Genomic DNA, 57,671 nt, shown 5'->3' on the forward strand with positions numbered 1-57,671 from the left:
GTGCTGGAAGGTTAAGGGGAGAGGTTAGCACTTATGGTGCGAAGCTTCGAACCTAAGCCCCAGTAAACGGCGGCCGTAACTATAACGGTCCTAAGGTAGCGAAATTCCTTGTCGGGTAAGTTCCGACCCGCACGAAAGGCGCAACGACTTGGGCGCTGTCTCGACAAGGGGCCCGGTGAAATTGTACTACCTGTCAAAATGCAGGTTACCCGCGGCAAGACGGAAAGACCCCGTGGAGCTTTACTGCAGCTTGATATTGGATTTTGGTGTCACATGTACAGGATAGGTGGGAGGCTACGAACCCGGGGCGCCAGCTTCGGGTGAGCCGTCCGTGGGATACCACCCTTGTGTCACTGAAATCCTAACCACGAGCCGTAATCCGGTTCTGGGACATTGTCAGGCGGGCAGTTTGACTGGGGCGGTCGCCTCCCAAAGAGTAACGGAGGCGCCCAAAGGTCCCCTCAGCGCGGTTGGAAACCGCGCGCAGAGTGCAAAGGCATAAGGGGGCTTGACTGCGAGAGGGACACCTCGAGCAGGTACGAGAGTAGGGCTTAGTGATCCGGCGGTTATTTCGAGTGGAAGAGCCGTCGCTCAACGGATAAAAGCTACCCCGGGGATAACAGGCTTATCTCCCCCAAGAGTCCACATCGACGGGGAGGTTTGGCACCTCGATGTCGGCTCATCGCATCCTGGGGCTGGAACAGGTCCCAAGGGTTGGGTTGTTCGCCCATTAAAGCGGTACGTGAGCTGGGTTCAGAACGTCGTGAGACAGTTCGGTCCCTATCTGCCGCGGGCGCAGGAGACTTGAGTGGAGCCGTCCCTAGTACGAGAGGACCGGGACGGACAGACCTCTGGTGTATCAGTTGTCCCGCCAGGGGCACAGCTGAGTAGCTAAGTCTGGAAGGGATAAGCGCTGAAGGCATCTAAGCGCGAAGCCCACCACGAGATAAGGTCTCCCTCCCTCACAGAGGGTTAAGACTCCAGATAGAACATCTGGTAGATAGGTCAGAGGTGTAAGGGGAGCAATCCTTTTAGCTGACTGATACTAATAGGTCGAGGGCTTGACCTACCGGTTCAAATTTGGATCTACACTATGTGCAGCTTTCAGAGAATAAATGTGGCTGTATCTAGTTCAATTTAAAAATCAAGCGGCTTTTATTGATACATCTAAGGCTCATACCTTCGCCAAGATGTATTAGCAAAAAACCCTAAAGATTTTAAATTGAACTAGATACAGCCTGAAAAAAAGCCAAAAACAAGACAATGTAATATTGATATGACCTTTGAATCTAAGGGTCCGGTGAAAATAGCGGAGGAGACACACCTGTTCCCATTTCGAACACAGAAGTTAAGCCCTCCTGCGCCTATGGTACTGGGAGCGAGAGCTCCCGGGAGAGTAGGTCTTTGCCGGACCCTTTAGTTATTTCTGGGGATAATATTCAATACAAATTTACTAGTTTTTATAAATAGGAAATTATGTGGTTATAATTAGAACTCGATAATTTATGTTCCAGGGATGGAGGTAGCTTTTCAATTATAACTTTAATGTAATCTTCTTTTTCTTTATAAAGGTCTATTTCATATGGTTCTACAATATTAAAATTTTCGGAAAAGATTAGAATGGTTGGTTTTTCGGGTGAGTTTTTTATTTGTTTTGTTACAACTCCTATGCGATTTGAATTTAATAATACTATTGAGCCTGTAGGATAAATTGAAATGTTTTCAAAGAATTTTTTTATAATATGAGGATTAAGGGTAACACCTGAGTTTTCTTTAATGATATCTGCAGCTTCATAGGGTTTAATAGCTTTTCTATAAATTCTGTTGCTAGTAATTGCATCAAAGGTATCTGCAACAGCGCAAATTTGACCATAAAGATGAATGTTGTCTTTCCCCTTCTTACCTAACGGATATCCTGATCCGTCTAATCTTTCATGGTGAGTAAATGCCACATGGGCTGATATTAGGGAGATATTAGAAGAATTCCTTAATATATTATATCCTTCGATAGGATGTTTTTTTATTATTTCGTATTCTTTTTGATTTAGCTTTCTAGGTTTATTTAATATTTCTGGTGGTAATTTAGCTTTACCAATATCATGTAGCATTGCACCTACGGCTAGCTTTTTTATGTCTAGTTGATTTAGGTGTAATGCATGGCCTATAATTGATGAATATATGCAAACATTAATAGAATGTTGAAATAAATAATTGTCAAAAGATTTAATATTAGAAAGGTAAAATAATACTTGATTCGAATTTTTTATATCATCAATAATAGCATTTACTACTTGTGATACTTTTTCAAAATCTTTTTCGGTCAGGTTTTTGTGAGAAATATTTTCTATTGTTTCTCTCAAAGTTTTTAAAGCTTTTATTCTTGTTTCTTCATTAATAGCTTCATTTACTTCTAGGTCTGGAACTAACTCATTTCTAATATATGCCATTGTAAAGCCTTTCTGTTTTAAGGCTTTAATGTATTTTTTAGTTAAGGTTACACCTTCCCTTAAAATAGCTCGTCCTTTCTCGTCATATATAGTTTTCCCTAAAGTTTTTCCTACTGCCTGATCGTCCAATGGAATAGCTCTCATTTTAATCACCAATTCTTTAATTAAATATTTTACCATTATCATTTTAAAATGTATGAATATATTACCAATTTTCTTTGATTTTATAAATAGGACAGGTGGTTCTGTTTTTTAGGGCTTTTTTTCAAAACCTGGGCTAATAGGACTAGGTAAGCTAAATATGACAAAAAAGCTGCTAATACTAACAATTATTCACGGGTTTGAAGGAAATAGGCTTATTTTAAAGAAGTAGTTACTGAAAACCTTAATTTAGCTCTAGAAATATGAGGAGTGAGACTAGATGGGAAGCAAAAAAAACCTCTTTGCGCTCGATATTGGCACAAGAAATGTAGTTGGACTTGTATACCAACCAGTTGCAGATGGGATTAAGATAAGATCATTTAGTAAAAAAGATCATGATGTAAGATGTATGTTTGACGGACAAATTCATGATATTAATGAGGTAGCAGAAGTAGTCAAAGAGGTAAAAAATGAACTTGAAAAAAAGTTAAATTTAAAATTAGATAAAGTGGCTATAGCTGCTGCCGGACGTTCCCTTATGACTGAGAGGTCTTTTACTGAAAAAGAAAGAGACAATATACAGAGAATAGATAGTGATGAAATTTCTGCTCTTGAGCTACAGGCGGTTCAAAAAGCTCAGGCTAAGATAAAAGAAAAAGCAGCAAAAGAAGATAATAATGCAGAACATCATTGTGTTGGTTATTCAATTATAAATTATTATCTAAACGGACACCCTATTTCTAACCTTAATAGTCAAAAGGGAAATAAAATAGGTGTTGAAGTTATTGCCACATTTTTACCTCAGGTTGTAATCGATGGATTAGAGGGAGTCATGGAAGAAGTTGGCCTGAAAATTTCTAGCTTAACATTAGAACCTATAGCAGCTATAAATCTTGCAATTCCAAAAGAACTAAGGATGTTAAACCTTGCACTAATAGATATTGGTGCAGGTACTTCTGATATTGCCATAACTAAAGATGGTACAGTGGTAGCATATCAAATGGTACCTATAGCCGGAGATGAGATAACAGAAAAAATATGCCAAGAATTATTAGTAGATTTTAACACAGCGGAAAAAGTTAAATTATCTTTAGATAAAGCAAAAAGCGAAATACGCTACAAAGATGTAATTGGGGCAAACAAAAGTATTGAAAAAACCAAATTAATGGAAATAATTCAGCCTCCCCTAGATAAGCTTGCCGATTCATTAGCAAAAGCAATCCTCGAAGTAAATCAAACTGCACCTAGTGCTGTTTTTTGTATAGGTGGAGGTAGCCAACTCCCTACTCTAGATGACAAGTTGGCAGGGTATTTAGAATTAGATAAAGATAGAGTAACAATCAAAGGCGATGAAAACTGGGATAAGATCAAGAATTTAAGAAAAAGTTTGAAAGGCCCCGGAAGCGTTACTCCTTTGGGAATTGCTTTGAGTTCATGTAAAGGTAAGGATCTAGGTTTCTTTTATGTAACGATAAATGGAAGACTTGTAAGATTGTTTGGTAAAGACCAGGTTAAAGTAGCGGATGCTTTACTAGCTGCAGGATACAAGATGAAAAAATTAATTGCAAGTACTGGAAAAGGGATAAAAATAGAATTAAACGGAGTTGAAAGGTATTTTCCAGGAAATACCGGAGAACCTGCAAAGATAATGGTTAACGGCGAGACGGCTGGACTTGAAACAATTGTGAAAAATAATGACGATATTTATATTGAAGAAGCTAAACAGGGTAGTACTAGACGGTTAAAAGCTAAAGAACTTTATTATGAAGTAGAGTCAAAATATTTTTACTTAAATGGTGAAAAAGTAAGTTTTCCATATGAGGTCTTAATGAATGGGGAAAGAATTCTACCGGAAAAACAGATAACTGATGGAAGTAAAATAGAAATAAAGATATTAAATAAAGTTGAGGATTTAGCTAAGAATTTAGAACTAGACTTAGATGAATTTGATCTTATATGGAATACAAAAGTATTAGACAAAGAAGATATAATTGAAAATAAGGCAGAACTTTTGTGCAAAAGAAGACAAACTGAAGGATCTGATAATGATAATTTTGATGATAAAAGTGACGAAAAGAAAGTCGATGAAAGATCACAAGATAATGATGTATTAATAATTGAAGTTAATGGTGATGAATTAGAGATTGCTAAAACTAAAGAACCTAAGTTTTTAGATATTTTCAAATATGTTGGCTTCGATACCTCCGCTAAAAAAGGTGATTTAATAATGAAAATTAATGAAGAGCCTGCCGAATTTACTTCACCTATTAAAAATGGTGATAGGCTGACTATATTTTGGTCTGAAGAAGGTATGAAAAAGTTAGAGAGGTTAGACTGATTTTGTGAAATGGAGGCGGCAACAATTATATTAGTAAGTGCATGCTTGATTGGCATAGATTGTAATTATAAGGGTGAAAATAATCTTGAAAGCTGGGTATTAGACTTATGCAATAGCTACCTGGTTATTCCTGTATGTCCAGAGCAGCTTGGAGGACTTACAACGCCTAGGTTGCCTTCTGAGCTAAAAGAAGGTGATGGAGAATCAATTTGGGAGGGAAAAAAGGGCTGTGTAATAAACAGCAAAGGTGAAGAATTTACGCAGCAATTTATTTTTGGAGCAAAACAAATAATAAAAATTTCTAGGATTTTTGGCATAAGACATGCAATTATGAAAGATAAAAGCCCCTCTTGTGGGGTTTTTAATATATTTGATGGAAGTTTTTCTGGTAATATTATAGAAGGAATGGGAGTAACGGTGGCAGGTCTATACTATGAAGGGATAAATATTTTTTCACAAAAACAAAAAGAAGAGTTTAGCCGTATGTTTTTATATTGACACTAATGTGTTGGTTTGTTAAACTTATGTTTAATTATCCTGCCGTAAGCTGTCGATTTCACTCGATACGAGGTGTTTAATAAAAAAGATTGGAGGTGTTTTGTAATGTACCAGGAAGGCCTTACCTTTGATGATGTATTGTTAAAACCAGCTAGATCTTCGGTTTTGCCTGATGAAACTGATGTGAGTACTAACCTAACTCGTAAGATTCGTTTAAATATACCTTTAGTTAGCGCAGGGATGGATACAGTTACAGAATCTAGACTTGCAATATCTATTGCAAGAGAAGGTGGTATTGGAGTAATTCATAAAAACATGTCTATTGAAAAGCAGGCACGTGAAGTAGACAGGGTTAAACGTTCTGAACATGGAGTCATAACTAACCCATTTCATTTATCTCCAGAACATACAATAAATGATGCTGCCACCTTGATGGAAAGATATAGAATCTCTGGGGTTCCGATTACAGAAGATAATAAGCTCATAGGTATATTAACCAATAGAGATTTAAGGTTCGAAAATGATTATAATCGCAAAATTAAAGAAGTAATGACTGCCGAAGGCTTGGTCACTGCACCAGAGGGGACAAATCTTGCTGAGGCGCAAAAGATACTACAAAAATATAAAATTGAAAAATTACCAATAGTTGATGAAAAAAGAGAGCTTAAAGGATTAATTACTATTAAAGATATCGAAAAAGCCATCCAATATCCAAATGCAGCCAAAGACCAAAAAGGTCGGCTTTTGATTGCAGCAGCAGTAGGTGTAGCTGATGATTTGGAAAAACGGTCAAAAGCTCTTGTAGATGCAGGGCTTGATGTTTTAGTAATAGACACAGCTCATGGTCATACAGAAAAAGTTATAAATTCAATTGATCATCTAAAACAGGAATATCCTGATACTCAGCTTATTGCAGGAAACGTTGCAACTACCAAAGGAGCTTTAGATCTTATTGAGGCTGGAGCAGATGCTATAAAAGTTGGTGTCGGTCCGGGATCAATTTGTACAACAAGAGTGGTAGCTGGAATAGGTGTTCCACAGATAACAGCAGTAATGGAATGTGCGAAAGCTTGCAATGAAAAAAATGTACCGCTTATTTCTGATGGAGGCATAAAATATTCTGGAGATATAACTAAAGCGGTTGCTGCGGGTGCAGACGTAGTTATGATAGGGAGTCTTTTTGCGGGAACTGAAGAAAGCCCTGGCGAATTTGAAATTTATCAGGGGAGAAGCTATAAGGTTTATCGTGGAATGGGTTCAGAGGATGCAATGAAAGAAGGAAGTAAAGATAGATACTATCAGGACAAAAACAATAAATTGGTGCCTGAAGGCATAGAAGGCAGGGTACCATATCGGGGAACATTAAAAGATACAGTATACCAGTTAGTAGGTGGACTTAGGTCAGGCATGGGATACTGTGGAACAAAAGATATAATAAGTCTTCAAAAAAATACAGAATTTATTAGAATTTCGAGTGCAGGACTTAGAGAAAGTCATCCACATGACGTTCAGATAACAAAGGATGCCCCCAATTACAGCGTTTAATTAAATTTAACTTATTTAAACGAAACTTTTTTTATCCAAAAATTCAACTGCAGCAGGAATTATAGCAAATGACTAGAAATACAGATATTATTAAAATAACTATTATATGTAACAGGAAAGGAGGATAAAAATGGTTAATGGAAGAGAGAATTGGGCATCAAAGATTGGTTTTGTTCTTGCAGCAGCAGGATCTGCTGTAGGCCTAGGTAACATTTGGAGATTTCCTTATGTGACAGGTGAGCATGGAGGGGCCGCATTTTTAATTATTTATTTAATCGCTATAGTTTTAATAGGTTATCCTGTCATGGTTACTGAGATCTCCCTTGGAAGAAGTACCCAGAAAAACCCTGTTGGTGCATTTAAAGCTCTAGCCCCAAATACCTCTTGGTGGCTTGTAGGTGCTTTAGGTGTGCTGACAGGTTTTGTTATTTTGAGTTATTATTCTGTAATTGCTGGGTGGTCTTTGGCCTTTATGGTTAACTCCCTCGGTGGTTTCCCACAGGGAATTGAGGCTGCGGAAGAATTGTTTATGGGGCATATTACAGGTGTAGGCACACCAATTCTTTATCACGCTATTTTTATGGTTCTTACTGCAGGTATTATAGCTGCAGGTGTTGTAAAAGGTATTCAGCGAGCGGTACAGTTTCTTATGCCTATCCTGGCGATTCTACTTGTGTTGGTAGTATTAAGGTCTTTAACATTAGAAGGTGCCGGAGAAGGTCTTGCCTTTTTATTTGCTCCTGATTTTGGAGCTGTTACTGGTAACACTTTCTTGAGTGCAGTTGGGCAGGCATTTTTCACCTTGAGTCTTGGAATGGGTGCAATATTGACTTATGGTAGTTATCTTTCTAACAAAGATGAGATTCCCGGAAGTGCAGCTCAAATAATTGGCTTTGATACAGGTCTAGCAATAGTAGCGGGACTTGCAATATTCCCGGCATTTTTTGCTTTAATCGGTACTGAAGAAGTTGCTATGGAAAGTGTAGGGCTTGTATTTATTACTCTCCCTGCTGTTTTTGCTGAAATGCCAATGGGAACTATTTTTGGATTTTTATTTTTCTTACTTTTATCAATAGCAGCCTTGACCTCTGCTATATCATTACTTGAGGTTGTTGTAGCTTATGTTATTGATGAACACCACTGGCCAAGGACTATGGCTGCTGTAGTTGTCGGGGCTATAATTTTTGTAGTAGGTATACCGCCGATTTTAGGTTATAGTACTTGGGACGGATTTAGTTTTGCTGGAATGGATATTTTAGATACTTATGACTTTTTTGCAGATAGTATCTTCTTGCCGTTAGGTGGAGTTCTTACCAGTATTTTTGCTGGTCATGTATGGGGAACTAGAAATGTTATCGAAGAAGCAAATAGAGGTAATGTTAGCTTTAGAGTTGGTTACTGGATTTCGCCATTGCTGAAATATGTTATTCCACTGGGAGTTTTTGTTGTAATGGTATTTGGAGTTCTTGAAGCTCTAGGAATAATTGGTTAAACAAAACTTATTTAAGTAAAAAAGGGGCCTTTCCTGAGAGGGAAGGCCTTATTTATATGAATGGGTGATTATTTTGAAATTTCGTAAAGAAAGAAGAGAAACCCCAATATATGAAGCGTTGAAAAAATATATAAATAAAGAATATTTGAACTTTCATACACCTGGACACTGTCAGGGAAAATGGGTGGAGGAAAAATTAAAAAAGGTCATTGGGGAAAAAGTTTTTAAGGCAGACCTGACAGAACTTCCGGGGCTAGACAATCTTAATAATCCAGTGTCTTCTATTAAAGAATCTGAAAGATTAGCTGCTGAGACTTTTGGTGCTGATAATACTAAGTTTCTTGTAAATGGATCTACAGCAGGTATAATGGCAGCGATAATGACTGCAGCCAGCCAAGATGAAAAGATATTAATCCCTAGAAATGCTCACAAATCAGTATATAATGCCTTGATTTTATCCGGAGCAGATCCATCTTATTTGCCATTAAAAAAAACAAATGGGAATTTTCCTTTGAACGTAGATATAGAGGTATTAAAAAATAAGTTAAAAGAAAATATATTTAAAGCACTTTTGTTGACAAATCCAAGTTATTATGGTGTCTGTATTAATAATATAAATGAAATAAAGTGTAATCCTACGCATAATGATATATTAATGATAATTGATGAGGCCCATGGTGCCCATTTAGATTTTTGTAACAAACTCAGTGATGGTGCCTCAAAAAGTGGTGCTGATTTGTGGGTTCAGAGCATACATAAAAATCTTGGTTCTTTGACCCAAAGTGCTATGCTCCATTTTCGAGAAGATAAAATAGATAGCCAAAGACTAGAGGCCATGTTGAGCTTGCTACAGACTACGAGTCCTTCTTATTTGCTGCTTCTTTCATTGGAGTTAGCAAGATATAACCTTGAAATTAAAAGCAATTTATGGGATGATTTTATTGAAAGGTTGATTAGATATAGACAAAAAATAATTGAAGAAATTAAAGGATTTGAACTGCTCCAAAAAAACGATTTAGATCCTTCTTTTAATCTTGATATTACAAAACTTACGTTGTTTACAAATAAACTAGGTGTAACGGGTTATGAAATAGCCAAGATTTTGAGAGAAGATTATAATATACTAGTTGAGATTTCTTCATATGACCATATACTTCTGTTTTTGACTCCTGCCCATGATGAAGAAGATCTAGGGTTTGTATTAAATGCCCTCGACGATCTCTCAAAAAGATTATTGAATTTTAACAAACCTTTACAACAAAACTATAAAAAAATTCCTGACATACCAGATATAGCTTTTAAGCCAGGAGATGCTATCAAGCTTAAAAACAGGGAAGTTAATTTAGAAGAGGCGTGTGGCAAAATCTCAGCCGATTTTGTTGTACCGTATCCTCCCGGCATACCTGTACTTATCCCGGGTGAAATTATCACAAAAGATATTATTAATTACATAGAATTTATTAATTTTATCGAGGGAACTATTATAGAAGGAGTTATAAAATCTAATAATAAAAGAAAAGGTATTAAAGTAGTGGAAAATTATTAATGCAACTTAACATAAAAGTAGGTGATCTAATTATGGAAGTGGATACTTATTATGAGTTAGAACTATTATTAAATGTTTTGCCGCCATATATTAAGGAATCTTTGCAGGGTAGAGATGATCTAGATAATTTAATTGAAATAGTATTGGACTTAGGTAGAAAGCCAGAAGCTAGATTTCCTGGCAATTTTGAATATCTTTCTGACAAAGAAGTTAGCAAAGATGATTTGAAATATGTAACTGATAGAGTAAGTCCTTTTGGCCTAGATAATAGATCAGGAATTGAAAAAACACTTCATAGAATTTCTGCCATAAAAAACAGAAGAGATGAGATCATTGGTCTTACATGCAGAGTAGGCAAGACAGTTTTTGGGACTGTGGATATTATAAGAGATGTCATTGCTGAAGAAAATAGCATGCTTTTACTGGGGAAACCAGGTATAGGAAAGACAACAATGCTTAGAGAAACCTCTAGAATTTTGGCTGATGAATTTAACAAAAGAGTTGTAATTGTAGATACCTCTAACGAAATTGCAGGAGACGGGGATATTCCTCACCCGGGTATTGGTCATGCTAGAAGGATGCAAGTAAAAACTCCAGAAAAGCAGCATGATGTTATGATAGAGGCTGTGGAGAATCATATGCCAGAGGTTATAATTATTGACGAAATAGGAACTGAAAAGGAAGCAGACGCAGCTAAAACTATAGCTGAAAGAGGCGTACAGTTAATAGCTACTGCCCATGGGAATTTGTTAGAGAATTTGATATCGAACCCAACTCTATCTGAATTAATAGGTGGGGTCAAATCTGTAACTTTAGGGGACGAGGAAGCCAAGAAAAGAAATACACAGAAAGCAGTACTTGAAAGAAAAGGTGTGCCTACTTTTGATGTTGTGGCAGAAATTGTAGATAGAAAGACTCTAAAAGTTCACAGACCGGTAGATAAAGTTGTGGACTTATATCTTAGAGGTTTAATTCCACAGCCTGAGATAAGAATTAGAGAAGGTAATACTGGTGGAGAAATAATTCAAAATTCAGATGTTGAGGGATTAAATAATTCTGAAATACAAACTACAGATGATCCAGAGGATCTATACATAGATGATTCATATGACATGATAGATCAAGCAAAGGCCCAAAAAAGCCTTTGGTCTTCTAAAAAATCACCTAAAATTTATCCTTATGCCATAAGTAGAAAGCATATAGAAAAAGTAATTAATAAATTTAATATCAAAGCTAGTTTAACAAAGCACATCCATGAAGCAGACCTTATGATAACAGTCAAATCTCAAAAAAGAAAAGGTACAGGAAAAATCAAAAAAGCCTATGAAGAAGATATCCCGGTTTATGTAATAAAGAAGAATAATTTTACCCATGTTGAAAAGATTTTAAGAAAATTGTTTGTCGATGATGATGAAAATAATGATGAAACTGAAGCAAATAATGATGAAATGGGCGGGGGTTGATTTGAATGGGAGGTAAGCTTATTGTTATAGAATCAGGTTCAGATGCGAGCGGCAAGGCCACACAAACCAAGGTGCTTTATAATAGACTTTTAAAAGAAAATTATAATGTTAAAAAAATTGAGTTCCCTAATTATAAAAGTGACTCATCAGCACTAGTGAAAATGTACTTGAACGGAGATCTTGGTGAAAATCCCGAAGATATTAATCCATATGCTATATCAACATTTTATGCTGTAGATAGATTTGCTTCTTATAAGATGCAGTGGGAGGATTTTTATCAAGGTGGTGGAGTGATTCTCGCAGACAGATATACGACTTCAAATATGGTTTATCAAGCAGCTAAATTTAACAATAAGGCTAAAAAAGATGAATTTTTGGACTGGCTGTGGGAATTGGAGTTTTCTCTATATGAACTTCCACAGCCCGATGTAGTATTTTTTTTGGATATACCTCCAACTTTCACAAAAAAACTGATGAAAGAGAGGAAAGAAGTAAATGGTGATGGACAACTCAAAGATATTCACGAAGAAAATTTGCAATATCTAGAACAATCTTATAATAATGCCCTTTATATTGCAGACAAGTACAACTGGGAAAAAATAAACTGTGTAAAAAATAACGAATTGATGACAATAGATGAAATTAATGAGCTTATATATAAAAAATCAAAGGATTACTTTTAAAGGTGTTTTTTATGTTTTGTAGAAAGAAATATAAAATCCAATTAAACTAAAAGGAGCGGGGCTTATAAAATGGTAAAAATCGATAAAGAGCTACTTAAGAGAAATGTATCAAGAGGTTCTTTGCCATCTACCCAGTCCAAAAAAGATTCAAACCAAGTAGAAAAACCTGCTAAAGAATTTAGGTTTCAAATGGCAAGGTCTAAAGCAAACCTGGTACTAGAGGAGTTGAAGATGTTAAAAGCGGAGATAGAGGAAAAAGGGAATAATCTTGCTGATAATTTGACCTGGGAAAGATTTTTAGATTACAAAAATACAGTCAAGGAATTTATGGAGATATATATAAAAGAAAACCATCTATTAAAAGAAACCCCTGGGGTGGGGGTTAGAGGGCGGAAAAAAGTATATACGCTTGTAAATAAAGTTGACGAAGAGCTAAATAAACTTGCAGATGCTGTTTTAGAAGGGGAAAGTGGTAGGATCCAGGCAGTCTCCTCTATTACAGAAATTAGAGGTCTTTTGATGGATGTTTTTAGGTAATTTTGCTAAATAATTAAAATAAAATATAACCAAGCAAAAATCCTATTAACAAGCCAATGTTGGCAAATGAAGTGTCAAATTTATGTCCTTCAGGGATTAATTCATGAAAGACAATATATAGCATTGCTCCAGCGGCAAAAGCAAGCCCCATCCCTACAAGCTTTGCTGAAATACCAAAGATAGCTATACTGGTGATTGTACCAAGAGGGGCCATCAAGCCTGCAAAAAGAGTAAATAATATTATACGTAAATTTCCTAGCCCACCTGCCTTAAGGGGGCCAGCTGTTGCCATCCCTTCGGGGACATTGTGTATACCAATTGATATAGCTATAAAGAGACCTAGTTCGGGACTTGCCTCTAAACCAGCTCCAATAGCCATTCCTTCAGGGAAATTATGAAGAGCTATACCGAGCAGTACCAAATAGCCAACTTTTAAGATATTGTTGTTTTTGCTTTCCTCTGTAAGGTGCATATGGGGGATAAATAGGTTCAGAAAATGAAGTATCCCTGCCCCAAATATAAAGCCGATAACACTTAAAATGGCTGTACTAAACTCTAAAGCTTCTCTCATTAACTCAAATGTGGAGATTGCAAGCATTATTCCTGCTGCAAAACCTAATAAAAAAGCAAGGGTTTTTCCTTTAGGTCTGCCAAATGATAATACAATTATTGCCCCTAGCACCGTGGAAAAACCTGCCAGAGTACTGTATAGTATTCCTTCCAATTTGCTTCCCTCCTTAACAAATTTACAACACTTATGAAGGATTCTGTTTGATTTTAATTTTTCCTTCCTGTTATAATAACTTAAGATCAAAAAATAAAATTATGCGAGGTAGTAGTAAATGCAATTTGAAGACTTTGTAGGTCAAAAAGATATAATTTCTGTGCTTAAAAAAAAATTAGCCGAAGATAGAATTGGACATGCAATTCTTTTTTGTGGACCTAATGGTCAGGGTAAAAGAACCCTGGCACTGTTATTTGCCAAGGCAATTTTGTGCCTTGAGCAAGAAGGCTCTAAAAAAGATGGTTTTTGTGGAGAGTGTATATCCTGCAAAAAAGTTGACAAGTTTATACATCCTGATTTATTATTTATAGCTCCACAGGGCAAAAGTATAAAAATTGAACAAGTAAGAGAGCTTAAAAAAGAGCTACTTTTCAAGCCAGGTGAAGGTGATAAGAAAATTTTTATAATGGAAGATGTCCATGCTATGTCTAACGAAGCTGCTAACAGTATGTTGAATATATTAGAAGAGCCTCCTGAATACGTAGTATCAGTTTTATTGACTTCTAATCTTTCGATGCTGCTTCCTACAATCTTGTCTCGCTGTGAAATATATAAGTTTTCACCGGTACCTCCAAAAGATATGTATGAATACTTCAAAGGTAATATTAACTATAATGTTAATCATATTGAAAATGACATCAATAAAGCTGTGGCTTTGTCCGGTGGACGTCTAGCAAAGGCAAAGATGTTTCTAGAAAATGATTTATATAAGAATCAGGAAAGAGAAATTATAGAAGCTTTTGAAACTTTTTTAGACAAAAAAAATAGATTAGCTTTGTTTGAATGGGCTGAAAAATTGGCAGAGAAGACAGATGAAGAGCTAGACATGTTTTTTGAAATATTTACTCTTTTTTGAGAGATATATTTATATTCAAAATTGCTCAGAATGAAGAGTTATTATATGGTTTTGACAATATCAAGGAGTATTCTGAATACTTTTCAATTGAAGACATTGAACTAATTATAACAAAAATAGAAAAAGCCAAGCAGTATTTATCTTCAAATGTTAATCGACTTTTAACGTTTGAAGGGATGTTACTTGAAATCAAGGAGGTTATTAATAATGAATGATAGATACCTGGTAGTTGGCGTTAGGTTTAAAAGAGCTGGGAAAATATATTATTTTTCACCGGAAGATATAGAAGAAGAGTTGAAATCGGGAAACTATGTAATTGTTGAGACTTCTAGAGGGTTAGAATTTGGGGAGATAGTTATACCTCCAAGGGAATTGCCAGAAGAAGAACTTGTTTTTCCGTTGAAAAAAGTCATTAGGAAAGCTACGCCTGAAGATGAGGCTCAAATGCAGGAAAACAAAAGAAAAGAAGATGAAGCTTTTGATACTTGCTTAGAGAAAATAGAAGAGCACAAGCTTGATATGAAGCTTGTAGATGTAGAATATAATTTTGATAACAGTAAAGTTATTTTTTATTTTACTGCTGATGGGAGAATAGATTTTAGAGAACTTGTTAAAGACTTGGCTTCGATATTTAAAACAAGGATAGAGCTTAGGCAGATAGGAGTTAGAGATGAAGCAAAAATCTTAGGAGGCTTAGGTCCTTGTGGTAGACCTCTTTGTTGTGCTTCTTTTTTGGGTGAATTTGAGCCGGTTTCAATTAAAATGGCTAAAGAACAGAACCTTTCATTAAATCCGGCAAAAATATCGGGTATTTGTGGCAGGCTAATGTGTTGTTTGAAATATGAATCAGAAACTTATGAAATGGCAAAAGAGGATTTTCCTGGTGAAGGTGCTAAAGTTTCTACCATGGATGGGCAGGGAGAAGTTGTTGGTGTTAATATAATTAAAGGAACAGTGCATGTGGAAATGAACGACACACATAAATTGAATGAGTATGAATTAGATGATTTAGAAATTATTGAAGATGCACCAAAAGAACAGATTGATGATGAAGATTTGGAAAAAGATATAATAGAAGATGATGACTTGACCTGAGAATGATAGCTAGATAATTTCTTTAAGAATTGTTTGAGCAGAGTCCATACCATGACCTCCGATAAGTAATATAATGTCATTTTTATTTGCTAATCTAACTGCTTTTTTGAGTGCTGGCTTTAGCTCTTCTTTGACATTAATATTAAGATTCGTGTCATTAGTTCTATTTAAAGAATTATAAAATGTGTCAAATTCAGCTTTAGATATGGAGTTTTGCTGCTCTTCTAGATCTTTATACTTTGTAATAATAAGTTCCTTTAAAGGTATGTCTTTTAGTTCTTGAGAGAGGGTTTTAGCATTTTGTAAATTGATTTTAACACCTCGCCCTCCTCTGACTCCAAATACCAGAATTAGTGAATTAAATGGCAGCTGTTTAACGGTATTTATTACAGCTTTTATACTTGCAGGATTATGAGCGAAATCATCAATTACTGTAAAATTATTTTTGTGAACTACCTGAAATCTTCTAAATAGACCTTTGAATTCAGGTAGGTAATTAGCTATATCTTCTAACTTTACACCTAATAATGCAGAACATATTATAGCCAGTGCAGCATTATAAACATTATGCTTCCCTGGAAGTGGTATACTGATAGGTGTTTTGCCCGGTGAAATAATTTCGTTGTTTAAAGTTGGTATTTCTTCGTTGATTTGTAAGTCAAACTCTGATTTTTGGTTTAGTAGCTTTAGGTTTGATATTTTGATCATAGAATGGTCATAATCAAGAGAGTACGTTATTATATTTGCCCTGGTGCGATTACAAAACTCAAGTACTATCGGATCATCTACATTAAAGATTGCATAGCTATCTGGTTTTAATAATTTAAAAAGATTAGCTTTTGAAAGAAAATAATCCCTGTAATTTGGGTGATAATCAAGATGATCGACAGAAAAATTAGTAATACCTGCTATGTCAAAGTCAATTTCATTAACTCTTTTTTCTTTTAAACTATGTGAAGAAACTTCCATAGTTACATAATCTATATTATCTTTATACATATTATACAAACTCTCTTGCAACTCGGGGGCCGTAGGGGTGGTTAAAGAAGAATTAACCTTTTTATCTTTGAATTTATTATAAACGGTTCCAAGTAAGCCAGAACTTTTATTATCACAGTTTAACAAATAATCTATTAAAAAAGTAGAGGAAGTTTTGCCATTTGTACCGGTAATACCTGTGACAAACATTTTATTACTTGGATACTCATATAAAGCGGCGGATGCTTTTGCCAATGCCTTTCTTCCATCTTTGACTTTTAGATATGGGACCTGTGAATCTTTTAGTTCGTTTTTTTGTTTTTCTGTGATTATTGCTTTTGCACCGTTTTCAATTGCTTGATTTATGTATTTATGGCCGTCTTCATTTATACCTTTATAAGCAACAAACAGATCGCCGTTTTTAACTTTTCTAGAATCATTAGTTATACCCGTTATAGTAACTTCTTTGTCTAGATCTCCTATTTCATCAATATCTGGACCTAATGTTTTTAATAAGCTAGTTATTGAAGTTGGAGTTTTGGCAAGACTATTCTTGTAGCTCATAATTATATCTCCTTTTATTTTTTTAAAAGTTCTAATTTTAGTTTTGAAAAGTTACTGGCTATTTATGATGACAGCTATAAGAAAAGGAGGTAAAATATTGAAAAATGAAAAAGGGGAACTGTTTATTTGTCCAACTCCAATAGGAAATATGAAGGACATTACAGATAGAATAAAGGAAACTTTAAAGTATGTGGATTTGATTGCCTGTGAAGATACAAGAAATGGCCAAAAATTGTTAAATCAGCTTGGTATCAAGAATAACTTGGTCAGTTATCATAAATTCAATCAGGAGAAAAAAGGGCTGGAATTAATAAAAAAATTAGAGTCAGGGGAAAACATAGCTTTGATCTCAGACGGTGGAACTCCTGTTATCTCAGACCCCGGAAGCTACTTAATAGCTGAAGCTGTAAACAAAGATATAAAAATCAAGTCACTTCCAGGTCCTTCTGCACTTATTACAGCTCTAGCTGCTTCTGGGCTAGAAGCAGACCGGTTTTATTTCCTCGGTTTTTTGCCCAAAAAAGGAGCGGATAGGCAAAAATACGTGCTAGACATATTGAACTCTGATTGTACTATTGTGTTTTATGAAAGCCCAAATAGAATTTATAAAACTTTGAAGGAGATAGCCCCAAAATGTCAAAGTCGAAGAATTATCATAGCTAGAGAGATTTCTAAAATTTATGAAGAGTATATAAGAGGACTTGGAGAGGAAATATTAAATCACCTGGCAGAAAAAAATATTAAGGGAGAATTAACAGTTATAATTGAGGGCAAAGGAGTTAATGAGAAGAACGTAAATGAAATGAACGATGAAGAGATTAAAGAGTATCTAAAAAAACTAATTGATCAAGGCTTTACAAAGAAAGATGCTGTTAAATCAGTAGTAGAAGTAAGTGGAGCCTCTAAAAGAAAAATATATGACGTTGCATTAAAAATTTAATAAAAACAAATAAGGGTTGTCCCAAAATAGGAACAACCCCTCGCTTCTGGGTTTAAGGATTAAGAAGCAGAATTTAAGTTGTCAATACATTCTTTACATACGATCTTGTTTTTGTAATTGGTAACGCTGTCAGCATTTCCACAAAAGATACATGCTGGTTCATACTTTTGGAGAATGATCTGCTCACCATTTACATAGATTTCTAGGGCGTCTTTTTCTTCGATACCAAGATTTCTTCTTAGCTCGATAGGTATAACTACCCTTCCTAATTCATCAACTTTTCTGACCAGTCCTGTAGATTTCAAGACGACTCCTCCCTCCTTAATAAATTTAGACATCTTTCGACAACCTATCCATAGTATACCAAAAAATTATTGAAAAATAAAGAAGTGTTGTATAATTTAGTAATACATACTAAAAAATAGAAAGAAAGCCTATTATAATGGGGTTTAATGGGCATTTTAATTTTCTTGACAGGTGTATATGTTTATTATAATCTTTTATAAGAAGTTTTAGATGGGTGTTTTTTTCGAACCTTCGCCCAATTTTTGATACAATAATACGGGTGGAAGGCTTTTTTAAATTCAATTAAGAGGAGGGATACAAATGACCGAAAAAGGTACGTTTTATATATCTACACCGATATATTATCCAAGTGGGAAATTACATATTGGCCATTCCTATACCACTGTTGCAGCAGACTGCATGGCCAGGTTTAAACGAATGATGGGCTATGACGTGATGTTTCTTACAGGTACTGACGAACATGGCCAAAAGATTGAGAGAAGGGCAAAGGACGACGGGAAAGAACCACAGGAGTTTGTTGATGAAATTGTTGATTGGATTAAAGACTTATGGGGTGTTTTAGATATAGAATATGACGACTTTATTAGGACAACACAGGAGAGGCACAAAAAAATTGTTCAAAAAATATTTCAAAAATTTTACGAGCAGGGAGACGTCTACAAAGATAAATATGAAGGCTGGTATTGTACTCCCTGTGAGTCTTTTTGGCTTGAAAGGCAGCTTGAAACAGGAAATGTATGTCCTGACTGCAGTAGGCCTGTAGAATGGGTTAAAGAAGAGAGTTATTTTTTCAAAATGAGCAAATATGCGGATAGATTACTTGAACATATCGAAAAAAATCCAGATTTTATCCAGCCGCCGGAAAGAAAAAATGAAATGGTTAATAACTTTTTAAAGCCGGGCCTGCAGGACCTCTGTGTTTCTAGAACAACTTTTAAGTGGGGAATACCTGTACCTATGGATCCTGACCATGTGATTTATGTTTGGCTCGATGCTTTGACCAACTATATTACAGCCCTCGGTTATTTGTCAGAAGATGATTCAAGATTTGAAAAATACTGGCCCTGCAATGTCCATCTGGTAGGAAAAGAAATAGTCAGATTTCATACAATATACTGGCCGATATTTTTGATGGCTTTTGGTCTGCCTCTTCCAAAACAGGTTTTTGGGCATGGTTGGCTTTTACTAGAAGATGGGAAAATAAGCAAATCAAAAGGTAATGTAATTGACCCTAAAGTTTTGTCTGAAAAATATGGCTCTGATGCTGTTAGGTTTTATCTTTTAAGAGAAATTCCTTTTGGTTCGGACGGAGTGTTTACTCCTGAATCTTTAATTGAACGAATGAACTATGATTTAGCTAATGACCTGGGTAATCTGCTTAATAGAACTGTAGCCATGGTTGATAAATATTTTGACGGTGAAATCCCTGAACCAGACAAATCTGCAGAAGAAGTTGATGAAGATTTGAGAAGTTTAGCAATTAAGACTCCAGAAGAAATGGTAGGATATATGAATGACCTAAAATTTTCAGATGCTTTGGAACATTTATGGAAGTTAATACGTCGTACTAACAAATATATAGATGAAACAAGGCCCTGGATTTTAGGCAAAGAGTGTAAAGATGATGAAAATAAAAAGAATAGATTGGGGACGGTTCTCTATAACCTATCAGAAAGTCTGAGAATAATTAGTATTATGCTTTGGCCCTTTATGCCAAAAACTCCAGGCGAAATTTGGGAACAACTTGGAATAGAAGATGAAAATATTCTAAAGTTTGATAGTGTAAAAGAGTGGGGACATTTGAAACCTGGACAAAAGGTTAAAAAAGATAAACCTCTATTTCCAAGATTAGAAATAGAAGAAGAGCTTGAAAAGCTTTCTGAAAAAGAGGACCAATCGGAAAAAACCAATAAAGATGCAAAAACTGAAGGGCCGTCCCACGCTGATTATGCTCTTAAAGATGAAACTGTCAAAATAGATGATTTTGCAAAGCTAGATATAAGGGTAGCTGAAATAATAAATGCAGAACCTGTTAAAGGCGCTGATAAGCTTTTGAAATTAGAAGTTGATTTAGGATTTGAAAAAAGACAGGTAGTAGCAGGAATAGCTAAAAAATATTCGCCTCAGGATATTGTAGGCAAAAAAACACTTATGATTGTTAACCTTAAGCCAACAAAGATAAAAGGTGTAAAATCTGAAGGGATGATTCTTGCTGCTTCAGATATAAAAGGAGATAAAGACGAAGTGGTTTTAACATCTTTGGATGATGTGGATATAACAAAAGGCAGTAAGGTGGAGTGATGAAAAAATGACATATTTAATTGATACTCATGCTCACTTAGATGATAATAGATTATCAAAAAACGTAGATTCATTAATTTCAGAAGCCAAAAAAAAAGGTGTGAATAGAATAATCAATATAGGCATAAGCATAGAATCATCAAAGAAAACAATTGAACTTGCAAAAAAATATGATGATATTTATGCAGCTGTTGGAATTCACCCTCATGATGCCAAAAATGCTCCAGAAGGTTATATAGATAGTTTAGAAAAAATGAGCCAAGAAGAAAAAGTGGTAGCTATAGGGGAGATGGGTTTGGATTATTTTAAAAACATTTCCCCTAAAGATACTCAAATAAAGGTTTTCAAAGAACAGCTGTCTCTTGCTAAAGAACTAAATATGCCTGTAGTGATTCATGATAGGGATGCCCATCAGGATATGATAAACATACTTAAGGATTTCAATGGTATAAAAGGTGTGTTTCACTGTTTTAGCGGCGACTGGAGTGTAGCATCTGAGTTACTAAAAATGGGCTATTATGTTTCCTTTACCGGTACTATTACCTTTAAAAAAGCTGAAAAACTAAGAGAAGTGGTTCGCCGTGCTCCTATGGATAGAATTATGGTCGAAACAGACTGTCCATATCTTGCCCCAGAACCTTTTAGGGGTAAGTTAAACCAGCCGGCTTATGCCAGGTTAGTTGGAGAAGCAGTTGCTGAAGAAAAAGACCTTCACCTGGACAAAGTAGCTGAAATAACTACACAAAATGCTATAAACTTTTTTGATGGGTTATCATAGATATAATTAAAAGCTTAGTGCTTGGAGGTAAATATAAAAATGATAAAAAACCATATAAGCTTTAACCTGGCATTAGTTTTATTATTTATGATTTTGTTTGGTAGTCTAGGATTTGTAGTAGCTGCTGAAATGACATATGACAAACTAGAAGTTGATGTATATATAAATGGTTTTAAGGAAGAAAAAATTCATGTCTCAAATGATTTAACAAAAAAAGAAATTTTGGAAGAAGCTGATATAATAATTGAAAGAGAAGACCGTGTGGTTAAAGAGCATGATGAAGAAGAGGGTTATGCGAAAATTACAGTGGATCAATTTAGGCAAGAAACAATAGAATCTATTGAACCTTTACCATATGAAGTAGAAAAAAAGGAAACTTCCGAATTAAAAAAAGGGGAAGAAAAAGTTGTAGAAAAAGGAAGAGATGGGTATTTAATAGAGAAAGTAGAGCTGTCATATCTAGGTGAAAAATTAACCGATAAAGAGATCTTAGATACAAAAGAGGTAGCACCTGATCCAAAAATTATAAAGGTCGGTACGACAGAAGAACCGGAAACTGAAATAATTGAACAGGGAACGGCTTCCTGGTATGGAAGCAAGTTTCATGGCAGAAGGACTTCTAGTGGGGAAACTTATAACATGAATGATCTTACCGCGGCTCATCCAGAGCTTGCTTTTGGAAGTGAAGTTAAAGTGGTAAGTGTAGCTACAGGAAAAAGCGTTACTGTGCGAATTAATGATAGGGGGCCTCATATTGGAGGCAGGATTATTGACCTATCAAAAAGAGCTGCAGAAGAAATAGGTCTAAGATCAAGAGGACTTGGGGAAGTTAAAGTAAAACGAATAAATAATTGAATCTACTGCAAAAAGCCTATATAAAACTTTGTTCAATATGACTTTTTGCAGTAAAATACATTAATCCGGCGAGATATTACTGAAAGGAAGATTAGATGAAGCTAACTTCTCCTAAAAAAGTTAAAGAACTGATTAACACGTACGATTTGAGAGTCAAGAAAAATTATGGGCAAAACTTTATCATTGATGAAAATATATTAAATAAAATTATTAAATCAGCTGATTTGAATGAGGAAGATACAATTCTCGAAATAGGTCCCGGGATTGGTACTTTGACAGAAGCTCTTGCAAGGAAAGTGAACAATGTAATAGCAATTGAAATAGATAAGAATATCATTTATATTTTGAGAGATACTATACTTAAAGAGTATAATAATGTAACTTTAATTGAAGCGGATGCTTTGAAAATTAACATCAAAGATCAATTTGAAAACATTTATGATAATGTGCCTGGTGAAATTAAGGTTGTCGCTAATTTACCTTATTATATTACTACTCCTCTTTTGATTAAGCTTGCACAGGAACAGCTTTTGATAACGGAAATGGTACTTACTGTACAGAAAGAAGCAGCTGACAGGTTCATGGCTGAAAATGGTACCAAGGATTATGGATCTGTGACAGTAGTTTTAGATTATTATTTTGAAAAAGATTTTATTATGAAACTATCTCCAGCAGTTTTTTATCCGAGACCAAAAGTAGATTCCGCAGTGATAAGATTAAAAAAGCACTCAGAACCACCGGTAAAAGTAGAGAATGAAAATAGCTTTGTAGAGTTTATTAGAAAATGTTTTTCACAAAGAAGAAAGACCTTAAAGAATAACTTGAAGAGTTTTTCGAACTGTAATTTAGCCAAAAGAGAATTAGATGAAATTTTTGAAAAAACTGAAATTAACGAAAGGGCAAGGCCGGAAGATTTAGATCTTTTTAAATTTGCCAGAATTTTTAATATGTTTTATAATAGACATGGTGAGTTTTTTTAGGAGATTTTTAGGATAAAAATGTCGGACTAAAAGGAGTAGTTAAGAATGCTAATGTTTCAAAGTCCCTCTAGAGGGAAATTGACCCTTGATCAAGTTTTTGACGAGCTTCTTAATTATATTAGTGACTGCCCTAAAGATCAATACAAGCTAATTATAGGAACTGATTCTCATAATCTAAAAAAACGATCATGTTTTGTTACAGCAATTATTGTCCACCGAGTAGGAAAAGGAGCCAGGTATTTCTTTAGAAGAACTAACCGAGACCATATTAGTTCTCTCAGACAGAAAATTTTTTATGAAACTTCATTAAGCCTTGAAATTGCCAGTAAAATGACAGGGAAGTTAAGCAAGAATAAGCACAAAGATTTGAACCTTGAAATTCACCTGGATGTAGGAGAAAACGGGGAGACTAAAGAGCTAATACGAGAAGTGGTTGGAATGGTCTTTGGAAGCGGCTTTTCCCCTAAGATTAAGCCGTATTCTTTCGGGGCCTCTAAAGTAGCTGATAAATACACTAAGTAAGTGTTTAGCTAGTGATAATTTTATCAGCTTCAGGGTTATTTCGCTAAATTTACCCTTGACACAAAGTAGTAGATACGGTATAATTTATAATAATATGCAACTAGAAGAGGTGATTTCATGGTGACGGCTCAAAATGCCTTGGTCGATATTAAATCAACCCTTGATCGATATATTGGTGAAAAAATAAAGCTAAAAGCTAATCGTGGACGAAAAAAAACTATAGAAAAAGAAGGAGTACTAGAAAATACCTATCCGGCTATATTTATTGTTAGGGTAGATGAATCTTCTTATAGTCAGAGATTCACATTTAATTATGCGGATGTATTAACCAAAACAGTAGAACTTTCAGTCGGAAATAACCAAAAGATAGACTGGGCTGTAGTAGAATAAAAAAATAACAGTGTTAATAAAAAAAGAGATAAAAAAAGAAAAGCCTCTTATATTTTGTAAGGGGTTCGATTTTGAAGTTGAAAATCTAAAATCACAAAGTAAATTACAAAAAAGTAGCAGTTAAATCACATAATTTTAACTGTTACTTTTTACTGTTATGACAGGAATTAAGATTATAATAACTTAAAAATTACAATTTTTTCACAAGATAATACACAATAGAAATAAATATTTCTTGTGTTAAAAAGTTGCGATTTTAGACGTTAAAATTATGCGGAAAATTATATTATCCTATGAATTCTAGACTTTTAGAGTGTTGCCATATAATGTATAATTGAAATTAGCGGTTGTTAGACTGAGACGTTTTAGATATTTGCTGTTCCTTAATTTAACCTAGGTTATGAAGAACAATTAAATGAAAATTAGTTAGCATGATATTTTATAGTCCTATTTGGACTTAATTTTTTTGAAAAATTAAAGTGAGGTGGTAAAAATATTAGGAAGAAAATTAGCTTGTTTAATAATAGTAATAAGCTTAACAGCTCTAACAGTCTTTACGGTAGGTTGTGCTCCAGAATACGAGGTAGAGGTACAAGCTGATCCAGAAGATGCAGGAGAAATTTCGGGTGAAGGAACTTATGAAGAGGGGGAAGAGGTAACTGTAGAAGCTGAACCAGATGAAGGTTACGAATTTGAAGGTTGGTATAAGGATGGAGAAAGAGTCAGTCAAGATCAAGACTATGAATTTGAAATTGAAGAAAGCAAAGAATTAGTTGCTGGCTTTGCTGAAATTGTAAACATTTCTGATGAAAACTTAGAAGCAGCTATTAAGGAAGAATTAGGTGTAGATCAAGTGACTAAAGAAAATATTAAAGAGTTAACATCTTTGGAGGCGGAAAGAGAAGGTGTTAGCGATCTGAATAACTTGAGAAAAGCAGAGAATCTTAAAAACTTAAACCTTTCGGGCAATAAAATCCAAGATATAGCCGCTTTAACTGAACTTACGGGACTAGAGAAGTTAAACTTAAACAATAATGAAATAAAAGATATTAAAGCACTACATGAATTGACTAATCTTAAAGAAGTCAACCTTATAGGAAATGAAATCGATGAAATAAACTTTTTAGGAGAATTAAACGATCTCGAAAAACTTTCTGTAGGGGATGATAAGATAAATCCTTGGACATTGGCTGATTTTAACCAATCTCCTGGAGGTGACTATATAGCTTACAGGGTAAAAAACCCATTACCATTAACTGTTGACGTTCAGGTAGTAAACACAAATGAAGACGTAAGCGTTAAACAGGTGTTTGAACCAAATAGTGTTACTGATCAGGGCAAGCTTTATAGTTTTACTGAAGCGTCTTCCTATGAAAACCCATTTGCTCAGCCTGTTCCCAGAGCTTGCTCAAGTGACGTTTATAAAGACCATGAATGGAAAAATTCAGAAGTTTTAAAAGTTGTTGTTCGTGAAGGACTTGATGAGGGTAAGGAACGAGAACACAAGTCGTCTGGAGAGTATAAATTCGATTTTAAAGACAGGGAAATTATTGAGTTTAATAATTAGTTTATTTATAAGAATACTTATGATTCATAAATACTATCTGATATATGTGCCTTAAAAGTAATTGTAGTTCTCTCATTTTGATAGAGAGAGAGCTGCCATTATCTTGAAGATCTTAAGGTGAGAGAGGTGGTACTTTGTCAAGAAAGAAACTGTTTCATTTATTATTGATTACATGCTTATCAGTTTCATTAGTTTTAATGGCCGGATGTACTCCAGAGGAAAAAACAGAAAAGGAGCACGTAAAAAATGAAAATGAAGAGATAAAAGAAGAGCTTAAAGATGAATTATCTAGAAAAGAGTCTAGGATAAAAAATCTAGAACAAGAGTTAGAATCGAAAGAGCGTCAAAATAATAGGGCTGAATTTTATTCAGATGTTTTGCTTGAAATGGCTCAAACTGAAGGTGTAATGGCTCATGAGGTGTTATCGGAGGAAAAAATTAACGAACTACAGCTTGAAAGTAATTTGTGGGATGGTACACTTCAAGTTAATGTTTCAGAAAATGATAAAAGTAAAGAAAAAGAATTTTCAAGCGATGGAGAGATAACAATTGACAGTTCTGAATTTGTTTTACATTTTTCAGGGGGTATAGATCCAGCATCTAACGCTGATTTTAGTGCTCACGGAATTGGATCACATGAAAATTGGTTATATAATTTAAACGATATTGAAATTTTGGATGAAGAAAAAGTCTATGATGAAGAAGCTGCAGAGGGAGCAACTGGATTTGGGATAGGTTATGAATTCGAAGATATTTCAGACGGTAGTAGTATCGAAATAGAGATAGCACCAGAAGTGAAAGATTATTTTGAATTGGATACAACAAATTTGATCATTAATGTTGAAAAGTAGTATAGATTTGTTGAGACAATATATTTTATCCGATTTATTCCCCTGTATTAACAAAGTATATTAGAGAGTCAGAAGTGAGGTGGTAATTTGTCAGGGAAACGATCATTTCATTTATTGTTTATCACATGCTTATTTGTTTCAGTAGCTTTTATGGTGGGTTGTGTCCAAGAGTATGAAGTAGAGTTACAAGCTTATCCTGAAGATGCTGGGGAAATTTCGGGCGAAGGCACTTATGAAGAAGGTGAAGAAGTTACAGTAGAAGCAGAACCAGAGGAAGGTTATGAATTTGAAAAATGGAAAGAGGACGGAGAAAAAATAACAAGCGATAAAGATTATAAATTGGAAGTTATTGATGATATTACATTAGAAGCACAATTTGAACAACAAGAATATCAAGTGAGCCTATCAGCTCCCAAAGATAAAGGGAAAGTTGGTGTTGAGGAAATTCAGAATACTGACTACGAAGAAACTTATAAATACGGTGAAGAAGTAACAGTTAAAGCTAAACCTAGTGATTATTTTGAGTTTTACTACTGGGAAGATTTAGAAGGGGAAATAGGTAGTGAAGATAAGTCCTATACTTTTCAAGTTGAAGAAGATTATGACTTGGTAGCAAATTTTAATCCAAAATTAGAAGAGGTGATAGAATTATCAGATGGGATAGAAATAACTTTAGGAGATGTATGGGAGCAGCTAATAGAATATACTAGTGACCGTGGTGAACCGCAATCTTATTTAAATGCAGTTGGAGTAAAGGAAACCAATAAGGAAAACAAAAAATCCGTTCATTTTGGTATTGGAGGATATAATCCAAGTATAGTTGGATATGTAGATACAAAAACAAACGAAATAAATTTAATCGGTAGGGCTGAAAGATCTGATAAAGTGGAATTATACTGGTTTTTGGACAATGATTATATTATTTATGACTATACATGCGTTGGCACTGGTTTTCATCATTTGCACTTTCATGACGTGGAAAAAGATGAAGGAGTGGAGATAACCCAAATGGAGAAGTTCGAAGAAAAATATGACAGGAAAGAACCCACGAACCTTCATAATATAAAATGGTCAGAAGATGGGAAAGAGCTTTATTTTGAGGTAGAATGTAAAGATGAAGAAACAACTTCTTGGATATTTAATGCTAAAGAGAAGGAATTAACATTAGAACAAAATTAATCTACTGAACATCTTCAGATTTATGTGTCTTAAATAAAAATGGCAGCTCTCTCATTTTTGATAAATGAGAACTGCCATTTTTTTTAGTGTGAAAAATTTGTGATTTACCATGTGAATTTTTTGTGATTTGGCCTGTGATTTTAGATTTTCAACTTCAAAATCGAACCCCTTATTATATTTTGGCTTTTCTTTTTTTATCTCTTTTTTCTTTTGATGTTTAATTGAAAAGCTTTGTTTCTAATAGCATTTATCGACCTATTAAAAATTTCAGTAAGCTCTTCCTGAGATGTTGTAGGGTAAATCTCTTTTAGTTTTTTTATTTCATTTTGACTCCATGGTTTTGCTTTGGGTTTATTTTCATTTTTTCTTATATTAAGCCTGCTGGCTTTATTTCTTATACTTGCTATACTTCTGTTTAATAGTGTGGCGAGCTCTTCTTCAGAGACAGTAGAATAATATTTCATTAAGAGCTCTTCTTCTTTTTTTGTCCAATACTGCTGGCGTTTTAAATTTAGGCTATTTGCCTTAAAAGTAATAGCAGCCATATTTCTGTTAAATAAACTTTCGAGTTCTTCTTTGGGTTTGGTTGGGTAGTCTTTTTTTAAGAGTTCTATTTCTTTTTTAGTCCATTTTTTGGTCATATTTTCCCTCCTTTAGTAGGAGAACCGATCTGCATTAACGGTTTGTTGATTTAATACAACATATGTTGGCGTAACAAAAACTGTTACAGGGGAAATTTAAATAAATCCTTTTAAAGATAACTAACATACTTTTTGGAAAATGCATATATTATAGTAAAAGGTAGGTCAAGGAGGGGATTAGTGTGTCTCATAAGGACATTGAATTAGAAAAGGAACTATTAAAAGTCAAGTCGGTAGTCGGTGAAGGCGTTGTGCAAACTAATGTTGAGGCAGATATCACGTTACCGGCCCCCGTGAGAAAAATTAGAGAACCAGTAGATGCTGAAGTAAATATAACTGATACAGAAGTGATTGAAGACAAAGTGATTGTTAAAGGAGTTTTAGAAAAGCAGGTTTATTTTGTAGATGACAAAACAGGAACTCTTCATGAAAAAAGTTTTGAAGAAAACTTTTCGGTTTTTGTTGATATTCCTGGGGCAGAGCCGGGGAATGAAGTTCAAGTACGGCCAAGAGTGGAATTTGTAGGGGTAGAAGAAAAAGATAACAACGACAAAAAAGATCACTTAAAAGAAGAGGTATTTAAACAGTTAGCAGTTATAGAAGTATTTGTTAAAGTTACTGAAGAGATTCAATTAGAGGTTGTGACCGATGCAGTAGGCACTGATATTGAAGTTGAAACAGAGCTACTTAAAGTAGAGGATGTTATAGGTGAGGATACTACCCAGACAGAACTAATAAGCGATGTAAAACTTGATTATCCTGTGAGAAAAGTTGAATCTGTTGATACCAGGTTTGAAGATGTAGAAAGCAGGGTACTAGATGATAAAGTGATAGTGGAAGGAACGCTTGTGAAGCAAATATATTTTGTTGATCCAGAGTTAGATGTAGTAAGAGAACAGACAGCAACTGAAAACTTTTCTGTGACTATTGATATCCCTGGTGCTAGGCCAGGTATGAATGTACAGGAGTTTCCCCGGGTAGAATTTGTTGATCATGAAATAGTAGACGATTTTAACTTGAGACAAACAGCAGTAGTAGAAGTTTTCGCCAAAGTTACAGAAACTGTACAAATAGAAGTGGTAACCGATATCATAGGTGTAGAAACTGTAACTGAGCTATTAAAAGTTTCTCCTGTTATAGGCGAAGATAGGGTACAGCAGCTCGTAGAAGCTGATACAAAACTTTCTTGCCCTGCTAGAAAAATACAACAGGTACAAGGTGAATTTAGGGATGTAGAAGGAAGAGTTATAGATGATAAAGTAATTGTTGAAGGTACAGTTCATAAACAGATATTTTTTGTCGATGCTACTACTGATGAAGTTATTGAAACCTCAGAAGATGTTCCTTTTACCGTTACAATAGATATACTTGGCGCAATGCCTGATCATCAAGTACAGATTTCTCCTAGAATAGAAACTATTCAAGAGGAGATTGATCAGGAGGACCCTACCCTTATTAGGGAAACAATAGTTGTTGAAGTGTTTGCAAAAGTTACACAAACAGCCCAACATGAAGTGGTCATTGATTTAGAAGATGAAAAAAAGGAAAAACCTATCAGTAAACCTAAGAAAAAATCAGGTCCTTCGCTGAAGATTTATGTAGTCCAAAAGAACGACACTATTTACCATATTGCTGAAAAATTTGATGTGGCGGCTGAAGACATAATAAAAGCAAATAATATCAAAAACCCTGACATGATTTTTCCTGGACAGAAACTATTAATTCCTATGTAAGAAGAGTATGCATTTGATAGTTTAAGAAGAGCTAAAGTAGCCTCGTTGGCTGCTTTTTTTTGTCCAATAATAGCTAATTAATGGTTTATTTAGCCATTGCCTTTAAATTCTATAAATTTTACAGTAATGGTATTAAATATAATGATTAACTTCTTTTTATCAAATTGCAACTTATTAACATGGATTTGTAAGAATCGGAGGTATCGCCATATAATTAACATAACATCAAAATTATGTTATAGAAAGGGTGGTTTGGGTTGGAAAATAAGTACATAAAGTTTTTAAGTTTAGCAGTTGTCTTTTTGTTCTTCTTAACTTCAACATCTCAGGCTTTTGCATCAAACAGAATTATTTTGAGAAGTAGTGGTCAAGATAATACTCCTCGGGTTATTAAAGTGAGTTTAAATCATTCAGGATGGGGAAATGAGAGTAGGAATAGTTTTAATCGACAAGTAGGAAGGCTTGAAACTCCTTTGAAGTTTGTAATAAGAGATGGACAGTTAAGATTGGTCCAGAGACCAGATCTAAATCAGGAAGACAAAGCTGATAAAGAAGTGGATGTTCCAGAGGAAGACTCTAAAGAAGAACCTGGCAAGGACAAGCCTGAAGAGCCAAAAGAAGAAGAGCCAAAAGAAGAAGAGCCAAAAGAAGAAGAGCCAAAAGAAGAAGAGCCAAAAGAAGAAGAGCCAAAAGAAGAAGAGCCAAAAGAAGAAGAGCCAGATAAAGAACCTGAAGAAGATAAGTCTGAAGAAAACAAAGAACAAAAAGAAGAACAGAAAGAAAAAGACGAGCGCGAAGAGCAAGAAGAGCAAGAAGAATTAAATGATGCTGAAGAACAGATGATAAACAAAGTAAATGAAGAAAGAAGACAAAGAGGGTTGTCTCCTTTAGAAGTAGACTACGAAGTAGTTGAGGTTGCAAGAGCGAAAAGTCAGGACATGATAGATAATAATTACTTTGCCCATAACTCACCTACCTATGGTTCGCCATTTGATATGTTGAATAAGTTTGGAATAAATTATAGAACAGCTGGTGAGAACTTAGCAGGTTCTAGAACAGTCGAGACTGCTCATAACAACTTGATGAATTCTGATGGGCACAGAAGGAATATTTTAAATGAAAACTTTACACATATTGGTGTAGGTGTAGTAGAGGGTGGTACTTACGGCAAATATTTTACTCAAATGTTTATTGGAAAATAATAATTTTAGAGGCTAGACATTATTTGTCTAAAGCAGGACCTAGAATTGTATCTGGAGGTCCTGCTTTATTTTTGAGAGATCAGTAACACTACCCCTAATATAATAAAAGCTACTCCTGCCCCGTTTTTTAATATGTTTGGAGGCAGGTATTTTGTTAATATGTTTCCAAGCATAACACCTAAAAAGCTTGCTAAAATAAGAGCAGTACTAGCTCCGATGAAAACTCCTAACAAAGATTTTTTTTGGGTTGCGAGAAGCATGGTTGCAAGCTGGGTTTTATCTCCAAGCTCAGCTAAAAAAACCATGCCAAAGGTAACAAGAAGACTTTCCCAAAACATGTTATCTCTCCTTTTTTAATTAATTATATTTTGTTCACTGTTATTATATTCCCTAATATGTTATCAAAATTAAAGATTATTAGTTGTTCACCGGGGGACCTATTATTGAAAGTATTTAAAACCTAGGGTATAATTTAATATTGAGACAAAGGGGAGTGGACAGAGTGATAAATGTCAAAAAATTAACAGTATTAATCCTTGTTGTAATGATTTTTTTTGGAAATGCCATTATAAGTACTATAAGTGCAAGTTCAGATAGTTCTGACATAGATATCTACGCAGATGCGGCTGTTTTAATAGAAGTAGAGAATGGACAGGTTTTATATGATAAAAATAAACATGAAAGTATGTACCCGGCTAGTACTACCAAAATAATGACAGCACATTTACTTTTACAGAACTCTTCTTTATCGGAACAAGTAGAAGTAACAGAAAATGCATTTAGAGTAAGAGGTTCTACACTACACCTTAACAAAGGGATGACACTTTCTGTTAGAGACCTGCTCTATGGGATAATGCTCCGCTCGGCTAATGACGGGGCTATAGCAGCTGCAGAACATGTATCAGGGTCAAAAGAAAGTTTTGTAGAAAAAATGAATCAGAAAGCGAAAGAATACGGGGCAAAAAATACTGGGTTTCAAAACCCCCATGGACTTACAAACGGTTATCCAGACCATAATACAACTGCGTATGATCTTGCCATGATAACAAGACAAGCGCTTAAATGTCCAGAATTTAGAAGAATTGTAAATACAACAGAAGATGAGATAAAGTTAAAGGATGGAACTAGAGAGTTATATAATCCCAATAGACTTCTAAAAAATTATCAATATGCTAACGGAGTTAAGACAGGGTATACAGCTATGTCTGGTCATACCCTGGTGGCATCTGCAACTAAAGATGATATTACATTAGTAGCTGTTATACTTGGAAGTGATACCAGAAATGCACTGTTTAACAGTGCCGAAAATTTGTTTGATTACGTTTTTGAAAACTATGAAAAGATTATGGTTTCAGAAAAGAACGAACTGGTCGACTCGATAAATATTGAAGAGCATGATATAGAACTTGATGTTTATACTGATTCAGAAGTAAGCTATATGGTGAATACAAAAGAACAGTCAAATCCAATTGAAGAAAGAAACAGTCTAAAAGATTCCCTTTCTCTACCCCTAGAAAAAAATGATAAAATAGGTGAAATGATGTTCTTTAGTCAAGGTGAAGAAATAGGGGCTACTAATTTAATTATAAAAGAAGATGTTGAAAGACCTGAGGCAAAAAATACAAGTGCTATAACCTTTGTACTAATTGCAGGGGGAGTTGTGACAGGTTTCTTCGTATTTTTTAAAAATAAAAAAGATAAATAAAATAACTAAAATACTTAAGGAATAACAGAAAGGGGTTATAATATGAAAGAGTTTAACCGTGTAAAAGATGTATACGATTGGGAAATAAATAAAGATAGAAGGCTTTTTAGTGCAAGTCATGAAGAGATTTTAAGTGGCAGGACCACAGATATATATTTTGTCAGGACAAAAGAGCTTTTGGAACATTTGAACAGATCTGAAAAAGAAGTGACAGCAGAAGTGTTTGCATCGAGAGAAGGAGTTATGGCAGGAACTAATGAGGTTATGGGATTAATAAAAGACAAACCCGACCTAGAAGTATGGACTCTAAAAGAAGGGGAAAATTTTGGTGAAAAAGAAGTAATAATGAGACTAAAAGGTCCATATTCCCAGGTAGCGGTTTATGAAACCCCTCTTTTGGGAATTCTTGCTTCCTCTTCTGGTTGGGCATCTGCTGCTAGTGAGTGCCGCGAAGCTGCTGGTGAAGATGCTACTCTAATATGCTTTGGAGCTAGACATATACACCCTTCTTCCGCACCAGTGATGGAAAGGTCTGCACTGGTTGGGGGATTTGATGGTTGTAGTTGTATATTAGGTGCAAAACTTTGGGGGATAAAGCCTTCGGGCACAGTACCCCATGCAGTATTTTTAATGGTAGGAGATACCGTGGAAGTAGCAAAAGCATATAATGAAATCATGCCAGAAAATGATGCCAGGGTGATATTAGTAGATACATTTAAAGATGAAGTAGAGGAGTCTTTGCGAGTTGCCAGGGAATTAGGTAAGGATTTGTTTGGGGTAAGAATTGACACGCCTTCTGAAAGAGGGGGTGTGACTTCGGGGCTCATTAAAGAAGCTAGAGCAAAACTAGATCAAGCAGGGTTTGATTATGTTAGAATACTTGCATCGGGAGGTATGACCCCAGATAAAATAATCGAACTTAAAAAAGCCGGAGTTAGTACCTTTGGCGTTGGCAGTTACATAGCTGCTGCAAGACCTATAGATATGACCATGGACTTAAAAGAGGTAGATGGAATTCCTATTGCAAAAAGAGGTAGAATACCGGGTTTAACTTCAACTAATAGATTATCAAGAATAAAATAAATAAAATTTTAAATTCTAGTGCAAAAAGTCTATTCACATAAGCTATAGTGTTTTTATGACTTTTTGCACCAGAATTTTTCCCGGGATTGATTTAAGGTCTAAAGTACTCCTAGAAGGGGTGCTTTTTTTATTTGAATAAATGATTTTTCCCGGGGAAAAATATTGTTGTGCCTATGCTTAAAAAGGGAAGGTGTATATAAGCGTGTCTAAGGGAAGGTTATTTATTATTGGAGGGAATGAAAACAAAGGTGAAAAGTCTATTCTAAAAGATTTTGTTAGACTATCTGGTGGTAGTAATGCATGTATTGGAGTTATACCTACAGCTACTAAAGACCCGGAAGAAACTGGCGAGAGGTACAAAGAAGTATTTAAAAACTTTGGCGCAGAAGATGTTCATGTTTTAAACATCCAGACAAGAAAAGATGGTGACAAAAAAGCGCTTATAAACTTATTTGATGATATTACTGGTGTGTATTTTACTGGGGGTGATCAGCTAAGAATAACAAGTATAATAGGAGGCACAGAATTTGATAAAAAATTACATGAATATCACCGAAAAGGCTTAGTTGTTGGGGGTACCAGTGCTGGAGCTTCTGTAATGAGTGATACAATGATTGTAGAGGGTCTTGATGAATCGCCTCCAGCAAAGAGTACAGTAAATATGGCCCCTGGACTTGGTTTTTTACAAAGGACGGTTATTGATCAACACTTTGATCAGCGCGGCCGTATGGGAAGGTTGTTAACGGTTGTTGCCCAAAATCCTCATGTATTAGGTTTTGGAATTGATGAAGATACTGCTATAGTAACTGAAGATGAAACAATGCTAAAAGTGCTTGGTACTCAGACTGTCACCGTGGTAGACGGCAGTAAGATAGATCATTCTAATATAATTAAAGAAGGAGAAGATCAGCCTTTGGCAATAACTAATATTATAATACATGTCTTATCTGCAGGTTATTTTTTTGACCTTAAACGCCGTCATGTTAAAGGGGGACTAGAGTTTGAAAGTTCTCGATAAAAGAGTATTAAGAGGAAGAAATATATATAGCCATAATCCTGTAATAAAAGCAAGAATTGATTTGGGAGAACTTTCTGAAGTTAAGACAAATGAAATAGAAGGGTTTTATGAATGCTTGCAAGATAATTTCCCTTCAATAATTGAACATCACTGCTCTAGAGGTTATAGAGGGGGATTCTTAGAAAGGGTTAAAGAAGGAACTTTGCTCGGCCATGTCGTAGAGCATGTAACAATTGAGCTTATGCAGCTTTCAAATGTTGAGACAAACTATGGTACTACAAGGGCTACCAACGTGGAAAAAGTTTATGATATAATTGTTGAACAAAAATCCTCACAAGGTTTAGATACGGCCTTAGACCATGCTGTGGATATTGTCAAAAAAATGATTAACAAAGAAGCACCACAAATTGAACAAAGAATTAAAGAAATAAGAGATATAGTTTCAGAAACAAGGCTTGGGCCAAGTACTGAAGCAATTTTAAAAGCGGCCAAGAAAAGAGACATTCCGTTCATAAGACTAGATGATGATGCTAGTATGTTTCAATTGGGTTTTGGTAAAAATGGCAAAAGGATTCAAGCTACAACGACGGAGTATACATCGTGTATAGGTGTTGATATTGCCTGTGACAAAAGAAAAACAAACGAAATGTTAGATGAGCTTGGATTACCCGTTCCATTTGGCAAGGTAGTAGAAACAGAAAAGGATGCTGTTAAAGCAGCTAATGAAATAGGCTTCCCGCTTGTGTTAAAACCTAAGGATGGTAACCAAGGCAAAGGTGTGACCCTTAATATTTGGAGCGAAGACGAGATAAAGGCAGCTTATAGGGTCGCTCTTAATTACAGTCCTGAAATTATTGTTGAGCAGCATGTTGAAGGAAAACATTATAGGATTTTAGTTGTTGGAGACAAAGTTGTTGCTGGTTCAGAAAGATTACCTGCCCATGTTGTTGGTGATGGTGAGAATACAATTAGAAAATTAATTGATTTAGAAAATGAAAAAAATCATTTAAGGGGGGAAGGTCACGAAAAACCGCTTTCTAAAATCAGCGTTGACCCGGTTGTAAATATGGTGCTTGCTAGAAACAATATGACTATGAATTATGTTCCTGAAAAAGGTGACATGGTATATCTAAGAGAAAGTGCAAATTTAAGTACTGGTGGAATAGCTATAGATGTAACTGAAGACATCCATCCTGAAACCGCAAGGACTGCAAAAAGAGCCTGCAAGGTTGTGGGACTTGATGTAGGTGGTGTTGATATAGTAGTAGATGATATAAGAAACTCTATTCAAGACGGTGGTGCCATAATTGAAATAAATGCGGCACCTGGAATTAGAATGCATGAACATCCTACTAAAGGGGAAAAAAGAGATGTTGGTAAAGAAATTGTTGATTATTTGTTCCCCTTTAATGATGAAACTAAAATTCCAATTGTTTCTGTTACAGGTACTAACGGTAAAACTACAACGGCACGGCTTATAAGAAAGGTCTTAAAAGATGAAGGCTATACTGTTGGGGCTACTACTACTGATGGCATTTTTGTTGATGATGAACTTATTTTAAAAGGAGATACAACTGGCCCAAGTAGTGCAAAAACAGTCTTGACAGACCAAAGAGTAGATGCCAGTGTTTTTGAAACTGCCAGGGGAGGGCTTATTCGCGGAGGACTTGGTTATAACCTGGCGGATGTGGCTGTAGTAACTAATATAGGAGAAGACCACATAGGCCAGGATGGCATCGATACAATAGAGGATATGGTAAATGTCAAGAGCCTCGTAGTTGAAGCTACAGAGTTAAATGGTAAAGTAGTATTAAATGCTGATGATGAAACCTCAAAATATATGGCTGAAAAAGCAAGAGGGCAGGTCATATTATTTTCTAAAAGTCATGAAAATAAATGGCTCAAAAGACATATAGGTGCTGGTGGTAAAGGACTTTTTGTAAAAAATGACAGGATTTTTTGGGCTAATGGAAAACATGGTGTCTCTATGGGAGAACTTACTAGTATACCAATAGCTTTCTTTGGGTTAGCAGAGCATAACATAGAGAACGTCTTAGCTTCTATAGCTGCTTCTTTGGCACTTGGCGTTTCATTGGAAAAATGCTATGATTCTATTAAGGATTTTAATCCATCTATCGAAGATAATCCGGGAAGGAGTAATTTTTATGTATGTGAGGATAATGACATTAAAATACTGATTGATTACGGGCACAACCCACCAGGATGGGAGAAAATTCTTGAAATGGTAGCAAAAATTGAAAAAAATAATGTGCGAGGAGTTATTGGAGTCCCTGGTGATAGAGGGGATGATATGATTCATGAAGCGGGGAGGGTTGCCGCGCGCTACCTTGATACTATAATTGTGAAAGAAGATGAAGATCCTAGAGGAAGAAATAAAGGTGAAGTAGCACAATTATTGACAAATGGCCTGGAAACAGAGCTATCTAAAGAACTGGTGACAAAAGACGAAGTTGAAGTTGAAAGGGTCCTCTGTGAAAAAGAAGCTGTTAAAAAAGCTATAGATACTGCTAAATCAGGAGATTTGGTAGTAGTGTTTTATGAAAATCTTGACAATGTTCTTGATCCCATCAACGGAAAAAACTTAAATATACGACCTGCTGGACCTGAAGATTTATAAAATAATTGAACTTAACAGAGCCAAAATAAAATTTATATTATCGTGAAAGGAAGATTTATTTGAGTGATTACATAGATGTGGTTTCCCCTGCTAAGATTAATTTATTTTTGGATGTTCTTGGAAAACGGGAGGATGGTTATCATCAAGTAGAGCTTATAATGCAAAGCTTAGACCTTAAAGATAATATAAATATTTCTGTAAATAAATTTCAGGATGAAGATATTAAAATTTATAGTAATAATCAAAACGTCCCAACTGGAGAGGGAAACCTTGCTTATAGAGCTGCAAGGCTCATGACAGAAGGTTATTATATACCTCCTTTAAAAATATATCTTGAAAAGAAAATACCTATAGAAGCAGGTCTTGCGGGTGGAAGTAGTAATGGTGCCGCAGTATTATGGGGGTTAAATGAGCTTTTCAATTTTAACCTATCTTTGGATAGACTGTGTGAACTAGGAAAAGAACTAGGAGCTGATGTTCCTTTTTGTTTGAGAGGGGGAACTATGTTAGCAACAGGTTTTGGAGAGGAGCTGACCAGACTTCCTTCAATGCCCTGGTGTTATCTTTTACTGGTAAAGCCCTCTTTTGGAGTAAGTACTGCAAAAGTATACAAAGCTTTAAACAAAGACTCTTATGATCCTTTAAAATACAATGATTTATTGATGTCAGGAAAGCTAATTAAAGCATTAGAGCAAAAATCACTTGAAAAAATTTCGGACAACCTATACAATTCTATGGAACCAACTGTTAAGTCCTGGTTTGGTCAGGTTGAAGACATAATTCAAATGCTAACTCAAAATGGGGCTCTTGCATCTTTGATGAGTGGCAGCGGCCCAACAATTTATGGTATATTTAAGGATAAAAAGCAAGCCCAAATAGTAGAAAAATTACTGAAAAACTGGGGAAGTGACATTCAGGTGTTTGTGACAACCCCCCGATATATGGGAGTAGGAAAGGAGTAGATCCTTTTGACTAAAGCTGTTATTTTGGCTGGAAGCCAAAAGTCCCCAGAAGAAACAGATGGTGATTTTTATAAAAATAAGGCATTGATAAAATTAAATGGGTACCCTATGATTACTTATATTATTAATGCTTTAAGTAAGGCAGAGGAAATCAGTGAAATAAATATAGTGGGGCCAAAAGATAGCCTCGGCCATATTCTAAAAGATTATGAAGTAAATATCTTGCCAGAGGATGGCACAGTGTTAGATAACATATTATTAGCTGCCGAAACTCTAGCTGTTAATGAAGGGGAAAGCATACTCCTTGTAACTTCGGATATTCCTTTGATTACTCCTGAAGCAATCGAAAATTTTTTATCAAAATGTGAGGGGAGCTATGATCTTTACTATCCAGTTATAGATAAAACAGAAAATGATAAAAGATTTCCTGAATTGAATAGAACTTTTGTTAAATTTAAAGAAGGACATTTTACTGGTGGGAATGTATTCTTTATAAATCCTAGAAAAGTAAAGCAGTGTTACGACAAAGTTCAAAAAATAATTTTTTTTAGAAAAAAACCTGTTAAACTTGCTATGCTTTTGGGGATTACATTTTTGTTTAGGCTTCTTACGGGGCAGTTGAGTATTTCCCAAGTTGAAAAAAAAGTATCCAATTTGTTAAACATACAAGGAAAGGCTGTTATAACACCTTATCCTGAACTTGGTACAGATGTTGATAAGGAAGAAGACTTAATGTGGATAGAGAAAAATTTTTTTAAAGAAAAAGCAACTAATTAATATAAAATTTCTGAGGGAGAGATAATTCTATGGAAAAAGAAAAAGCAAAACGTACTGATAGAATAATTTATATTACTCATGAGCTGCTTAATAATCCAGGAGAAATGATTCCTTTGTCAAAATTTGTTAATTTTTTTGGTGCAGCCAAGTCTACTATAAGTGAAGATATAGATATTGTAAGAAAAAACTTGGAGGGGTATGGGCATGGTACGGTTAAGACGATAGTTGGAAAAAGCGGGGGTATAAAATTTGTCCCGTTTTTGTCAATGGAGAATATAAATGAAACTTTAGAAGAGTTGAAAGAAAGTTTAGAGAGTAAAGAAAGGGTTTTGCCAGGAGGATATGTGTATATTGCTGATATAGTTACAAATCCTAAGCTTATGAATGGTCTCGGTAAAATAATGGCCGGAATGTTTTATGAGAAAAGTCCCGATATTATCCTTTGTATAGAAACAAAAGGTATACCTCTAGCTGTGTTTACAGCTCACTACATGGGCGCTTCTGTTGTTATCGCTAGAAGGGAAAGTAAAGTTACAGAAGGGTCATTGGTTACTATAAATTATCTGTCGGGAACCTCAAAAAGAATACAAACTATGTCACTTTCTAAAAGAACTATTGAACCAGGTTCTAAGGTGCTTATTTTGGATGATTTTATGAAAGGCGGAGGTACTATGAAAGGATTAATGGACATGGCGGAGGAGTTTAATGCCCATGTGGTTGGAAAAGGCGTATTGATGTCAACGGATGAACCATCCAATAAATTAGTAGATGATTTTTTATCCCTGGTGGTACTTGAAGAAATTGAAGCAGATTCTACAAATGTAAAAGTAAAAATCAATCCAAAGCAACTATACTCCTACAAAAACTAAAAAACATTTTACTTATATTTGATTCTGGTGCAAAAAGTCATATGAACAAAGTTTTGTTTTTAATTGTAATACATCTTGATGAGAAAGTAGGATAAATAAGGCCTGATGACAGGAGGTCATTAGCTAATTGAACTCAGGATGAGTTCTTTAATTAGGGAGCCATAAATTACAATATAACAAATAGAGGTGTTTGATCTATTATAAACATTAAAGATATCCAAAGAGCTAAAGAGGTTATATCAAAAAATGCTCACATAACACCCTTTAATTATTCTACTAACCTAAGCGAAATTACAGGTGTCAATATATTTTTTAAATTAGAATGCTTTCAAAAAACTGGATCATTTAAGTTTAGAGGAGCATACAATAAATTATTTTCTAACAAAGAAAGATTGTCAAATGGTGTTATTACCGCATCCGCCGGAAATCATGCTCAAGGGGTGGCCCTTGCTTCTAAAAAGTTAGGTATTGACTGTACCGTTGTAATGCCAGAAAGGGCTCCTTTGCCCAAAATTTCAGCTACAAGGGGTTATGGTAGCAAAATACTTCTTCAAGGGGAAGGATATGATGAAGCATTTGCAAAAGCAAATAAAATTTGTGACAAAGAGGGCAAAACTTTTATCCCTGCTTTTGATGATTATGAGGTGATTGCAGGTCAGGGAACGATTGCTCTAGAGATTTTTGAAGAAACAAATGATATAGATGTTATTTTAGTCCCTGTAGGTGGAGGGGGGCTTATCTCTGGGATAGCAACCTATATTAAAGAAAAAAACCCGAAGGTAAAAGTAGTTGGTGTGCAGACCAACAAGATCAATCCAGTAGCAAAGGGACATAAGACTAATGAAAATGCCATAAAAGAAGAGTGGGTATCAAAGCCAGATGAAGAAGTCAGGACAATAGCCGATGGAATTGCAGTCAAAAAGCCCGGTAAAAAGACTATGCCTATTATAAATAGATATGTAGATGATATGGTGAGTGTGGCAGAAGAAGACATAGCAGAAGCTATTTTGTTACTTCTTGAAAGAAATAAGATTATGGTAGAAGGTGCAGGAGCTGTTGGACTTGCGGCATTACTAAAAGGGGAACTTGAAGTAGATGGGAAAAATCTTGTGGCGGTTTTGTCAGGTGGCAATATTGACGTTAATATGATATCTAGGATAATTCAGCGGGGGCTAGCTAAAGCTGGTAGGATTACTAGAATATACACGGTTGTCTATGATAAGCCAGGGGCTTTAAAAAATATTCTAAATTTGATTTCTGATACGGGGGCAAATATTCTGTCAATCCAGCATATAAGAAAAGATCCTCGTTTATCTTTGGGCATGGTAGGGGTAGATTTTGATCTTGAGACCAGAGATGAAGAACATATAAATAAATTAATAGACTATTTAAAAACGCAAGGTTACAAAGTACAAAGAAAATAAGACGGGGCCCAAAAATTGCCAAAATACAAAACATTAAAAAGAAAGAGAATATTCAAAAAATTTTATAAAATTAAGCAGGAAATTTTATTTGTTTATAGAATTATAGAACACCGCAGAATTGAGACATAAACTTAGGAAGGTGGTGAACACTAATGTCAGTTGAAGTTACTGATGTAAGAGTCAGAAAAACATACGTCGAAGGTAAAATGAAGGCGATAGTTTCTGTAACACTTGGAGATGAATTTGTTGTACATGATGTTAGAATAATAGAAGGTAGTAAGGGGTTGTTTGTTGCTATGCCTAGTAAAAGAAGGGCAGATGGAGAGTTTAAGGATATTGCACACCCCATAACTACCCCTATGAGAAGCAAAATTCAAGACGCAGTTATAGAAGCTTATGAAAAAGAGATCAAAAATGAAGAGAAGGCTGTTATTTAATAATTTTAAGATGAAAATAAAGGAAATAAACATATTTGAAAAGGAGCGAAAGGCTCCTTTTTTTTTGCTGATTCATATAAATATGTTATAATCTTTATGGTATAATATAGCATGAAATTTATATTAGATTCTGGAGCCTTTTTGTACCAGAATCAGATTCATATTAGTATAATTAAAATTTCCTGCTAGAATGAATGGGGGATTATAGGGTGACTAAAGATTGTGCTGCGATTATACTTGCCGCAGGCAAAGGTACTAGGATGAAATCAAATACACCAAAAGTCTTACACTCTCTTTGTAATAAGCCGATGCTATGGCATGTGATTAAGTCTATAAATCCATTATCACGTGAGCAGGTTGTAGTGGTTGGGCATCAGGCAGAAAAAGTCAAGGAATTTTTAAATAAAAAATTTGATGAAACTAAAGTAATGACAGCTCTACAAGAAGAACAGTTAGGGACAGGGCATGCAGTCCTTAAAGCAAAGGAAGCTATATCAGATGTAGTGAAAGATGTTTTAATTGTTATGGGAGATACCCCCCTTCTTTTAACCGAAGAACTAAAAAATCTACTTAATTTTCATAGAGACAGTATGAATGCCTGTACTGTTTTGACAGCCAAACTTGATAACCCATCTGGATATGGAAGGATTGTTAGAAACTCTAATGGAGAAATTAATGAGATCATAGAAGATAAAGAAGCTAGTAAAGAGATAAAAGAGGTAAAAGAAATTAATACCGGGATATACTGTTTTAGAAAAGATATGCTTTTTTCTATGTTAGAAAAGTTATCTCCTTCAGAAGTTACGGGGGAATACTACCTTACTGATCTGATAAAACTTCTTAATTCAGAAAAGGAAAAAGTAGGAGCTAAAGAATTAAATGATTTTAGTTCTGTTTTGGGGATTAATGACAGAAAAGATCTAGTAGAGGCTCAAAAGATACTTCAAAAAAGAATAAATGAATTTCATATGGAAAATGGTGTTACAGTTATTGAACCAGAAAATACTATGATCGACCCGGAAGTGAGTATAGATAGTGATACTATAGTTTATCCTGGAACGTATTTGGAGAATGGCACAGTAGTAGGAGCAAACTGTATCTTGGGACCTGACACAAAAATATCTGATTCTTATTTAAAAGATAATGTGAAAGTTATACGCTCAAGCGTTAATGAATCAGTTTTGGAATCTTATGTGCAGGTAGGGCCTTATGCTCAGATTAGGCCTTATTCAAAGTTGATGGATGAGGTTAAAATTGGAGACTTTGTCGAGGTTAAAAATTCTCTCATAGGTGAAAAATCTAAAGCTTCTCACCTTTCGTATATAGGAGATGCTACTATAGGTAAAGAAGTAAATATAGGGGCAGGGACAGTTGTTGTTAATTATGATGGAAAAAATAAATATGAAACCATAATAAAAGATGGTGCTTTTATTGGATGTAATTCAAGCTTAATAGCACCTGTTAAAATTAATGAAGGAGCTTTTGTAGCTGCTGGAAGTACTATAACCGATGATGTGGAACAAGAAAGTCTCGCTATAGCTAGACAAAGGCAGGTCAATAAAAAAGGTTGGAGGAAACAAAAATAAAAGAAGTGTAGCCAGGAGGGTTAGAGATTGAGTAAAGATAAAGATGGAATAAAAATTTTTACTGGTAATGCAAATCCTGACTTAGCTGAAGAGATTGCGGACTACCTTAAAGTTGAACTAGGGAAGGGTCAAGTTGTAAGATTTAGCGATGGAGAAATTGATGTTATTATAGAAGAAAGCGTAAGGGGTTCTGATGTTTTTGTAATTCAACCGATTTGTGCTCCTGCAAATGAGAATCTAATGGAACTTCTAGTTATGCTAGATGCTCTTAAAAGAGCTTCTGCAAAAAATATTAATGTTGTTATTCCATACTATGGTTATGCTAGAAAAGATAGAAAAGCTAGAGCCAGAGATCCGATTACAGCAAAGCTAGTGGCAGATTTATTAACCACAGCAGGAGCAAACAGAATTATATCTATGGATCTTCATGCTGACCAAATCCAGGGCTTTTTTGATATTCCCGTGGATCACTTGATGGGGGGGCCTATAATAGGAAGGTATTTTAAAGAAAAAGATATGGATAATGTTGTGATTGTTTCTCCGGATATGGGAGGAGTCCCCAGAGCAAGGGCCCTTGCGGAGATTTTAGATTCTCCTATTGCTATAATTGACAAGCGTAGACCTGTGGATAATGTGGCTGAGGTTATGAATGTTGTAGGGGATGTTAAAGATAAATCAGCAATACTAATTGATGATTTAATTGACACAGCAGGGACTATAACCCTTGGGTCGGAAGCTCTTTTGCAAAAGGGAGCTAAAGAAGTATATGCCTGTTGTACACATCCTGTGTTAAGTGGACCTGCAATTGACAGGATCAAGGAATCACCTATTAAGGAAATGGTGGTAACAAATACTATCCCAATTCCTCCTGAAAAAAAATTGGACAAGATCAGCACTTTATCTGTTGCTCCTTTAATAGGGGAGGCAATATTAAGGATTCACAACAAAACTTCAGTTAGTACTCTTTTTGACTGAATTTTTACTAAAGAAATTTAATTAAATTTAAAATTATTATTTGACTTGAAAAAAAATAATGTATATACTATATTCTGATATCCTTCGAATAATATTGATTAATATTTTTGGATAAACCAAGAAAGGAGTTTATATATGGAAAGGATTGAAATTAAAGCTAGTACGAGAGGAAAGACTAAAAAGAGTGAGAGAAATAGGCTTCGAAAAGAAGGTAAGGTGCCTGCTGTTGTTTATGGGAGAGAGCTTGATAGCAGAAGTCTTGTTGTAAGTGTCAAGGATTTGAACAGGGTGCTAAACACAAAAGCAGGGGAAAACGTTTTGCTCCAATTAAATATTGAAGGTGAAGGAAACCACCCTGTGATGTTTAATGAAATTCAAAGAGACCCAATAAAGGAGTACTTCTTGCATGTAGACTTTTATGCAATAGACCTTAAAGAAAAACTAGAAGTTAGCGTGCCATTGAACATAGTTGGAGAGCCTAAAGGTACAGAAGAAGGTGGAGTAGCCCAGTATCAGATGCGCGAAATTGAGCTTAGCTGTCTACCTACTAACATACCTGATAGTATTGATGTTGATGTGAGTGAAGTTGATATTAACGAAAGCTTAAGCGCTCGTGATCTGCCTCTCCCAGAAGGTTCAGAACTTGTTACAGACCCAGATGAGACTATTATGTCCGTTGTAGTACCGACGGAAGAACCTGCAGAAGAGCCTGAAGAAGAAGGCGAAGAAGGTGAAGAAGGCGAAGAATTAAAAGAAGGTGAAGAAGCACAAGAAGAAAGTGAAGAAGAATCAGAAGAATAAACTACTTGTCTCTCGTACTGTCTTTAGAAGAACTGACTTTTGAAAGGATGGTATGAGAGACAATTAAACTTGTTATATTGTAAATTGTAATTAAATAGGTTCGATAAATAGGCGTGATCTTATATTAAGATGACGTCTTATATTTTTGATGGAGGGATAAATGTGAATCTTATTGTAGGGCTTGGAAATCCCGGGGTAAAATATAAAGAAACTCGCCATAATGTTGGATTTATGGTAGTTGAGGAAGTTGCTAAAAGAAATGAAGAGAAGATAGATCAGAGTAAATATAAGTCCATATATGGGCAGGTTTTAATAGAAAATGAAAAAGCATTTCTTATAAAACCTATGACATACATGAATAAAAGTGGTGAATCTCTGATACAGTGGAAAAACTTTTACAAAATAGAAAACAAAAATATTCTTGTGATTTACGATGACATGGATATGGAAGAAGGAAAAATAAAAATTAAGCCACAAGGTGGTGCAGGGGGACATAGGGGACTGGCCTCTATTATCAATTGTCTTGGAAGTGAACAGATACCTAGATTAAAAATTGGCATTGGAAAACCAAAACCCCCCATACAACCATCGGATTATGTACTTCAAAAGTTTAATGATGAGGAGCTTGAAGTGATAAAACAAGTGATCGGTCAGGCGGCAAGGGCAGCAGAAGAGTTTTGTTATAAGCCCTTAGAGGATATCATGACAAAATATAACAGCTATTGATTATTTTAAAAAAGTATAAAATATGCACCCATTATCACCAGCAATACTCCTCCTACAAGCTCTCCTTTGTTTTTTATGTATTTGGTTAACTGCCCACCAAGTAAAAGTCCAACTGCTGTCATAATAAAGGCTATACCACCAAAAATTAAAGCTATTAAAATAGAAGCTGCACCTGCAAGGCCAAGGGTTAAGCCAACTGTTAAGGCATCAATACTAACTGTAACAGCAAAAACTAGCAAACCGGTACCTCTGGTTAGATCAAATTTTGATGCTTTATCCTGTCCTTCCTGATATTGCACTATCATTTTGTAGCCTAAAAAAATTAATATAGCACCTGCAATAAAATCGCCAATCTCTTCTAAAAAGCCGGCTAAAAAGCTGCCCAAATAAATACCAATTAACGGCATTATTACGTGAAAAGCTCCTATCAATAATGCAATTTTTCCTATCCGTTGCAGTCTAAGAGTTTTGGTAGTCCCTACACCAAGAGATACGGAGAAGGCATCTGATGCAACGGCCACTGCTACCATAGTCATTATAAGTAAATTTGGCATGATTACCTCCTATAGTTTATAAATTTGATTCATCAAAATATTATAACCTAAAATATAAAATAAAAACAGGTAAATATAAATTGTTAAAAAGAGCTAGTATACTTATATAGTAAATTTTTTATAATAAAATATAAAAAAGATAAATGGGTGAAAAAATGGCTTTATTTGCGGGATTGTTGGCAGGGATGTGTGCTTTCTTGTATAATTTATTTGTTACATCTTTTTATAAAGACTCTGAATTTTATAAGATTGTATTTTCCCCAGTTGTTGAAGAGTTGACTAAAACTAGTGGGGCAGTGCTATTAGATGCAAATTTAATTTTAACCCATAGTGTTTTTGGGGTTATAGAATTTTTTTTTGATGTATATTACAACAAAAGTTCAGTTGAAACTGGAATTTTTGCTATTGCTTTTCACACTATATTTGGTACGGTTACTTTGATAGTGAAATTTTATACTGGCTATTTATCTCTAGGTATTTTACTTGCAATTTCACTCCATTTAACCATGAATTATATTATATATAAAAAGGCCCGGTAGATTTGGTCGTTATGTTGGAGGGATTACTATTACTGGATTGATCGATATTCTTAAAAAAGATGAGGTTTTTTACAGAATAAGTGATAATGTATTAAAAGATAAAAACCAGCTAATTACTGGTATATCAGAAAGCCAGAAAAGTCTATTTATTTCAACTTTGTATCAACATTATAAAAAAAAGATTTTGGTACTAACTCAAGACAACTATGAAGCAGAAAAAATATATACTGATCTAAGCAATTGGTTAGATAAGGATGAATTATTTCTTTATCCGGGTCATTCTGTGCTTCCTTTTGAGATGATAGGACACAGCAAAGATGTAGAATATGAGAGAGCAAAATTTTTTCACTGTCTCTTTTCTAAAAAGCCTTATGTAGTAGTGATATCGGTAAAAGCTTTTTGTGAGAAATTGCCCCCTAAAGAAGTTGTTGAAAGGAATATAGTTAATGTAAAAAGCGGCGAAAATGTAGAAATGGATGAGTTGTTAAAGCGCCTTGTTAGTTTGGGTTATGAAAAGGTGCAAATGGTTGAAGCTCCAGGACAGTTTAGCAGCAGGGGTGGCATAATAGATGTTTTTTCTATGGCTGAAGATTATCCTGTAAGGCTGGAACTTTTTGATGATGAAATAGAATCTTTAAGATATTTTGATGTAAAAACTCAAAGATCCGTTGATGAATTAAGTGAAATATTGATTCCCCCCAAAAATTATCTGGTGTTAGAAAAAAGCCTGATTGAAAAAGGTTCTAAAGCTATACAAAAGGAACTTAAAAATATTTCTGCTAAATTAACTAAAAAAGGGAAAAATTATGAGGCAAACAACTTAAAAGATAGGGTTAATCAGGAATTAGAATTTATCAAACAGGGGCTATATGTTTCTGGATCACAAAGATATATTAACTTCTTTTATGATAACATAGATGATTTTTTGGGTTTAATATCAGATGATACTCTTATATGGCTAGATGAAGCTAATCGCTTGAAAGAAAGTTATGAGTTTTTGGAGCACCAGATCGAAGAAGTATCTTCTTCTCTTTTGCAGGAAGGTAAGATACTTCCTTCCGAGAGTGACTTGTTTTTCAGACTAGAAGATATTATTAGTCCGTGTAAGAATCCTGTTATATTTTCACAAGGGCTAAAGCGTGAAGTTCCTTTCAAAAAGCCTATAAGTATAGAAACCCTGTCAAGCAAGCCGATGACAAGCTTTCAAGGAAATTGGGAGCTTTTTATCGGAGAGTTAAAACAATGGACCTATGATAAATATAAGATAATAATTCTTGCACCAAATGAAGAAAGGGTTAAAGCTTTAATAGAAAATTTAACAGCAGAAAGTATTAATGCTAGATTTGTAAAAGATTTTTCTGAGAGTATTGAGAGTATTGATGATAAGTCAGAGGTTTTGGTGACGGTAGGACAATTGAATAAAGGCTTTGCCTACCAAAATGCAGGCCTTGTTATTGTCAGTTATAAAGATATTTTTGGGGACAAGAAAAAAACCAGGATTAAAAGAGAAAAGAAACGTGAGGATACAATTAAGCTTTCTGACTACAGAGAGCTTAATGTAGGGGATTATGTAGTTCATGAACAGCATGGAATTGGTGAATACTTGGGGGTTAGTACCCTTGAAGTTAATGGACTTTTTAAGGATTACCTACACATAAAATATGCGGGAAATGATAAATTATATATTCCAACCGATCAGATCCACGAAATAGAAAAGTTTGTAGGAGGAGAAGGGAAGAAACCAAAGCTTTCCTCCCTTGGAGGAGGAGAATGGAATAAAGTTAAGAAAAAGGTGAAAAAGTCAGTTCATGATCTTGCAAAAGAACTTTTAGACCTTTATGCCAAGAGAAATGCCCAAAAAGGTTATGCATTTAGCCCGGATACTCCCTGGCAAAAAGAATTTGAAGATTATTTTCCTTATGAATTAACCCCTGATCAAAAGAAAGCGATTGAAGAAGTGAAAAATGATATGGAAAAAGAAAAAGTGATGGATAGGCTGTTGTGTGGAGATGTAGGTTATGGTAAGACAGAGGTGGCAATGAGAGCAGCGTTTAAGGCAATTATGGACGGCAAACAGGTGGCTATGTTAGTTCCAACCACTATTCTCGGAGAGCAGCATTATAAGACCTTTATAGAAAGATTTAATCCCTTTCCTGTTGATATCAGGGTTCTTTCTAGATTTAGCACCCTAGCTGAAGAAAAAGAAATTTTTGAAGGGATTAAAGAAGGCAAAATAGATATATTAATAGGGACTCATAAACTGCTGAATGAAAAAGTTAAATTTAAGGACCTGGGTTTATTAATAATAGATGAAGAACAGCGGTTTGGTGTCAAACATAAAGAACGGATAAAAATGCTAAGAAAAAATGTAGATGTCCTTACAATGACTGCAACTCCAATTCCAAGAACTCTTCATATGTCTCTTGTTAGTGTAAGAGACTTAAGTGTAATTGAGACACCGCCACAGGGAAGATTCCCGGTACAGACTTATGTTATGGAGTATTCCCCACAGCTAATAAGAGAAGCTATTAGAAGGGAACTTAATAGAGATGGACAGGTTTATGTAGTTTATAATAGAGTGCAGGGGATTAATAAAATTGCAAAAGAAGTTATGGAACTAGTCCCAGAAGCAAATATAACAGTAGCTCATGGTCAGATGGCTGAAAGAAAACTAGAAAAAGTGATGCTTGATTTTTTAGAAAAGGAATACGATGTTTTGGTATCAACATCAATTGTGGAGGCAGGACTTGATATTCAAAATGTAAATACAATAATTATTTTTGACGCTGATAGAATGGGATTATCTCAGCTTTATCAGCTTCGCGGAAGAGTAGGAAGAAGTGACAAAATGGCGTATGCTTATCTGACATATCGAAAAGACAAAGTTCTAACAAAAGAAGCTGAAAAACGTCTTCAAGCTATAAAAGAATTCACAGAGCTTGGTTCTGGCTTTAAGCTAGCTTTAAGGGATCTAGAGATAAGAGGTGCTGGGAATATCTTAGGTCCAGAGCAGCATGGTTTCATAATGGCCGTAGGATTTGATATGTACTGTAAAATGTTAGAAGACGCAGTAAAAAATATTAGAGGTGAATCTGAAGAAGATACCCAAGAAACAAAGACTCAAACAACTCCACAAGTAGAACTGAATTTAAATGCTTATCTTCCTTTTGATTATATTCCAGACCACGGTCAAAAGATAGATATCTACCAAAAGGTCAGTAAGATTGAAAGTTTAAAAGAAAATGAAGATCTTTATGAAGAGTTAAAAGATCGCTTTGGTCCACCGCCACAGCCGGCTTTAAATTTGCTTGATGTGGCAGCAATAAAAATAAAAGCAAAAAGTTGTGGGATAGGCTCTATTAGGGAAGAAGATAGCATTATTTTACTTGAGTTTAATTCAATGGAAAATATAAAAGGTCAAAAACTACTTATGCTTACAGAAAAGTTCAGGGATCGTTTGACAGTTTCTTATTCTGATGTATTGATACTAAAACTAAACAAAAAAGGACTCAGCGAAGATAAAATCTTAAAAATATTAAAAGAATTGCTTGATTCTCTATCAAAACTGAGAATGGACGAAGTAAAAAGCAGTTAAATCAGGATATAAAAGGTAGTGTATAAAATCTATTCTTCTAATAAATACTAACACTACAAAGCATAACCAAATGAGGAATGTCAGTTAAAAAGGAGGTAGGGAACATTGAAAGCAACGGGTATAGTTAGAAGAATAGATGACCTAGGTAGAGTTGTAATACCTAAAGAAATAAGAAGAACTCTTAGGATAAGAGAGGGGGACCCGCTGGAGATATTTGTTGATAGAGAAGGCGAAGTAATATTAAAGAAGTATTCTCCTATTGGAGAGTTAGGCGAATTTGCTCAGGAATATGCGGATGCTATTTATGAATCGGTAGAACATATTGTGTGTATATCTGATCGTGATATGATAATTGCAGCAGCAGGTGCCCCAAAAAAAGAATTTCAAAATCGTGCTGTATCTCCGGCAGTAGAGAGGGTTATGGATGATAGGCAGGCAATAATAATCAACGATCCAAGCGAACATCCTTATTATAAAAGTGCTGATGAAGAAGTGTTTACCAAATTTCAAGCTGAAGTAATATCTCCAATTGTTGCACAAGGTGATGCCATCGGGGCAGTTATTATTGGAAGTAAAGAGAAAAATGTAGAAATGGGAGATCTAGAATTTAAAATTGCCCAAACGGCGGCAGGATTTTTGGCAAAACAAATGGAACAATAACAGGGAGCGTCAAACGCTCCCCTTTTTCTTTAGTTAAACTCATCGGCGAATTCGTTTAGTAATTACATCGGCGTCATTAGGCCTTATTTATCCTGCTTTCTCATCAAGATGTATTGCAATTAAAAACAAAACTTTGTTCATATGACTTTTTGTACCAGAATCATAAATAACTAAAAATAAAAGAAGAAAGGGGGTTAAAGCCGTTACAAGATGTTTGGAGATTAACTTTGAAGAAATCTGGCTAATATATTGTCAAAATCCTTTAGAAGACTGCTTAACGCTAAAACATTATGAAATATTAAAAGAAAAAGAAAGTATTATTTCTTGTACCCCAGGGATTGATAAGAACTTTTTTGCAGAAGAAAGTTTAGAAATTACCCAAGTGGACTCTAAAGAATCACTTAATAAAGTATTAAAAAATTATAAAGGATCAAAATTTATCTTTTTGATTAATGAAAAAGATAAGCTTTTTTTGGACATGTATTTGATATCTTTAATTAGAAACAAAGATGTCTTGATAAAAAAAGAAAAATTGTATGATCTGCAAAATGAAAGTAACTTGTTAACCTTGATGGATATTATGAGAGTTCTTCGGGGTGATAATGGCTGTCCTTGGGATAAAAAACAAAGCCATGAGTCTTTAAAACCTTACGTTATTGAAGAAGCTTACGAAGTTGTGGAAGCTGTTGATAGAAACTCTATGGAAAATCTGTGCGAGGAACTAGGGGACTTATTGTTACAAGTTGTATTTCATGCGGCCTTAGCTGAAGAAAAAGAAGAATTTTATATAAGCGATGTTATACAAGGCATTGAAGAAAAAATGATAAGACGCCATCCGCATGTATTTGGAGATGTTAATATTGAAAGTGTAAGCCAGGTAAACGAGAACTGGGATAAAATTAAACAAAAAGAAAAGAAAGAAGCGAATAATAAATCAAAAATACTAAAAGATCCGAAACATTTGCCTGGGCTATTAAGAGCTGAAAAGATTCAATCTCAAGCGAAAGATGTAGGTTTTGATTGGGAAAGTAAAGAAGGTGCTTTAGAAAAAATGAAAGAAGAACTTAAAGAATTAGAGAATGCATATAAGGGAAATATTCGGGAAAAAATAGAAGAAGAACTTGGAGACCTTTTATTTTCTGTGGTAAACGTTGCCAGATTTATGAATGTTTCACCAGAACTATCTTTACAAAAGACTATCGAAAAATTTTATCGTCGATTTTCATACATTGAAGAAAATATTAAAAAACAAAATCTAAAATTCGATGAATGTGAACTTGAAGATTTAGACAAACTTTGGGAAAAGGCAAAAAAATCGGGTTTTTAAGCATTTTTTAAAATAAAATAGCAGGAATTTACTGATATATTTAGAATTAACCAATACGTAAAACAATATTTTCAGTTAAGTCTTTGTTTGGAAGGGCTTTGGAGGATATAATTTTAATAAATTAGGAGGGGTTTGATCTTATGAACAAATCAGAATTAATTGAAAAGGTTGCTCAAGAAGCAGGATTGACGAAAAAAGACACTGAAAAGGCAGTAAACAAAGTTTTTGATGTTATTTCTGAGGAGTTAGCTAAAGGAGAAAAAGTTCAGCTTATTGGTTTTGGCACATTTGAAACTAGGGAAAGAGCCGCTAGAGAAGGGCGTAATCCATCTACAGGAGAGGTTATTCAAATAGAAGCAACAAGAATACCCGCCTTTAAAGCAGGAAAGTCACTCAAAGAAAAAGTTAAAAAGTAGAATAAAAAAGTAGAATGATAATGTGGAGTAATGATGTATGATTAAAAGAAATTAGGCAAGGCCTAGTTTCTTTTTTTTTAGTATATTTTTCCCCCAGTATCAAATAATAAACTTAAAAGACTCAGTTGGGGGGTATAAATTGATGGTTAAGAGAAAAACTATGCTTTGTTTTGTATTGATTACAATTTTAAGTCTTCCTTTATTTATTGGATGTGAAAGTGTGCCAAAGGATGATGAAGAGGGAGCAAAACCTGAAATACCTGAACCTATTTCAGATGGTGAAGGAGAAGAACCTACTTTGGCAGTTTATTTTCATGAGGAAGAGGAAATAGAAGAAATGGAATTTGAAGAGTATATCAAAGGAGTTGTAGCCGGTGAAATGGAGCCTGATTGGCCAGAAGATGCTCTTGCAGCCCAGGCGATAATAGCAAGATCATTTACCCTTCACAAAATTGACAATGAGGGCGGCTTAGAAGATAGGGATGCACATGCATCAACTGATATTGAAGAATTTCAGGCCTATAGCGAAGAAGATATCACAGAACAGGTGGAAAATGCTGTTGATGATACAAGAGGTGTGGTAGCTACACATGACAACGAATATATTCAAGCCTGGTTCCATGCTTTTGCTGGACCGAGAACTGCTCTTGCAACAGAAGGGTTGGATTTTGAAGATGAAAATCCTCCATATATACAGATAGTTGAAAGCCAGGGGGATGAAATAATACCAGAAGAAGAGGGAGAGTGGGAACTAGAACTTCAGAACGAAGAAATTATTGAAGCAGCTTCAGAAGCCGGAGCAGAAGTCCAAGAAGATAATTTGGAAATGGAAATTGCTGAAGAAGGCCCATCAGGTAGAGCGACAGTTCTAGAAATAGGCGAACAAGAAGTTTCGGCACCTGACTTCAGATTAGCAGTAGGAAGCGAAGAGATGAGATCGACATATATTGAAGAATTAGAAAATAATGATGACGGTGTAAGGCTTGAGGGTGAAGGCTTTGGTCATGGAGTAGGGATGTGTCAGTGGGGAGCCAAAAAGTTAGCGCAAGACGGTGATGAACCAGAGGATATAATGAGATATTTTTATGAAGATATAGAAATCAGCAAAATATGGGACTAACTGGCAAAAAAGGCGTGCAAAAATGTACGCCTTTTTTAATGCCTAATATGTCATAAACCTAAAGGTTGATAAATAGAATTTAGATAAAAGTGTACAAAATTTAAAAAAGGGGGAAGTAATAATGGAAGAAAGGCTAGAAAAGAGTGAAGGACACAAATTAATTATAAATAACAGACAATTTAGCGAAATCACAGGGGTGCTACATGTTGATAGCTTTGATGATGAAGAAATTGTAGTTGAAACAGAGCTTGGACTATTAGCCTTAAAAGGAGAAGAACTAGATATAAAAGAACTAAACTTAGATGAAAAAGTATTAACTGTTGAAGGGATCATACTTGAAGTTAGTTACTCTGAAGAGAGTGGACAAAGAGGGGTGAAAGATAAGAGTAAAAGTTTGCTTGGAAAAATATTTAGATAGTTAATAGGCTCTTTAAGGAGAATTAAACCTATGGGTTTTTTATATGAGCAGTTGTTTACCTTTTCCGTATCTATTGTTTACGGGATTTTTGTGGGTGTGATTTTTGATTTTTATCGGACTTTGAGGGGAAAGAAGAAGATAAATAGGATTTTATCAGATGTATTAGATTTATTAATATGGCTTGTTATTACGGTTATTTTTATTTTTGTATTACTGTCAAGTAACTGGGGCGAAGTCAGGGCTTATGTTTTTATGGGTCTTGTAATGGGTGTGTTAATTTATTATTCTTTTTTTTCGTCTTTTATTACAGAAGGCTATCGTAATCTTTTTTCTTTGATTAAAAAGCTATTTAATTTAATCTTAAAATATATTATTGTGGCTCTTGGTTTTTTTAGTGTCCCCGTATTATTTTTTCTAAAAATGATAAAAAAATTGTGTGATTTGTTATTAAAGCTGGCAAATAGATTAAAAAAATTAATTAAAAGAAATAATTAGCAGGAATAAAAAGTTTTTTCAGAGAAAATATAACAACAAGGCAGGTTTATGCATTAAAATAAGATTATGTCTAGTGGGGGCGCTATATCATGACAGCAAAGAGTAAAAATAATATCAAAGTGAAATCGAGTGTTTTTAGGGCTATAATATTAATACTTACTGTGTATTTTGTTTATTTATTCTATACTCAGACCGTTAATCACGTAGATCTAATCAGTAAGAAAGACGAAATAGAGAAAGATATCAAGGAAATAAAATCAGAGATAGACGAGTTGGAAACAAAAATTTATAAATTAGATGATAAAGAACAGGTGGAGTTACTAGCAAGAGAAAGGCTAAGGTTAATTGGTTCAGATGAAATTTTGATAAATGTGAGAGAACACATGTCTGAAGAAGGAAAATCTGATTGATGGGACATAATGGTTTCTTGACGTGGTTTTTATAGTACGATATAATTAGATAAAGAATTTTTGAGGGAGGAATATTAACAGTTATGACGTTGAAAGTAGGCGGAGTAGTGGAAGGTGTCGTTAAAGGTATTACAAATTTTGGTGCTTTTGTAGAACTTCCAGGAGGACAGACAGGACTTGTACACATCTCGGAAGTAGCTGACACTTATGTTAAAGATATTCGTAAATATCTTAACGAAGAAGACAAAGTCAGAGTGAAGGTTCTAAGTATTGACGGGAAAAAAATTGGTTTATCAATTAGAAAAGTTAAAGAGAACAAAGAAAAACTTGTTTCTTTTGAAGACAAGTTGGCCAAGTTTTTAAAAGAAAGTGATGAGAAGCAAAAGGATATCAAGAAAAATGTAGAGTCTAAAAGAGGAGATAGAGACTCGAATGCGTTTTAACGTAACTATATAAAAAACTAATTTAAATAAAATATGAAAAAAAGTCCAAAAGCGCTTAAACAGCGCTTTTTTTATATTATGTGCTAGTTTTTGACATTATTATGGGGGTGATTATTATTATAAATAACACTGTGGCTGTGATAGATATTGGAAGTAATTCTATTAGGTTAATGATTGCCAAAATAGAAGGACAAAGTATTAAAGAATTAGTTAAAGAATTAGAAACGACAAGGATGGGAGAAGGATTAGGGAAAAGTGGATACATAAAACCAGATGCAACCTATAAAAGCTTAAGTGTACTTTCTCATTATCTAGATTTAATTGAAAATTATGGTGCTAAACTATGTAGTGTTATAGGAACAAGTGCTTTGCGGGAAGCAAGTAACTCAAAGGATTTCTTGAAGAAAGTAAAGCATAAATTGGGGATTGAAGTTGAAGTTATAAGTGGTACAAAAGAAGCTTTGTTAAGTGCCAAAGGTGCTTTGTATGACAAAACCCCCGAAAAATATTTAGTGTTTGACCTGGGTGGAGGAAGCCTTGAGCTAATAAATAAGGATGTAGAACTTGTTAAGAGTATTCAAATCGGCGCTGTTAAGATGTATGAGAAGTTTAGTGATTATACTGGTTATGTGGATCTAGACAAAATATATAATGAAGTAATGAAAGTTTTGGAAACTAATATTGAATATAATAAACTAGGGTTAGGTAGCAAAGAATATTTAGTGGGAGTAGGGGGCACGGCAACAACGTTTGCAATGCTTGACCAAAAATTAATACAGTACGATCATAATAAAATTCAGGAGTATTATATTAGCAATGAAAGGATATCTGAAATTACTTTAAGATTAAATAATCTTAGCTTAGAGGAAAGAAAAAAAGTAGCAGGTATGCCTAAAAACAGAGAGGATATTATTGTTTCTGGAGGAGGAGTGCTTTGGGCTTTGTTAGACTATCTATCATATGATGGTTATTATGCTAGTGATAGAGACCTGTTATACGGCATGATATTTGAAGAAATTTCAAGAAGGTTAAATACTTGACTTTGGTTAAAAAATCGGTTACAATGCATTAGCAGTAAAAAAACTTTCATCGCGGGGTGGAGCAGTCTGGCAGCTCGTCGGGCTCATAACCCGGAGGTCGCAGGTTCAAATCCTGCCCCCGCAACCAATTTAAAATATAAAAAGTCAATTAATTAAAAAAATAAAAAAAGACATAAAAAAAGAACAAATTATTTGTTCTTTTTTTATGTCTTTTTTTATTTTCGACACCAACTCGATTAAGTCAAGGACAAATTAAATCTTTTTAAAAAACTTTCGGGGCTAATATGTCGATAAAAAATTTTTTCAGGTTAAATAATTAGACAGACTTTTTTTTGATATAGCTATATAATATGCCCTACCAAATTTAAAAATTAAAGAGTAATAAAGTGCCATAATAAACTTAAAGGAGTGGATAGCTATGTCATTTAGGACGCAATCGTT

General features: G+C 34.7%; 54 protein-coding genes, 1 tRNA gene and 2 rRNA genes (2 of these 57 cut by a window edge). 50 read left to right on the plus strand and 7 right to left on the minus strand.

Annotation, left to right across the window (positions count from 1 at the left end):
- A 23S ribosomal RNA gene (locus ACONDI_RS14285) occupies positions 1–1,069 on the plus strand; it begins 1,933 nt to the left of the window's first position.
- A 227-nt stretch (positions 1,070–1,296) separates the two neighbouring features.
- Positions 1,297–1,413: ribosomal RNA gene (rrf, locus tag ACONDI_RS14290) — 5S ribosomal RNA — on the plus strand.
- A gap of 47 nt (positions 1,414–1,460) precedes the next feature.
- Here rrf and ACONDI_RS14295 read toward each other — a convergent pair.
- Positions 1,461–2,627: an HD-GYP domain-containing protein gene (locus ACONDI_RS14295; protein WP_241079208.1), complete on the minus strand. Its 1,167-nt coding sequence runs from the start codon at positions 2,625–2,627 to the stop codon at positions 1,461–1,463.
- 241 nt (positions 2,628–2,868) lie between these two features.
- Between ACONDI_RS14295 and ACONDI_RS14300 the strand changes: the two genes are divergently transcribed.
- From ACONDI_RS14300 to ACONDI_RS14335, 8 genes are all read left to right on the plus strand, one after another.
- A complete protein-coding gene (locus ACONDI_RS14300) occupies positions 2,869–4,926 on the plus strand; it encodes a cell division FtsA domain-containing protein (RefSeq protein WP_241079209.1) in 2,058 nt (685 codons plus the stop codon).
- 9 nt (positions 4,927–4,935) lie between these two features.
- The gene (locus ACONDI_RS14305) at positions 4,936–5,424 is read left to right on the plus strand and encodes a 2-thiouracil desulfurase family protein (RefSeq protein WP_241079210.1); all 489 of its coding nucleotides are present in this window, start codon (positions 4,936–4,938) and stop codon (positions 5,422–5,424) included.
- 105 nt (positions 5,425–5,529) lie between these two features.
- Entirely contained in the window at positions 5,530–6,969 is a 1,440-nt protein-coding gene (guaB, locus tag ACONDI_RS14310; RefSeq protein WP_241079211.1) for an IMP dehydrogenase, read from the plus strand.
- Positions 6,970–7,099: 130 nt separating this feature from the next.
- Complete coding sequence (locus ACONDI_RS14315) at positions 7,100–8,461, plus strand: sodium-dependent transporter (RefSeq protein WP_241079212.1); 1,362 nt, start codon at positions 7,100–7,102, stop codon at positions 8,459–8,461.
- Positions 8,462–8,534: 73 nt separating this feature from the next.
- Positions 8,535–10,007, plus strand: coding sequence for an aminotransferase class I/II-fold pyridoxal phosphate-dependent enzyme (locus ACONDI_RS14320; RefSeq protein ID WP_241079213.1), 1,473 nt, complete (start codon positions 8,535–8,537; stop codon positions 10,005–10,007).
- Positions 10,007–11,470, plus strand: a complete 1,464-nt coding sequence (locus ACONDI_RS14325) for an AAA family ATPase (protein WP_241079214.1) — start codon at positions 10,007–10,009, stop codon at positions 11,468–11,470. The genes ACONDI_RS14320 and ACONDI_RS14325 overlap by 1 nt, the downstream gene beginning before the upstream one ends.
- 5 nt (positions 11,471–11,475) lie before the next feature.
- Positions 11,476–12,153 (plus strand): dTMP kinase, encoded by a 678-nt coding sequence (locus ACONDI_RS14330; RefSeq protein ID WP_241079215.1) that lies wholly within the window; start codon positions 11,476–11,478, stop codon positions 12,151–12,153.
- A 69-nt stretch (positions 12,154–12,222) separates the two neighbouring features.
- On the plus strand, positions 12,223–12,690 hold the full coding sequence (locus ACONDI_RS14335; RefSeq protein ID WP_241079216.1) for a YaaR family protein: 468 nt from the start codon (positions 12,223–12,225) through the stop codon (positions 12,688–12,690).
- Positions 12,691–12,703: 13 nt separating this feature from the next.
- Here the strand turns inward: ACONDI_RS14335 and ACONDI_RS14340 are convergent, their stop codons facing one another.
- Complete coding sequence (locus ACONDI_RS14340; RefSeq protein WP_241079217.1) at positions 12,704–13,414, minus strand: ZIP family metal transporter; 711 nt, start codon at positions 13,412–13,414, stop codon at positions 12,704–12,706.
- 118 nt (positions 13,415–13,532) lie between these two features.
- On the opposite strand from ACONDI_RS14340, the gene ACONDI_RS14345 reads away from it, so the two are divergent.
- Positions 13,533–14,330, plus strand: a complete 798-nt coding sequence (locus ACONDI_RS14345) for a DNA polymerase III subunit (protein WP_241079218.1) — start codon at positions 13,533–13,535, stop codon at positions 14,328–14,330.
- A 207-nt stretch (positions 14,331–14,537) separates the two neighbouring features.
- Entirely contained in the window at positions 14,538–15,425 is an 888-nt protein-coding gene (locus tag ACONDI_RS14350; protein WP_241079219.1) for a PSP1 domain-containing protein, read from the plus strand.
- Between the two features lie 9 nt (positions 15,426–15,434).
- On the opposite strand, the gene ACONDI_RS14355 is transcribed toward ACONDI_RS14350, so the two are convergent.
- On the minus strand, positions 15,435–16,967 hold the full coding sequence (locus tag ACONDI_RS14355) for a Mur ligase family protein (protein WP_241079220.1): 1,533 nt from the start codon (positions 16,965–16,967) through the stop codon (positions 15,435–15,437).
- 97 nt (positions 16,968–17,064) lie between these two features.
- On the opposite strand from ACONDI_RS14355, the gene rsmI reads away from it, so the two are divergent.
- The gene (rsmI, locus tag ACONDI_RS14360) at positions 17,065–17,907 is read left to right on the plus strand and encodes a 16S rRNA (cytidine(1402)-2'-O)-methyltransferase (RefSeq protein WP_241079221.1); all 843 of its coding nucleotides are present in this window, start codon (positions 17,065–17,067) and stop codon (positions 17,905–17,907) included.
- A gap of 59 nt (positions 17,908–17,966) precedes the next feature.
- Here the strand turns inward: rsmI and ACONDI_RS15725 are convergent, their stop codons facing one another.
- Complete coding sequence (locus ACONDI_RS15725) at positions 17,967–18,245, minus strand: AbrB/MazE/SpoVT family DNA-binding domain-containing protein (RefSeq protein ID WP_420848151.1); 279 nt, start codon at positions 18,243–18,245, stop codon at positions 17,967–17,969.
- Between the two features lie 268 nt (positions 18,246–18,513).
- Here ACONDI_RS15725 and metG point away from each other — a divergent pair, with 268 nt between their 5' ends.
- The 9 genes from metG (at position 18,514) to ACONDI_RS14410 (ending at position 27,636) form a co-directional block, all read left to right on the plus strand.
- Entirely contained in the window at positions 18,514–20,514 is a 2,001-nt protein-coding gene (metG, locus tag ACONDI_RS14370) for a methionine--tRNA ligase (protein ID WP_241079222.1), read from the plus strand.
- A 7-nt stretch (positions 20,515–20,521) separates the two neighbouring features.
- Positions 20,522–21,292 (plus strand): TatD family hydrolase, encoded by a 771-nt coding sequence (locus ACONDI_RS14375; protein ID WP_241079223.1) that lies wholly within the window; start codon positions 20,522–20,524, stop codon positions 21,290–21,292.
- Positions 21,293–21,331: 39 nt separating this feature from the next.
- Positions 21,332–22,147, plus strand: a complete 816-nt coding sequence (locus tag ACONDI_RS14380; protein ID WP_241079224.1) for a septal ring lytic transglycosylase RlpA family protein — start codon at positions 21,332–21,334, stop codon at positions 22,145–22,147.
- 95 nt (positions 22,148–22,242) lie between these two features.
- Positions 22,243–23,127, plus strand: a complete 885-nt coding sequence (gene rsmA / locus ACONDI_RS14385; protein ID WP_241079225.1) for a 16S rRNA (adenine(1518)-N(6)/adenine(1519)-N(6))-dimethyltransferase RsmA — start codon at positions 22,243–22,245, stop codon at positions 23,125–23,127.
- 51 nt (positions 23,128–23,178) lie between these two features.
- Positions 23,179–23,649, plus strand: a complete 471-nt coding sequence (locus tag ACONDI_RS14390; RefSeq protein ID WP_420848213.1) for a ribonuclease H-like YkuK family protein — start codon at positions 23,179–23,181, stop codon at positions 23,647–23,649.
- 117 nt (positions 23,650–23,766) lie between these two features.
- Complete coding sequence (locus tag ACONDI_RS14395; RefSeq protein ID WP_241079227.1) at positions 23,767–24,039, plus strand: Veg family protein; 273 nt, start codon at positions 23,767–23,769, stop codon at positions 24,037–24,039.
- Positions 24,040–24,523: 484 nt separating this feature from the next.
- Entirely contained in the window at positions 24,524–25,606 is a 1,083-nt protein-coding gene (locus tag ACONDI_RS14400) for a leucine-rich repeat domain-containing protein (RefSeq protein ID WP_241079228.1), read from the plus strand.
- Between the two features lie 134 nt (positions 25,607–25,740).
- Positions 25,741–26,457: a hypothetical protein gene (locus ACONDI_RS14405; protein ID WP_241079229.1), complete on the plus strand. Its 717-nt coding sequence runs from the start codon at positions 25,741–25,743 to the stop codon at positions 26,455–26,457.
- Positions 26,458–26,544: 87 nt separating this feature from the next.
- Entirely contained in the window at positions 26,545–27,636 is a 1,092-nt protein-coding gene (locus ACONDI_RS14410; RefSeq protein ID WP_241079230.1) for an InlB B-repeat-containing protein, read from the plus strand.
- Between the two features lie 194 nt (positions 27,637–27,830).
- Here the strand turns inward: ACONDI_RS14410 and ACONDI_RS14415 are convergent, their stop codons facing one another.
- Positions 27,831–28,277: a hypothetical protein gene (locus ACONDI_RS14415; RefSeq protein WP_241079231.1), complete on the minus strand. Its 447-nt coding sequence runs from the start codon at positions 28,275–28,277 to the stop codon at positions 27,831–27,833.
- Positions 28,278–28,459: 182 nt separating this feature from the next.
- Between ACONDI_RS14415 and ACONDI_RS14420 the strand changes: the two genes are divergently transcribed.
- Together ACONDI_RS14420 and ACONDI_RS14425 are read left to right on the plus strand one after the other, a co-directional pair.
- The gene (locus ACONDI_RS14420; RefSeq protein WP_241079232.1) at positions 28,460–30,010 is read left to right on the plus strand and encodes a DUF3794 and LysM peptidoglycan-binding domain-containing protein; all 1,551 of its coding nucleotides are present in this window, start codon (positions 28,460–28,462) and stop codon (positions 30,008–30,010) included.
- 257 nt (positions 30,011–30,267) lie between these two features.
- Entirely contained in the window at positions 30,268–31,212 is a 945-nt protein-coding gene (locus tag ACONDI_RS14425) for a CAP domain-containing protein (protein ID WP_241079233.1), read from the plus strand.
- A gap of 65 nt (positions 31,213–31,277) precedes the next feature.
- Here ACONDI_RS14425 and ACONDI_RS14430 read toward each other — a convergent pair whose 3' ends face one another.
- Positions 31,278–31,550 (minus strand): TMEM165/GDT1 family protein, encoded by a 273-nt coding sequence (locus ACONDI_RS14430; RefSeq protein ID WP_241079234.1) that lies wholly within the window; start codon positions 31,548–31,550, stop codon positions 31,278–31,280.
- 164 nt (positions 31,551–31,714) lie between these two features.
- On the opposite strand from ACONDI_RS14430, the gene ACONDI_RS14435 reads away from it, so the two are divergent.
- The 13 genes from ACONDI_RS14435 (at position 31,715) to pth (ending at position 46,213) form a co-directional block, all read left to right on the plus strand.
- Positions 31,715–32,917, plus strand: a complete 1,203-nt coding sequence (locus tag ACONDI_RS14435) for a D-alanyl-D-alanine carboxypeptidase family protein (RefSeq protein WP_241079235.1) — start codon at positions 31,715–31,717, stop codon at positions 32,915–32,917.
- 42 nt (positions 32,918–32,959) lie between these two features.
- Positions 32,960–34,000 (plus strand): nicotinate phosphoribosyltransferase, encoded by a 1,041-nt coding sequence (locus ACONDI_RS14440; RefSeq protein WP_241079236.1) that lies wholly within the window; start codon positions 32,960–32,962, stop codon positions 33,998–34,000.
- Between the two features lie 196 nt (positions 34,001–34,196).
- Positions 34,197–35,018, plus strand: a complete 822-nt coding sequence (locus ACONDI_RS14445; protein WP_420848214.1) for a cyanophycinase — start codon at positions 34,197–34,199, stop codon at positions 35,016–35,018.
- Complete coding sequence (gene cphA, locus ACONDI_RS14450) at positions 35,002–37,656, plus strand: cyanophycin synthetase (protein ID WP_241079238.1); 2,655 nt, start codon at positions 35,002–35,004, stop codon at positions 37,654–37,656. The genes ACONDI_RS14445 and cphA overlap by 17 nt, the downstream gene beginning before the upstream one ends.
- Positions 37,657–37,715: 59 nt before the next feature.
- Positions 37,716–38,618: a 4-(cytidine 5'-diphospho)-2-C-methyl-D-erythritol kinase gene (gene ispE / locus ACONDI_RS14455; protein ID WP_241079239.1), complete on the plus strand. Its 903-nt coding sequence runs from the start codon at positions 37,716–37,718 to the stop codon at positions 38,616–38,618.
- Positions 38,619–38,624: 6 nt separating this feature from the next.
- Positions 38,625–39,395 (plus strand): nucleotidyltransferase family protein, encoded by a 771-nt coding sequence (locus ACONDI_RS14460; protein WP_241079240.1) that lies wholly within the window; start codon positions 38,625–38,627, stop codon positions 39,393–39,395.
- Between the two features lie 29 nt (positions 39,396–39,424).
- Entirely contained in the window at positions 39,425–40,264 is an 840-nt protein-coding gene (purR, locus tag ACONDI_RS14465) for a pur operon repressor (protein WP_241079241.1), read from the plus strand.
- A gap of 254 nt (positions 40,265–40,518) precedes the next feature.
- Positions 40,519–41,688 carry a threonine ammonia-lyase gene (gene ilvA, locus ACONDI_RS14470; RefSeq protein ID WP_277397860.1) on the plus strand — a complete coding sequence of 390 codons (1,170 nt, stop codon included), beginning with the start codon at positions 40,519–40,521 and terminating at the stop codon, positions 41,686–41,688.
- Between the two features lie 152 nt (positions 41,689–41,840).
- On the plus strand, positions 41,841–42,125 hold the full coding sequence (gene spoVG, locus ACONDI_RS14475; RefSeq protein ID WP_241079242.1) for a septation regulator SpoVG: 285 nt from the start codon (positions 41,841–41,843) through the stop codon (positions 42,123–42,125).
- A gap of 209 nt (positions 42,126–42,334) precedes the next feature.
- Positions 42,335–43,711 carry a bifunctional UDP-N-acetylglucosamine diphosphorylase/glucosamine-1-phosphate N-acetyltransferase GlmU gene (gene glmU, locus ACONDI_RS14480; protein WP_277397790.1) on the plus strand — a complete coding sequence of 459 codons (1,377 nt, stop codon included), beginning with the start codon at positions 42,335–42,337 and terminating at the stop codon, positions 43,709–43,711.
- A gap of 27 nt (positions 43,712–43,738) precedes the next feature.
- Positions 43,739–44,686, plus strand: coding sequence for a ribose-phosphate diphosphokinase (locus ACONDI_RS14485; protein ID WP_241079243.1), 948 nt, complete (start codon positions 43,739–43,741; stop codon positions 44,684–44,686).
- 135 nt (positions 44,687–44,821) lie between these two features.
- Positions 44,822–45,487: a 50S ribosomal protein L25/general stress protein Ctc gene (locus ACONDI_RS14490; RefSeq protein WP_241079244.1), complete on the plus strand. Its 666-nt coding sequence runs from the start codon at positions 44,822–44,824 to the stop codon at positions 45,485–45,487.
- 162 nt (positions 45,488–45,649) lie between these two features.
- Positions 45,650–46,213: an aminoacyl-tRNA hydrolase gene (pth, locus tag ACONDI_RS14495; RefSeq protein ID WP_241079245.1), complete on the plus strand. Its 564-nt coding sequence runs from the start codon at positions 45,650–45,652 to the stop codon at positions 46,211–46,213.
- Between the two features lie 5 nt (positions 46,214–46,218).
- On the opposite strand, the gene ACONDI_RS14500 is transcribed toward pth, so the two are convergent.
- Positions 46,219–46,767 (minus strand): manganese efflux pump MntP, encoded by a 549-nt coding sequence (locus tag ACONDI_RS14500; RefSeq protein ID WP_241079246.1) that lies wholly within the window; start codon positions 46,765–46,767, stop codon positions 46,219–46,221.
- Positions 46,768–46,922: 155 nt separating this feature from the next.
- On the opposite strand from ACONDI_RS14500, the gene ACONDI_RS14505 reads away from it, so the two are divergent.
- From ACONDI_RS14505 to spoIIE, 13 genes are all read left to right on the plus strand, one after another.
- Positions 46,923–47,306, plus strand: coding sequence for a hypothetical protein (locus ACONDI_RS14505; protein ID WP_241079247.1), 384 nt, complete (start codon positions 46,923–46,925; stop codon positions 47,304–47,306).
- A 37-nt stretch (positions 47,307–47,343) separates the two neighbouring features.
- Complete coding sequence (gene mfd, locus ACONDI_RS14510) at positions 47,344–50,901, plus strand: transcription-repair coupling factor (RefSeq protein ID WP_241079248.1); 3,558 nt, start codon at positions 47,344–47,346, stop codon at positions 50,899–50,901.
- 105 nt (positions 50,902–51,006) lie between these two features.
- Positions 51,007–51,561: a stage V sporulation protein T gene (gene spoVT, locus ACONDI_RS14515; RefSeq protein ID WP_241079249.1), complete on the plus strand. Its 555-nt coding sequence runs from the start codon at positions 51,007–51,009 to the stop codon at positions 51,559–51,561.
- A 214-nt stretch (positions 51,562–51,775) separates the two neighbouring features.
- Positions 51,776–52,888, plus strand: a complete 1,113-nt coding sequence (gene mazG / locus ACONDI_RS14520) for a nucleoside triphosphate pyrophosphohydrolase (protein WP_241079250.1) — start codon at positions 51,776–51,778, stop codon at positions 52,886–52,888.
- A 140-nt stretch (positions 52,889–53,028) separates the two neighbouring features.
- Positions 53,029–53,304 (plus strand): HU family DNA-binding protein, encoded by a 276-nt coding sequence (locus ACONDI_RS14525; protein ID WP_241079251.1) that lies wholly within the window; start codon positions 53,029–53,031, stop codon positions 53,302–53,304.
- Positions 53,305–53,446: 142 nt separating this feature from the next.
- A complete protein-coding gene (locus ACONDI_RS14530; RefSeq protein WP_241079252.1) occupies positions 53,447–54,424 on the plus strand; it encodes a SpoIID/LytB domain-containing protein in 978 nt (325 codons plus the stop codon).
- A gap of 121 nt (positions 54,425–54,545) precedes the next feature.
- Entirely contained in the window at positions 54,546–54,842 is a 297-nt protein-coding gene (gene yabP / locus ACONDI_RS14535; protein ID WP_241079253.1) for a sporulation protein YabP, read from the plus strand.
- Between the two features lie 30 nt (positions 54,843–54,872).
- Positions 54,873–55,337, plus strand: a complete 465-nt coding sequence (gene yabQ / locus ACONDI_RS14540) for a spore cortex biosynthesis protein YabQ (protein WP_241079254.1) — start codon at positions 54,873–54,875, stop codon at positions 55,335–55,337.
- 89 nt (positions 55,338–55,426) lie between these two features.
- Complete coding sequence (locus ACONDI_RS14545) at positions 55,427–55,747, plus strand: FtsB family cell division protein (protein WP_241079255.1); 321 nt, start codon at positions 55,427–55,429, stop codon at positions 55,745–55,747.
- Between the two features lie 83 nt (positions 55,748–55,830).
- On the plus strand, positions 55,831–56,190 hold the full coding sequence (locus ACONDI_RS14550) for a S1 RNA-binding domain-containing protein (RefSeq protein WP_241079256.1): 360 nt from the start codon (positions 55,831–55,833) through the stop codon (positions 56,188–56,190).
- A 107-nt stretch (positions 56,191–56,297) separates the two neighbouring features.
- Positions 56,298–57,230, plus strand: coding sequence for a Ppx/GppA phosphatase family protein (locus tag ACONDI_RS14555; protein WP_241079257.1), 933 nt, complete (start codon positions 56,298–56,300; stop codon positions 57,228–57,230).
- 50 nt (positions 57,231–57,280) lie between these two features.
- Positions 57,281–57,357, plus strand: a tRNA-Met gene (locus ACONDI_RS14560).
- A gap of 291 nt (positions 57,358–57,648) precedes the next feature.
- On the plus strand, positions 57,649–57,671 hold the 5' end (the start) of the coding sequence (gene spoIIE, locus ACONDI_RS14565) for a stage II sporulation protein E (RefSeq protein ID WP_241079258.1). Its footprint extends 2,440 nt past the window's final position; the window shows 23 of its 2,463 coding nt (coding positions 1–23); its start codon is at positions 57,649–57,651; its stop codon lies beyond the right edge, outside the window.

Origin of the sequence: Natranaerofaba carboxydovora (assembly GCF_022539405.1) — a bacterium.
Lineage (GTDB): Bacteria > Bacillota > Natranaerobiia > Natranaerobiales > Natranaerofabaceae > Natranaerofaba > Natranaerofaba carboxydovora.

Excerpts from the sequence above, each read along its gene's own strand:
- ACONDI_RS14300 (WP_241079209.1), top strand. The coding sequence starts at position 2,869 with ATGGGAAGCAAAAAAAACCTCTTTGCGCTCGATATTGGCACAAGAAAT.
- ACONDI_RS14395 (WP_241079227.1), top strand. The coding sequence starts at position 23,767 with ATGGTGACGGCTCAAAATGCCTTGGTCGATATTAAATCAACCCTTGAT.
- purR (WP_241079241.1), top strand. The coding sequence starts at position 39,425 with ATGGAAAAAGAAAAAGCAAAACGTACTGATAGAATAATTTATATTACT.
- rsmA (WP_241079225.1), top strand. The coding sequence starts at position 22,243 with ATGAAGCTAACTTCTCCTAAAAAAGTTAAAGAACTGATTAACACGTAC.
- ACONDI_RS14355 (WP_241079220.1), bottom strand. The coding sequence starts at position 16,967 with ATGAGCTACAAGAATAGTCTTGCCAAAACTCCAACTTCAATAACTAGC.
- ACONDI_RS14325 (WP_241079214.1), top strand. The coding sequence starts at position 10,007 with ATGCAACTTAACATAAAAGTAGGTGATCTAATTATGGAAGTGGATACT.
- ACONDI_RS14430 (WP_241079234.1), bottom strand. The coding sequence starts at position 31,550 with ATGTTTTGGGAAAGTCTTCTTGTTACCTTTGGCATGGTTTTTTTAGCT.
- ACONDI_RS14380 (WP_241079224.1), top strand. The coding sequence starts at position 21,332 with ATGATAAAAAACCATATAAGCTTTAACCTGGCATTAGTTTTATTATTT.
- ACONDI_RS14375 (WP_241079223.1), top strand. The coding sequence starts at position 20,522 with ATGACATATTTAATTGATACTCATGCTCACTTAGATGATAATAGATTA.
- ACONDI_RS14350 (WP_241079219.1), top strand. The coding sequence starts at position 14,538 with ATGAATGATAGATACCTGGTAGTTGGCGTTAGGTTTAAAAGAGCTGGG.
- ACONDI_RS14525 (WP_241079251.1), top strand. The coding sequence starts at position 53,029 with ATGAACAAATCAGAATTAATTGAAAAGGTTGCTCAAGAAGCAGGATTG.
- spoVG (WP_241079242.1), top strand. The coding sequence starts at position 41,841 with ATGTCAGTTGAAGTTACTGATGTAAGAGTCAGAAAAACATACGTCGAA.
- ACONDI_RS14415 (WP_241079231.1), bottom strand. The coding sequence starts at position 28,277 with ATGACCAAAAAATGGACTAAAAAAGAAATAGAACTCTTAAAAAAAGAC.
- metG (WP_241079222.1), top strand. The coding sequence starts at position 18,514 with ATGACCGAAAAAGGTACGTTTTATATATCTACACCGATATATTATCCA.
- ACONDI_RS14505 (WP_241079247.1), top strand. The coding sequence starts at position 46,923 with ATGGCTTTATTTGCGGGATTGTTGGCAGGGATGTGTGCTTTCTTGTAT.
- ACONDI_RS14530 (WP_241079252.1), top strand. The coding sequence starts at position 53,447 with ATGGTTAAGAGAAAAACTATGCTTTGTTTTGTATTGATTACAATTTTA.
- ACONDI_RS14390 (WP_420848213.1), top strand. The coding sequence starts at position 23,179 with ATGTTTCAAAGTCCCTCTAGAGGGAAATTGACCCTTGATCAAGTTTTT.
- ACONDI_RS14345 (WP_241079218.1), top strand. The coding sequence starts at position 13,533 with ATGCAATTTGAAGACTTTGTAGGTCAAAAAGATATAATTTCTGTGCTT.
- yabP (WP_241079253.1), top strand. The coding sequence starts at position 54,546 with ATGGAAGAAAGGCTAGAAAAGAGTGAAGGACACAAATTAATTATAAAT.
- ACONDI_RS14550 (WP_241079256.1), top strand. The coding sequence starts at position 55,831 with ATGACGTTGAAAGTAGGCGGAGTAGTGGAAGGTGTCGTTAAAGGTATT.
- ACONDI_RS14315 (WP_241079212.1), top strand. The coding sequence starts at position 7,100 with ATGGTTAATGGAAGAGAGAATTGGGCATCAAAGATTGGTTTTGTTCTT.
- ACONDI_RS14335 (WP_241079216.1), top strand. The coding sequence starts at position 12,223 with ATGGTAAAAATCGATAAAGAGCTACTTAAGAGAAATGTATCAAGAGGT.
- ACONDI_RS14330 (WP_241079215.1), top strand. The coding sequence starts at position 11,476 with ATGGGAGGTAAGCTTATTGTTATAGAATCAGGTTCAGATGCGAGCGGC.
- ACONDI_RS14500 (WP_241079246.1), bottom strand. The coding sequence starts at position 46,767 with ATGCCAAATTTACTTATAATGACTATGGTAGCAGTGGCCGTTGCATCA.
- ACONDI_RS15725 (WP_420848151.1), bottom strand. The coding sequence starts at position 18,245 with ATGTCTAAATTTATTAAGGAGGGAGGAGTCGTCTTGAAATCTACAGGA.
- ACONDI_RS14295 (WP_241079208.1), bottom strand. The coding sequence starts at position 2,627 with ATGGTAAAATATTTAATTAAAGAATTGGTGATTAAAATGAGAGCTATT.
- yabQ (WP_241079254.1), top strand. The coding sequence starts at position 54,873 with ATGGGTTTTTTATATGAGCAGTTGTTTACCTTTTCCGTATCTATTGTT.
- ACONDI_RS14545 (WP_241079255.1), top strand. The coding sequence starts at position 55,427 with ATGACAGCAAAGAGTAAAAATAATATCAAAGTGAAATCGAGTGTTTTT.
- ACONDI_RS14305 (WP_241079210.1), top strand. The coding sequence starts at position 4,936 with ATGGAGGCGGCAACAATTATATTAGTAAGTGCATGCTTGATTGGCATA.
- ACONDI_RS14490 (WP_241079244.1), top strand. The coding sequence starts at position 44,822 with ATGGAAAGGATTGAAATTAAAGCTAGTACGAGAGGAAAGACTAAAAAG.
- ACONDI_RS14440 (WP_241079236.1), top strand. The coding sequence starts at position 32,960 with ATGAAAGAGTTTAACCGTGTAAAAGATGTATACGATTGGGAAATAAAT.
- guaB (WP_241079211.1), top strand. The coding sequence starts at position 5,530 with ATGTACCAGGAAGGCCTTACCTTTGATGATGTATTGTTAAAACCAGCT.